The sequence below is a fragment of the Brachybacterium sp. FME24 genome (genome assembly GCF_014897705.1).
In the GTDB taxonomy this organism is placed as follows: domain Bacteria; phylum Actinomycetota; class Actinomycetes; order Actinomycetales; family Dermabacteraceae; genus Brachybacterium.
Genome location: NZ_JABUXV010000002.1, coordinates 282,613 through 339,061, shown reverse-complemented (window position 1 = coordinate 339,061; position 56,449 = coordinate 282,613). Strand labels below are relative to the sequence as shown.

General features: G+C 70.2%; 52 protein-coding genes and 1 pseudogene (2 of these 53 running past the window's edge). 27 read left to right on the top strand and 26 right to left on the bottom strand.

The window, feature by feature from the left end; genetic code table 11:
- The 3 genes from INT51_RS03590 to INT51_RS03580 all read right to left on the bottom strand — a co-directional run.
- A protein-coding gene (locus tag INT51_RS03590) for a sensor histidine kinase (RefSeq protein ID WP_193103825.1) crosses the window boundary here: on the bottom strand, positions 1-353 show its 5' end (the start). Its footprint begins 1,036 nt before the window's first position; only the first 353 of its 1,389 coding nucleotides appear in the window; the start codon lies at positions 351-353; its stop codon lies off the left edge, out of view.
- On the bottom strand, positions 350-1,360 hold the full coding sequence (locus INT51_RS03585) for a CPBP family intramembrane glutamic endopeptidase (protein WP_304502066.1): 1,011 nt from the start codon (positions 1,358-1,360) through the stop codon (positions 350-352). Before INT51_RS03585 ends, INT51_RS03590 begins: the two co-directional genes overlap by 4 nt.
- 137 nt (positions 1,361-1,497) lie before the next feature.
- Positions 1,498-2,385, bottom strand: a complete 888-nt coding sequence (locus tag INT51_RS03580; RefSeq protein WP_193103824.1) for an alpha/beta fold hydrolase — start codon at positions 2,383-2,385, stop codon at positions 1,498-1,500.
- A gap of 94 nt (positions 2,386-2,479) precedes the next feature.
- On the opposite strand from INT51_RS03580, the gene INT51_RS03575 reads away from it, so the two are divergent.
- A complete protein-coding gene (locus INT51_RS03575) occupies positions 2,480-2,992 on the top strand; it encodes a CGNR zinc finger domain-containing protein (RefSeq protein ID WP_193103823.1) in 513 nt (170 codons plus the stop codon).
- 44 nt (positions 2,993-3,036) lie between these two features.
- On the opposite strand, the gene INT51_RS03570 is transcribed toward INT51_RS03575, so the two are convergent.
- The 6 genes from INT51_RS03570 to INT51_RS03545 all read right to left on the bottom strand — a co-directional run bounded on the left by INT51_RS03570 (position 3,037) and on the right by INT51_RS03545 (position 9,787).
- On the bottom strand, positions 3,037-4,524 hold the full coding sequence (locus INT51_RS03570; protein WP_193103822.1) for a gluconokinase: 1,488 nt from the start codon (positions 4,522-4,524) through the stop codon (positions 3,037-3,039).
- 182 nt (positions 4,525-4,706) lie between these two features.
- Positions 4,707-5,960, bottom strand: a complete 1,254-nt coding sequence (locus INT51_RS03565) for a Dyp-type peroxidase (protein WP_193103821.1) — start codon at positions 5,958-5,960, stop codon at positions 4,707-4,709.
- Positions 5,957-6,580: a copper chaperone PCu(A)C gene (locus INT51_RS03560; RefSeq protein ID WP_193103820.1), complete on the bottom strand. Its 624-nt coding sequence runs from the start codon at positions 6,578-6,580 to the stop codon at positions 5,957-5,959. The genes INT51_RS03565 and INT51_RS03560 overlap by 4 nt, the downstream gene beginning before the upstream one ends.
- A gap of 155 nt (positions 6,581-6,735) precedes the next feature.
- A complete protein-coding gene (locus tag INT51_RS03555) occupies positions 6,736-7,422 on the bottom strand; it encodes a hypothetical protein (RefSeq protein WP_193103819.1) in 687 nt (228 codons plus the stop codon).
- 75 nt (positions 7,423-7,497) lie between these two features.
- On the bottom strand, positions 7,498-8,505 hold the full coding sequence (locus tag INT51_RS03550; RefSeq protein ID WP_193103818.1) for a universal stress protein: 1,008 nt from the start codon (positions 8,503-8,505) through the stop codon (positions 7,498-7,500).
- 295 nt (positions 8,506-8,800) lie between these two features.
- Positions 8,801-9,787 carry a LysR family transcriptional regulator gene (locus tag INT51_RS03545; RefSeq protein WP_193103817.1) on the bottom strand — a complete coding sequence of 329 codons (987 nt, stop codon included), beginning with the start codon at positions 9,785-9,787 and terminating at the stop codon, positions 8,801-8,803.
- Positions 9,788-9,876: 89 nt separating this feature from the next.
- Between INT51_RS03545 and INT51_RS03540 the strand changes: the two genes are divergently transcribed.
- A complete protein-coding gene (locus tag INT51_RS03540) occupies positions 9,877-10,233 on the top strand; it encodes a hypothetical protein (protein ID WP_193103816.1) in 357 nt (118 codons plus the stop codon).
- Between the two features lie 329 nt (positions 10,234-10,562).
- Here the strand turns inward: INT51_RS03540 and INT51_RS03535 are convergent, their stop codons facing one another.
- The 4 genes from INT51_RS03535 to INT51_RS03520 form a co-directional block, all read right to left on the bottom strand.
- Entirely contained in the window at positions 10,563-14,117 is a 3,555-nt protein-coding gene (locus INT51_RS03535; protein ID WP_193103815.1) for a S41 family peptidase, read from the bottom strand.
- A 47-nt stretch (positions 14,118-14,164) separates the two neighbouring features.
- Positions 14,165-15,055 carry a hypothetical protein gene (locus INT51_RS03530; protein ID WP_193103814.1) on the bottom strand — a complete coding sequence of 297 codons (891 nt, stop codon included), beginning with the start codon at positions 15,053-15,055 and terminating at the stop codon, positions 14,165-14,167.
- Positions 15,046-16,011, bottom strand: coding sequence for a hypothetical protein (locus INT51_RS03525; protein ID WP_193103813.1), 966 nt, complete (start codon positions 16,009-16,011; stop codon positions 15,046-15,048). The genes INT51_RS03530 and INT51_RS03525 overlap by 10 nt, the downstream gene beginning before the upstream one ends.
- A 197-nt stretch (positions 16,012-16,208) precedes the next feature.
- Positions 16,209-16,796 (bottom strand): TetR/AcrR family transcriptional regulator, encoded by a 588-nt coding sequence (locus INT51_RS03520; RefSeq protein ID WP_193103812.1) that lies wholly within the window; start codon positions 16,794-16,796, stop codon positions 16,209-16,211.
- 137 nt (positions 16,797-16,933) lie between these two features.
- Here INT51_RS03520 and INT51_RS03515 point away from each other — a divergent pair, with 137 nt between their 5' ends.
- Entirely contained in the window at positions 16,934-17,953 is a 1,020-nt protein-coding gene (locus tag INT51_RS03515) for an aldo/keto reductase (protein ID WP_193103811.1), read from the top strand.
- Between the two features lie 179 nt (positions 17,954-18,132).
- On the opposite strand, the gene INT51_RS03510 is transcribed toward INT51_RS03515, so the two are convergent.
- The 3 genes from INT51_RS03510 to INT51_RS03500 all read right to left on the bottom strand — a co-directional run bounded on the left by INT51_RS03510 (position 18,133) and on the right by INT51_RS03500 (position 21,733).
- Positions 18,133-19,788 carry an alkaline phosphatase gene (locus INT51_RS03510; protein ID WP_193103810.1) on the bottom strand — a complete coding sequence of 552 codons (1,656 nt, stop codon included), beginning with the start codon at positions 19,786-19,788 and terminating at the stop codon, positions 18,133-18,135.
- A 152-nt stretch (positions 19,789-19,940) separates the two neighbouring features.
- Entirely contained in the window at positions 19,941-20,888 is a 948-nt protein-coding gene (locus INT51_RS03505) for an exodeoxyribonuclease III (RefSeq protein ID WP_193103809.1), read from the bottom strand.
- Positions 20,889-20,908: 20 nt separating this feature from the next.
- Complete coding sequence (locus INT51_RS03500; protein ID WP_193103808.1) at positions 20,909-21,733, bottom strand: LLM class flavin-dependent oxidoreductase; 825 nt, start codon at positions 21,731-21,733, stop codon at positions 20,909-20,911.
- Positions 21,734-21,756: 23 nt separating this feature from the next.
- Here INT51_RS03500 and INT51_RS03495 point away from each other — a divergent pair, with 23 nt between their 5' ends.
- From INT51_RS03495 to INT51_RS03470, 7 genes are all read left to right on the top strand, one after another.
- The gene (locus INT51_RS03495) at positions 21,757-23,166 is read left to right on the top strand and encodes a recombinase family protein (protein WP_193103807.1); all 1,410 of its coding nucleotides are present in this window, start codon (positions 21,757-21,759) and stop codon (positions 23,164-23,166) included.
- Positions 23,167-23,563: 397 nt separating this feature from the next.
- A complete protein-coding gene (locus INT51_RS22805; protein WP_096160823.1) occupies positions 23,564-23,821 on the top strand; it encodes a hypothetical protein in 258 nt (85 codons plus the stop codon).
- A gap of 318 nt (positions 23,822-24,139) precedes the next feature.
- Entirely contained in the window at positions 24,140-25,564 is a 1,425-nt protein-coding gene (locus tag INT51_RS03490; RefSeq protein WP_096160859.1) for a Rep family protein, read from the top strand.
- On the top strand, positions 25,561-26,091 hold the full coding sequence (locus tag INT51_RS22095; protein WP_205676990.1) for a hypothetical protein: 531 nt from the start codon (positions 25,561-25,563) through the stop codon (positions 26,089-26,091). Before INT51_RS03490 ends, INT51_RS22095 begins: the two co-directional genes overlap by 4 nt.
- Positions 26,088-27,287 (top strand): relaxase/mobilization nuclease domain-containing protein, encoded by a 1,200-nt coding sequence (locus INT51_RS03480; RefSeq protein ID WP_193078988.1) that lies wholly within the window; start codon positions 26,088-26,090, stop codon positions 27,285-27,287. Before INT51_RS22095 ends, INT51_RS03480 begins: the two co-directional genes overlap by 4 nt.
- On the top strand, positions 27,238-27,780 hold the full coding sequence (locus INT51_RS03475) for a hypothetical protein (RefSeq protein WP_193078999.1): 543 nt from the start codon (positions 27,238-27,240) through the stop codon (positions 27,778-27,780). The genes INT51_RS03480 and INT51_RS03475 overlap by 50 nt, the downstream gene beginning before the upstream one ends.
- A gap of 98 nt (positions 27,781-27,878) precedes the next feature.
- A complete protein-coding gene (locus INT51_RS03470) occupies positions 27,879-28,334 on the top strand; it encodes a GNAT family N-acetyltransferase (RefSeq protein WP_096160856.1) in 456 nt (151 codons plus the stop codon).
- Positions 28,335-28,477: 143 nt separating this feature from the next.
- Here INT51_RS03470 and INT51_RS03465 read toward each other — a convergent pair.
- Positions 28,478-28,726 (bottom strand): annotated as a pseudogene (locus INT51_RS03465) (LLM class flavin-dependent oxidoreductase); the annotation flags it as partial.
- A gap of 376 nt (positions 28,727-29,102) precedes the next feature.
- Between INT51_RS03465 and INT51_RS03460 the strand changes: the two are divergent.
- A complete protein-coding gene (locus INT51_RS03460) occupies positions 29,103-30,740 on the top strand; it encodes a BCCT family transporter (RefSeq protein ID WP_226831901.1) in 1,638 nt (545 codons plus the stop codon).
- Between the two features lie 31 nt (positions 30,741-30,771).
- On the opposite strand, the gene INT51_RS03455 is transcribed toward INT51_RS03460, so the two are convergent.
- A complete protein-coding gene (locus INT51_RS03455; protein ID WP_193103804.1) occupies positions 30,772-31,836 on the bottom strand; it encodes an NAD(P)-dependent alcohol dehydrogenase in 1,065 nt (354 codons plus the stop codon).
- Between the two features lie 99 nt (positions 31,837-31,935).
- Between INT51_RS03455 and INT51_RS03450 the strand changes: the two genes are divergently transcribed.
- The gene (locus INT51_RS03450) at positions 31,936-32,523 is read left to right on the top strand and encodes a TetR/AcrR family transcriptional regulator (protein ID WP_193103803.1); all 588 of its coding nucleotides are present in this window, start codon (positions 31,936-31,938) and stop codon (positions 32,521-32,523) included.
- Positions 32,524-32,594: 71 nt separating this feature from the next.
- Here the strand turns inward: INT51_RS03450 and INT51_RS03445 are convergent, their stop codons facing one another.
- From INT51_RS03445 to INT51_RS03435, 3 genes are all read right to left on the bottom strand, one after another.
- The gene (locus tag INT51_RS03445; protein WP_193103802.1) at positions 32,595-33,038 is read right to left on the bottom strand and encodes a VOC family protein; all 444 of its coding nucleotides are present in this window, start codon (positions 33,036-33,038) and stop codon (positions 32,595-32,597) included.
- A gap of 213 nt (positions 33,039-33,251) precedes the next feature.
- The gene (locus tag INT51_RS03440; protein WP_193103801.1) at positions 33,252-33,773 is read right to left on the bottom strand and encodes a ferritin; all 522 of its coding nucleotides are present in this window, start codon (positions 33,771-33,773) and stop codon (positions 33,252-33,254) included.
- Positions 33,774-33,877: 104 nt separating this feature from the next.
- The gene (locus INT51_RS03435; RefSeq protein WP_193103800.1) at positions 33,878-34,978 is read right to left on the bottom strand and encodes a LacI family DNA-binding transcriptional regulator; all 1,101 of its coding nucleotides are present in this window, start codon (positions 34,976-34,978) and stop codon (positions 33,878-33,880) included.
- A 571-nt stretch (positions 34,979-35,549) separates the two neighbouring features.
- On the opposite strand from INT51_RS03435, the gene INT51_RS03430 reads away from it, so the two are divergent.
- The 10 genes from INT51_RS03430 to INT51_RS03385 all read left to right on the top strand — a co-directional run bounded on the left by INT51_RS03430 (position 35,550) and on the right by INT51_RS03385 (position 45,457).
- Positions 35,550-36,506, top strand: coding sequence for a carbohydrate ABC transporter permease (locus INT51_RS03430; RefSeq protein WP_304502065.1), 957 nt, complete (start codon positions 35,550-35,552; stop codon positions 36,504-36,506).
- Positions 36,506-37,411 (top strand): carbohydrate ABC transporter permease, encoded by a 906-nt coding sequence (locus INT51_RS03425; protein ID WP_193103798.1) that lies wholly within the window; start codon positions 36,506-36,508, stop codon positions 37,409-37,411. Before INT51_RS03430 ends, INT51_RS03425 begins: the two co-directional genes overlap by 1 nt.
- Positions 37,412-37,518: 107 nt before the next feature.
- Positions 37,519-38,913, top strand: a complete 1,395-nt coding sequence (locus tag INT51_RS03420; protein ID WP_193103797.1) for an ABC transporter substrate-binding protein — start codon at positions 37,519-37,521, stop codon at positions 38,911-38,913.
- Entirely contained in the window at positions 38,910-39,704 is a 795-nt protein-coding gene (locus INT51_RS03415; protein WP_193103796.1) for a glycerophosphodiester phosphodiesterase family protein, read from the top strand. The genes INT51_RS03420 and INT51_RS03415 overlap by 4 nt, the downstream gene beginning before the upstream one ends.
- Before the next feature lie 75 nt (positions 39,705-39,779).
- The gene (locus INT51_RS03410; RefSeq protein WP_193103795.1) at positions 39,780-40,544 is read left to right on the top strand and encodes a glycerophosphodiester phosphodiesterase; all 765 of its coding nucleotides are present in this window, start codon (positions 39,780-39,782) and stop codon (positions 40,542-40,544) included.
- A 199-nt stretch (positions 40,545-40,743) separates the two neighbouring features.
- Positions 40,744-41,481 carry a glycerophosphodiester phosphodiesterase family protein gene (locus tag INT51_RS03405; RefSeq protein ID WP_193103794.1) on the top strand — a complete coding sequence of 246 codons (738 nt, stop codon included), beginning with the start codon at positions 40,744-40,746 and terminating at the stop codon, positions 41,479-41,481.
- A gap of 153 nt (positions 41,482-41,634) precedes the next feature.
- Complete coding sequence (locus tag INT51_RS03400; protein WP_193103793.1) at positions 41,635-42,021, top strand: hypothetical protein; 387 nt, start codon at positions 41,635-41,637, stop codon at positions 42,019-42,021.
- A 14-nt stretch (positions 42,022-42,035) separates the two neighbouring features.
- The gene (locus tag INT51_RS03395) at positions 42,036-42,233 is read left to right on the top strand and encodes a helix-turn-helix transcriptional regulator (RefSeq protein ID WP_193103792.1); all 198 of its coding nucleotides are present in this window, start codon (positions 42,036-42,038) and stop codon (positions 42,231-42,233) included.
- A gap of 176 nt (positions 42,234-42,409) precedes the next feature.
- On the top strand, positions 42,410-44,845 hold the full coding sequence (locus tag INT51_RS03390) for a beta-N-acetylglucosaminidase domain-containing protein (RefSeq protein WP_193103791.1): 2,436 nt from the start codon (positions 42,410-42,412) through the stop codon (positions 44,843-44,845).
- A 54-nt stretch (positions 44,846-44,899) separates the two neighbouring features.
- Positions 44,900-45,457 (top strand): TetR/AcrR family transcriptional regulator, encoded by a 558-nt coding sequence (locus INT51_RS03385; RefSeq protein ID WP_193103790.1) that lies wholly within the window; start codon positions 44,900-44,902, stop codon positions 45,455-45,457.
- 60 nt (positions 45,458-45,517) lie between these two features.
- Here the strand turns inward: INT51_RS03385 and INT51_RS03380 are convergent, their stop codons facing one another.
- The gene (locus INT51_RS03380) at positions 45,518-46,792 is read right to left on the bottom strand and encodes an MFS transporter (RefSeq protein ID WP_193103789.1); all 1,275 of its coding nucleotides are present in this window, start codon (positions 46,790-46,792) and stop codon (positions 45,518-45,520) included.
- A gap of 298 nt (positions 46,793-47,090) precedes the next feature.
- Here INT51_RS03380 and gdhA point away from each other — a divergent pair, with 298 nt between their 5' ends.
- Complete coding sequence (gdhA, locus tag INT51_RS03375) at positions 47,091-48,434, top strand: NADP-specific glutamate dehydrogenase (RefSeq protein ID WP_193103788.1); 1,344 nt, start codon at positions 47,091-47,093, stop codon at positions 48,432-48,434.
- Between the two features lie 128 nt (positions 48,435-48,562).
- On the opposite strand, the gene INT51_RS03370 is transcribed toward gdhA, so the two are convergent.
- A complete protein-coding gene (locus tag INT51_RS03370) occupies positions 48,563-48,997 on the bottom strand; it encodes a hypothetical protein (RefSeq protein ID WP_193103787.1) in 435 nt (144 codons plus the stop codon).
- A gap of 233 nt (positions 48,998-49,230) precedes the next feature.
- Between INT51_RS03370 and INT51_RS03365 the strand changes: the two genes are divergently transcribed.
- Positions 49,231-50,628 (top strand): hypothetical protein, encoded by a 1,398-nt coding sequence (locus INT51_RS03365; protein ID WP_226831900.1) that lies wholly within the window; start codon positions 49,231-49,233, stop codon positions 50,626-50,628.
- Positions 50,629-50,761: 133 nt separating this feature from the next.
- Here INT51_RS03365 and INT51_RS03360 read toward each other — a convergent pair whose 3' ends face one another.
- Positions 50,762-51,328 (bottom strand): maleylpyruvate isomerase family mycothiol-dependent enzyme, encoded by a 567-nt coding sequence (locus tag INT51_RS03360; RefSeq protein ID WP_193103786.1) that lies wholly within the window; start codon positions 51,326-51,328, stop codon positions 50,762-50,764.
- A 105-nt stretch (positions 51,329-51,433) separates the two neighbouring features.
- Here INT51_RS03360 and INT51_RS03355 point away from each other — a divergent pair, with 105 nt between their 5' ends.
- Complete coding sequence (locus INT51_RS03355; protein ID WP_193103785.1) at positions 51,434-52,300, top strand: AraC family transcriptional regulator; 867 nt, start codon at positions 51,434-51,436, stop codon at positions 52,298-52,300.
- Here the strand turns inward: INT51_RS03355 and INT51_RS03350 are convergent.
- Positions 52,272-53,060 carry a fructosamine kinase family protein gene (locus INT51_RS03350; RefSeq protein WP_193103784.1) on the bottom strand — a complete coding sequence of 263 codons (789 nt, stop codon included), beginning with the start codon at positions 53,058-53,060 and terminating at the stop codon, positions 52,272-52,274. The two genes, INT51_RS03355 and INT51_RS03350, sit on opposite strands and share 29 nt — an antisense overlap.
- A gap of 81 nt (positions 53,061-53,141) precedes the next feature.
- Entirely contained in the window at positions 53,142-54,302 is a 1,161-nt protein-coding gene (locus INT51_RS03345) for a phosphotransferase family protein (RefSeq protein WP_193103783.1), read from the bottom strand.
- 138 nt (positions 54,303-54,440) lie between these two features.
- Here INT51_RS03345 and INT51_RS03340 point away from each other — a divergent pair, with 138 nt between their 5' ends.
- Together INT51_RS03340 and INT51_RS22800 are read left to right on the top strand one after the other, a co-directional pair.
- Positions 54,441-55,361: a sulfite exporter TauE/SafE family protein gene (locus INT51_RS03340; protein WP_193103782.1), complete on the top strand. Its 921-nt coding sequence runs from the start codon at positions 54,441-54,443 to the stop codon at positions 55,359-55,361.
- Between the two features lie 129 nt (positions 55,362-55,490).
- A protein-coding gene (locus INT51_RS22800; RefSeq protein ID WP_370540778.1) for a GNAT family N-acetyltransferase crosses the window boundary here: on the top strand, positions 55,491-56,449 show its 5' portion. Its footprint extends 64 nt past the window's final position; the window shows 959 of its 1,023 coding nt (coding positions 1-959); the start codon lies at positions 55,491-55,493; its stop codon lies off the right edge, out of view.

Here is a 56,449-nt window from a genome sequence, read left to right as displayed (position 1 = left end):
TCCCGCAGCGGCCGGCGCGGCGCGGCCAGGAACACTGCGAGGAGCACGGCCAGATGGGTCAGCGTGAACTCGAGGCCGGGAGCAAGGAGTGCGAGGACCAGCGAGATCGCCGTGACCAGCAGCAGCACTGCTCGAGGTGTCGAACGGATCCAGGTCAGCGCGAGAGACTGTGCGGTCAGGGCGACGGTCGTGGCCCACCACAGCGGCGACCCGCGCGGCGTCACGAGCGCGGGGAGCCCGGAATCGCCCGCCCCCAGCAGTGGCAGAGCGACCAAGAGCCCCATCGAGAGCACCCAGCACGCCAAGGCGGTCGCGGTCGCGATCACCCTGGGGGCGCCGGAGTCGGATCTCATGGGCGAGAGCCTAGTTCGACCTCGCGCGGGGCCCCCGCCGGCACCGCCTGCGCCAGGTCTCCGGACGACGGGGCGGGGCCGAAGAATCCGAGGCGTCCGCGCGTGGCGAGGAGCAGAGCAGCTGCCGCGACCACGGCGACCACCGTCATCGACAGCTGGGACCGCTCGACGTCGAGGGTCGGAAACATGTCGACCGCGATGGAGGAGGCGAACGTGTTCACCCCGGCGTGCATGAGCATCGACAGCGGGAGGGACTCCCCGGTGCGGTTGAAGACCCACGACATGATGACGTTGAAGGCGATGCAGAACACCACGAACACCACCGGGCGGGTCCAGCTCGCGTCGGGCCAACCGCCCCATTCCGTGAGGAACAGCGGCAGGTGCCACAGGCCCCAGAGCGGCCCGAGGAGGAACGCTGAACGCAGCGGGCCGAGAGTGTGCTGCATCCGGGCCAGCGCGAAGTCCCGCCAGCCCGGCTCCTCCGCGAGGCCGGTGGTGACCATCTGGAACATCAGCAGGGGCACGTAGGCCACCATTACCGCGGCCGACGGGGCATGCACCTCGCCCCCGGAGAAGATCGTGCCGGCGATGAGCATGCCGGCCGGCACCGTCAGCAGGGTGACCGCATACCAGCGCCAGTTCACGCGCCAGCGCAGCAGACGCCCGGCCCAGCGTCGCAGCCCGGGCCTGCCGTCGACGATCGCGGTCACCAGCAGGGCCGAGCCGATGGGGCCCAGGTAGGCCCCCGGCAGCACGCCGACCAGCTGGCCGGTGCCCAGGAGTGCGGGGAACTCGACATCCCAGAGGCCGAGGCCGTTCAGCGACAGGATGTACGGCAGCCAGGCGAGCCAGCTGAGTCCGTTGGCCAGGAGGAAGAACGTCAGCAGCGGGTGGCGGCGGATCGGGCCGAACAGCCCGCCGTCAGGCGGGTTGCCGTGCGGGTCGCGCTCGGGCGAGGGCGGGACGCGCCGTGGAGTCGGGCTCGGGGGTCGATCGGAGATGGTCACGGGAGGTCCTTTCGTCAGGTCGATGCCCGGGGGCCGGGCATGCCTCAACGCTAGGTATCCGTGCAGGTGGCAGCCAGATCACGAAGGATGAACTCTGCGGACCTCCTCCTAAAGGTGCAGGAGGTGCGGAGGCTGCGTCACCGTGCGCCCGGCTGCGCGAGGGCCGGGAGGGAGGTGAGGAAGCCGCGCACCAGGTCGGCGACCGGGCCCAGGTGGCTCTCGAGCAGGAAGTGCCCGCCGGGGAGGAGCTCGATCTGCGCGTCGGGCAGGTCCCGGCGGAAGGCCCGAGCTCCGTCGGGCCCGAAGATCTCGTCGTTCTCACCCCAGACCGCGAGCAGCGGTACCTGGCTGGTGCGGAAGAATTCGTGCAGTCGCGGGTACATGTCCACGTTGGTGGCGTAGTCGCGGAAGAGTGCCAGCTGGATGCGGTCGTTGCCGGGCCGGGAGATCAGCGCGTGGTCGTGCCGCCAGGTCTCCGGATCCACGAGGCTCGGAGTATCCACGCCGTGGAGGTACTGCCAGCGGATCGCCTCCCTGCTGAGCGCTGCTCGAACCGCGGGCTCGGTCCGCTCGTTCTGGGCCCGCTGATAGTCGAGCACGGGCTGCCAGAAGCTGTCGACGAAGCCCTCCTCGTAGGCGTTGCCGTTCTGGGTGATGATCCCCGTGATCGCCTCCGGCCGGCGCAGTGCGAGGCGCCAGCCGATCGGGGCGCCGTAGTCCTGGACGTAGATCGCGTACCGGTCGAGCCCGAGGTCCGCCAGCAGTGCCTCGGTGAGGTCGGTGAGGGCGTCGAAGCTGTACTCGAACTCGTCGGCGCTCGGCGCTGCGGAGAGGCCGAAGCCCAGATGGTCCGGTGCGATGAGGTGGAAGCGGTCGGCCAGCAGGGGGATCAGATTCCGGAACATGAAGGAGCTGGTCGGGTATCCGTGCAGCAGGACGAGCGCCGGGGCGTGCGGATCGCCGGCCTCGCGGTAGAAGAGCTCGTGCCCGTCGATCACTCGATGGCGGTAGTGGATGTCCGTCATGATCTAACCCCTTGCATGGCCTGATGTGGTTAGTTTGACAGTACGGCCGGCGAACTAACCTGTCAATGCCACTCGAAAGGGTTATCCTGGTGGGATGAAGACTCTTGCCCGCGATCAGGACCTGCTGCTCGACCTCCTCAACACCATGCCGGTGACCCATGGCGAGCCTCACGATGATCTGCGCGACGAGGAGGCGGCGGCACGGTGGATCAGGGAGCGCGGGGGCGTCGGGTCAGCTGCCGAGGTCACGGTCGTGCGTCGGGTTCGAGACCTGCTGCAGGCGGTCGCGCGCGATGGGGAGGACTCGCAGGCTCTGGCACCGTTCGTGCAGGGTGCCTCGATGGTCCCGTCGATGGATTCCGGGGTTGTCCGATGGCAGTTGGACGCGCCGGCGGAGGAGCTCCTCGCAGCCCGAGCGGTGATCGCCTGGAGCGAGCTCGAGCAGGAGCATCCGGGCCGGCTGCGGGCGTGCGGCAACTCCGAGTGCCGGCTGTTCCTCATCGACCGCAGCCACGGCAATCGTGCGCAGTGGTGCTCCATGAGCGTGTGCGGCAACCGTATGAAGGCACGACGCCACTACCAGCGCAAGCGCGAGGCAGCTGGCTGATCGCTGGGTCCGCTGGCCTGCGTCGGGCTGGGACTTGCCGCTCGTCAGGCCAGGTCGGCGAGCTTCTCGAAGCGTTCGAGGCGCTCGCGGTAGTACTCGGTGTGCGCGGCGACGGGCTCGACCCGGCGTCGCACCGGCACCTCGGCGACCTCGGTATCGGGGGAGGCCTGCTCGAGGGCCATCACGGCGGAGCCGCGCATGGTCGAGCGGGACACGGCGACGTGATCGATGGGGGCGCCGAGCGCGTCGGAGAGCAGATGCAGCCAGGAGGGGATCGCCTCGGTCATGCCGCCGGAGAGCACGATCCGCTCGGGCTCGCCGCCGGCCTCGCGCATCTGGTCGGCGATGCGCAGGAACGACAGCGCCACGCCCTCCATGGCGCCGCGCAGCATGTCCTCGGCGGTGGTGGAAGCGCCGACGTTCGCGAAGATCGCCCGTGAGGTGCCGCGCCACTTGGTGCCGCGCTCGCCGGAGAAGAACGGGATGGCCAGCGGGGTGCCGGCCGAGGGCGGGGCGGAGAACAGGGACGCGGTGTCGGTCTCGGCGATGTCCTCGGGGATGCCCAGCTGGAAGCGGGCCCAGTCCAGCACCCGGCCGCAGTCGCTCATGGCGGAGCCGACCAGGGTGCGCTGCGCATCGACCCGGTACGCCCACAGACCACTGGGCAGGGTGGGGATCTCGGTGGTCAGCACCTGGCGGATGGCCCCGGAGGTCGCGGTGGAGATGCCCCAGGTGCCGGCGCCGAGGGCGCCGATGCCCAGGTTCGCGGCGAGGCCGTCGCCGATCACCGGCAGCCACACGGCCCCGCTCAACTGCGGGAACTCGCCGGCGAGCGGGGTGCCTGCAAGAGGGATCGCGTCGGAGGGATCCAGGGCCGCGCCCATCATCGAAGCGTCGACCCCGACGGCCTCGAGCAGCTCGGGGAGGTACTCGCCGGTGCGACGGTCGATCATCCCGGACCAGGCGGCCGAGGCGGTGCCCAGCGCCGGCGTGCCCAGGAGCTTGAACGCCACGTACTCGCCCAGCGCCATGAAGCGCTCGGTGCGGGCGAAGACGTCGGGGTGGGTCTCGCGCAGCCAGCTCAGGCGGGGAGCGGTGTACGAGGAGTGCAGGCGGGTGCCGCTGCGCTCGTGGATCTCGTCGATGTCGATCCTCGAGCCCAGGGCGTCGACCTGCGCGTGGCAGCGGGTGTCCGCGTAGGTGATGCAGGGCGTGATCGCTGCGCCGTTCTTGTCGACCGCGATCAGGGAGGAGGCGAAGGTGTCGAAGCCGATCGCACCGACCGTGCCGGGCAGCTGGCCCTCGAGGACGGCGCCGAGGGAGGTGCGGATCTCCTGGACGACCTGGTCGGCGTCGATGGTGCTGGTGCCGTCGTCGGCGACGGTGAAGGCGTGCGACTCCTTGTGGGTGCGCGTGCCGACCTCGCGCCCGCTGACGTCGTACACGGCGGCGCGGGTGCCGCCGGAGCCGATGTCGATCCCGAGGGCCAGAGGCCCCTGGGCGTCGGCGGCGGGGATGTTGAAGCGAGGCATGGAGGTCTCCTGCGGATCGGATGAGTCGCCTGCGCTCCGTCGAGCACCGATGCGAGAGCGCAGGGCGTCATGCCAGCATACGAGGGTCCCGCGGAGCCGTCAGCGCCACGCCACCGGTTGCCACGGCGCGGCGGCAGGGCCTCCGGGCGCACAGGCACGCCGGGGACCCCGCCGCCCACGCCTCACTCCAGCACGGACTGCCCCACGAACTCGCCCTCGGCGCAGCCCGGAGGGATCGCGAACACCGCCGAGCCGATCGGGGTGGTCCACTGGTTCAGCAGGTCGAGGTCCGCCAGGCGCTGCTGGATCGGCACGAACTGCCCCGCCAGATCCGCCTGGAACGCCACGAACAGCTGCCCTGCCTCCGAGATCGCGGTCGATCCCGCCGGCGGGGGCACGTCGTAGTTGTACGGCCGACGGAAGATCTCCTGGTGCTCGCCCTCGTCGACCCCACGGGCCCGGCGCAGGTGGGCGAACTCCGGGATGACCGCGAAGCCGTTCTCGGAGACCGCCTCGAAGTCCGGCTGCGAGAACTCGCTGCCGCCGCTCAGCGGGGCCCCGTCGGCCAGACGCGTGCCGGTGGACTGCTCGCGGGCGGCGCGATCGGCCTCGTCCCAGCCGTCGAGCTCCATTCGGATCCGCCGGATCACCATCGAGGTGCCGCCGGCGAACGGGCCCTCGTCGATCCACACCACCTTTGCGAAGTGCTCGCTGCCGAGCTGCGGATTCGCACTGCCGTCCATCTGCCCGAACAGGTTCCGCATCGTGCTGCCCGGCGCCTGGATGCCGGGGGAGCGGCGGAAGCCCCGCTGCACCCAGCGCACCCGGGTGAAGGCACGGGCGTCCTTGAGCAGCATCCGGGCCGCGTGGGAGACGGTCAGCGGATCCTCGGCCGCGATCTGCAGGAGCAGGTCACCACCGGTGTACTGCTCCTGGAGCGCGTCGATCTCGAAGGCCGGCAGAGGGGCGAGCCACGCCGGGATCTCCCGGTCGGCCCGCTCCAGCAGCCCCGGACCGAAACCGACCGTCACGGTGAGGGCGGCCGGCTCTGCGGCGAGCTCCGGTTCGGTGTCCGCCAGGGCCGAACGGCCCTGGGTGAGCCGGGCGGCGTCATCGGTGAGCAGGCGCAGCAGGCGCAGGAGCCCCTCCCTGTCCACGTCCTCGCGCAGGTCCAGGGCGAGGAACGTCGCCGAGGCCGGCGCCGGGGTCTCGATGCCCGCCTGATGCTCACCGTGGAACGGCACGGTCTCGTTCCCGTGCAGGGCCGGGGCGGCCGACGGGGCCGGGCCCTGCAGAGAGCGGTCCAGCCCGATCGCGGCGGCTCCGACGCCGAGCACCCCGGCGCCCGCGGTCCCGGCCAGCAGCAGCTGCCGGCGCCCGGGGCGGCGGGGGCGCGGGTCGTCGGAGTCGAGCGGGTCCGGCGTCGAGGGGGTCACTCGTCCGCCCCGTGCCCGGCGTGCTCGCCGCCTCCGTCGGACGTGTTCTCGGCATCCTCTGGCACGTAGTGCTCCTGGGCGCCGGCGAAGTCCTTGACGGTCGCGGTGAACGGGTGCTCGGTGCCCTCGGAGAAGACCAGCGTCAGCTCCATCTCGTCGCCGGGCAGCAGCGGCTGCGGCAGGTCCATGAGCATGATGTGGTTCCCGCCGGGTTCGAGCACGAGCTCTTCGCCGGCGGGGATCTCGAAGCCGCCCTCCTTCTCCTGCATGCTCATGCCCCCGGATCCGTCCGCGGTGGTCTCGTGCAGCTCCACCCTCTCGGTGGCAGGGGTGGTGACGGCGATCAGCACGAGATCGGCGCCGGTGCCGTTGACCAGGGTGCCGAAGGCAGCGGTCATGCCCTCCTCGGCGGCCTTCACCCAGGGGTCGGTGACCGTGAGCGTGTCGGCGGCCGTGGCGTCGGCAGCGCCCGAGTCCGAGGCGTCGTCGGCCGAGGCGTCGGCCCCGTCACCGGAACCGGCGCTGCAGGCGGCCAGGGGGAGCGCGATCAAGAACGTGAGGGCTGCCCGACGGGACAGGCTGCCGGGGCGGGACGTGCGGAACTGGGTGGTGCGGGACATGCGGGGTCCTTTCGGAAGTGCTCCTGAGGGCTGCCGGCACGCTGTGGGCGCGGGCGGCGTGGAGCGCAGGGGCCCGCCCGGGCACGGCAGCCGGGGCGGGGTGATCGACCGAAGGGCCGCCGGAGCGGCGACGCGACGCGGGGCGTCGGTGGGTCTCAGGCGGCCAGGACCAGGGGCGGCCCGCGCCGCTGCTGAGGTGCGAGCACGGCACGGCGGGCGTGGTGCAGATGCCCGGGCTCGGGGACCGCCCGCCTCGGGGCGGGCAGCGTGAACGCCGGCGCGGCCACGGTGCGGTGGGGTCGGCTCAGGAAGGCCCAGAGCTGCCCGGCCAGGCCGAAGGAGTGCAGCAGCATGGACTCGCCGCGGTGCAGCAGCAGCGCTGTGACCAGTGCGGCGACGACGTGCCAGGCCAGCATCCGCAGGTCCGCATGGTTGCCGTGCAGGGCATGTTCGGCCGCAGTGCCGACGCCCTGCGAACCGGCGTGGGAACCGGCATGCGAGCCGTGGTCCGCGACGCTCCCTGCGGGGTGAGCGCCGTGGCCGAGGTGCGATCCCGGAGGCGCGACCAGCTGCACGGAGGGATCGCCCGGCGTGCCCGCCATGAACAGGCCGTGGAACAGCGCCTGGCTGGCCAGCACGGCGGCGCTCATCCGCGGCAGCGAGAATCGGGAGCCCGCAAGCACGGTGCACACCGCGACCGACAACCACCAGGGCAGCAGCACCCCGAGCCACGAGGGCATCGCGCCGCCACCCACCAGGTGGCCGCTCAGAGCGACCGCGGTGGCCAGCGTCGCGGCGACGGACCCCCGCAGCAGGCGCAGGGGAGAGCGGGCCGAGGACATGTCCCTATTGTGCTCCGCTCAGCCTGAGCCCGCTCGCCGAGTGCCTGCGCGGCGAGTCCCTGTTCACCGTGCGCCCTACCCCCGCGGGTGGCGCGGATCCTTCCCGATGCGCTCGGGACTCAGGTCCGGCACCACCAGCACCGGGCCCTCGGCGCGCTGCAGCAGGGCCCGGGAGACCGAGCCCAGCAGGGCCCTGGCGACGCGGCCGTGACCTCGGGTGCCGACCACGGTCAGCTGTGCGGTGCGGGAGTACTCCACCAGCTGCGTGGCCGGGTCGCCCATCTCGACCTCGCTGCTCACCTGCAAGGAGGGGAACTGTTCGCGCAGAAGGTCGGCGTCGGCCGCGAGCTGGCCGGCCAGCTGCTGGCGGCGCTGTTCCTGGAGACGCGGATCCGGGATCAGCTCGGGGTACCAGGCGCCCCAGTTCTCCGCCGGCGGCATGGTCATCGCCAGGTGCAGCGGAGCCTTTCGCTCCGTGGCGGCCAGCGCCGCGATGACCGTGGCGACCCGGCTCTGCTCGGAGCGGTCCGAGCCGACCACGACGGGCGCATCGTCCTGCACCGGGGCGAACCGGCCGGCGCCCTCGCCCTCGCCGATCGCGTCATGCCCCGGCACGACGACGGTGGGGCAATGGGCGTGCGAGGGCAGTGCTGAGGACACGGAGCCGAGCAGGCGCCCGAGGAAGCCTCCCCGTCCGCGTGCACCCACCACCACCAGCCGAGCCTCGGCGGAGAGATGCTTCAGCACCCCTGCGGCGTCGCCGAAGGTCGCGCGCAGTTCGATCTCCCCCGGGTAGCCCTGCAGGTGCTGGTGAGCCTCCTGGAGCAGCTCCCGGGCGGCCGCTTCGCGCGCGACATCATCGGGGACGGCCGGCATCGTCGCAGGAGAGGTGTACACCATGGCCGGCAGGGTGTAGGCGGTCACGATGGTCAGTCGGGAACCGGAGCGCTGAGCGGCGCGCGCTGCATAGTGCAGGGCCTGCACAGCCTGCTCGGAGCCGTCGTACCCGATGAGGACGCCGAGGGCACGGGAGTCAGGGTCATAGGGGATGGGCGAGTTCGAGGTGCGGACGTCGTCGTTCATCACAGCCTCCTGCCGGGGGCGCTCGGTGACCGCCGACGACGGTGCCCCCGTGGTCGAGTCCCGTCGTGGAGGTCTCCATTCTACCGATCACACCACTACCGATCGCACGCAGGCCGGGCAGGCAGGTCGAGCTCCTCGGCGCCCCGGGTGCGCAGCTGTTCCCGGCCATGTTCGGGTGCTTGCCCCCGGGATGCGGCCCCGGTCGATGTCGGATGCATGCACGGGCGCTCGTTCCACAGGCCGCGGCGGGGGCCGACGGCGTCCGCCCCTTCTCGTCCGTCTCCGGAGCGCTTCGTCAGGACACCTGGACGACGGGGAGCACCTGGGCGACGGGGACGCGATCGGGTGGGGCCGCACCGTCGACGAGATGCAGGACTCCGGGGATCTCTGCGGCCCGCTTGGCGGCCACGGCGTGGATGCGCTGGACGATGAACTGCGTCGCGGGGTTCCGCGCGATGGGCCGGCGGATCTGCACCCGCAGTCGGCGGCGCGGGGCAGGCGGAGCCAGGGGGATGGCGGTGACGTCCGGCCGCAGGTTCTGGCCGATCACCGATGGTTGGACGCTGACATAATCCCCGGTGGCCACGAACCCGAGCACTGTCGGGAAGTCATTCGGGTTGATCTCGACGCGGGGGGAGAATCCGGCGGCCCGGCACGCGGCGCCGATGCGATCGAACCAGAACGAGTCCAGCGGGTCATCGGTCACCCAGGCCTCGTCGGCCAGATCCTTCAGGAGCACCGTCGAGTGGGCAGCCAAGGAGTGGCCTGCGCCCACGAGAGCCACGTAGCCCTCTTCGAGGATCTCGTGGACCTCCCAGTCTTCGGGCGGGACGGTCATCGTGCTCTCCCCGACCACGATGTCCATCCCTGCTTCGGCCAGGTCCTCGCAGCTGCAGTCGCGCAGAGCGAGCTCGAGGCCCAGGTCGGGGTAGGCCTGCCGCACATCGCGGGCGAGCTCGGGGATCCAGGTCGCCGCGATCGAGGTGGCGTACCCGAGTCGGAGGGTGCCGGTGCGGCCGGAGCGGAGATCCTTCACGGTGCGCTCCAGGGTGCTGAGCGCGTCGAGGGCGGGACCGGCCTCCGCGGCCAGCTGTCGCGCATGGGCCGTGACCGTGATCCCGCGGCCCGATCGCTCCACCAGCTCCAGCCCGGTCTCACGGCGCAGGCTGGTCAGGTGCTGGCTGACGGCGGACGGGGTATAGCCGAGCGCTTCGGAGCTCGCGCGGATGCTGCCGGTCTCGACGACGGACCTCAGGACGCGGAGCTTCACGGGATCGAGCATGCCGCGACCCTACCTCCCTTCAGTGATGCTGAACAGAGGGGTGCGAATCATCGCTTGTCCTGAAGTGATGTCGGGAGCAGGATCGACGCATGACCTCCGCACTGCTCGGCCTCGCCCTCATCCTCCTCATCGCCATCGTCGCCGTGCTGCTCGGAGCCCTCACCCGACTTCTCGCCGCACGGATCGTCGCCTCCGGCGTCCCGCGCGACGGAAGCGGCGAGCATGCCCGGCGCGGCGGCCGCGACCGGGGCGGCGTCCTGCTCACCCCGCTCGACCGCATCGCGCTCGGCAACGAGATCATCGCCCGCGACCTGCGGCCGGACGACACCCATCCCATCGCCCGCACGGCGCCGCGCGACGCGAGGGCCGGGTGGGTCGACGCGCCCATGCAGCGCCAGGACCTCGCGGTGCGATATCCCGAGATCGCCGCCCACGCCCTGCGCTGACCGGCGCCCTCCCGCACTGCCACCCCGCCTTGCCCTCCCCTCCCGGCCCTCGGACCCATCAGCCCCGAGCCCCGGCCCCGCCGAGGACCCGCTGACGGGCCCGCCGGGGGCCCGCCGAGGTGCCCCGAGGGACCCGCCGACGGGTCCGCCGAGGGGCCCGGCATGTATTTCCAGGTTCTCTGCCAGATCAGGCCGATTTTGGCAGGGAACCTGGAAATACTGGCGTGTGGCGTGTGGCGTGTGGCGTGTGGCGTGTGGCGTGTGGCGTGTGGCGTGCGGGGTGCGGCGTGCGGGGTGCGCGGTGCACGGGGCTGGTGGGAGGGTGGTGGTCAGGGGCGGCGGCCGAAGCGGGGCGCGGGCAGCGGCGGAGCGGTCGCGGCCGGATTCTGCTCGAGCAGGGCGAGCGCCTCGGTGACGCCCCGAGAGAGCTGCGGGTCCTCGCCGCCCACCCAGGCGTTGGGCGGCAGTGGAACCTCGATGTCGGGGTCCACGCCGTAGTTCTCGATGGTCCAGTCCACGCCGGTGAACCAGCTGGCGTACTTCGGCTGGGTGACCCCGGTGCCGTCGACCAGGTCGTAGCGGCCGTCGATGCCGATCACGCCGCCCCAGGTGCGGGTGCCGATCACCGGACCGATTTCCATGGCCTTGGAGACGGCATTGACGATGTCGCCGTCGGAGCCCGCCTCCTGGTTGGTCACCAGCACCACCGCGCCGCGCGGCGCGAACTGCGGGTAGGTGCCGGGGGTCTCGTGGCGCGGGTAGTCCCAGGACAGCACGCGCCGCGCCAGGCGGTCGGTGACCAGCTGCGAGGTATGCCCGCCGCTGTTGTAGCGCACATCGACCACGAGCCCCTCCTTGGTGGTGGCCTCACGCAGGTCACGGTGCATCTGCGCCCAGCCGGAGGAGACCATGTCGGGGATGTGGAGGTAGCCGAGGCGACCGTCGGAGAGCTCCTCGACGAGCGCTCGCCGCGAGGCGACCCACGCCTGATAGCGCAGCGGGGCGTCGTCGGGCAGCGGCGTGACGGCGACGCGGCGCTCGACGCCGTCGCGCTCCAGCACCAGCTCGGTCGGAGTGTTCGCCGAGCCGATCAGCTGGCCCTGCACACCACCGCCTCCCGGGCCCACCTCGCGCCCGTCGACCCGCACGATCGCCTCGCCCACCTCGGCGGCCACGCCGGGGGCGAGCAGCGGGGAGCGGGCCTCAGGATCCGAGGAGTCCCCGGGCAGGATCTGCGTGATCACCCAGCGGCCGTCGCGGTGCTCGATGTCGGCCCCGAGGTAGGCGGGTAGCATCGGCGGGTCCGCCTGATAGACGCCGCCCTGCACGTAGGCGTGAGAGGTGCCGAGCTCGCCCTGGACCTCCCACATCATGTCCTGGAAGTCATCCTCGGTGACCACGCGCTCGATGACCGGGTCGTACCAGGTGTTCATCGCGTGCCAGTCCATGCCGTCCATGTCGGCGCGCCAGTACTGCTGGGCCATGATCCGGTAGTTGTCCCAGAGCATCCCGCGACGTTCCTCGACGGGGTCCACGAACAGGCGCAGACGCCCGGTGTCGATCGCCACGCGCGCCGGGTCCTCGTCCTCGACCTTGCGGGTCGCGGGAACCTGGACCCAGCTCTGACCCTGCTTGATCACCAGGAACTCCCCGTCGCCGGAGGCTGCGAGCTCGGTGACGCCCTCGGCGAGCACGGTGAGCTTGCGGTCCGCGAGGCTCCAGTGCTCCAGGGTGGGCTGGGGATCCTCCCCCTCGACGCCCGCACGGGTGGTGCCCAGCGCGCCCTGCTGGGGGTGGCGCAGCCACACGAAGCCTCCGCTGACCGCGGTGAGGTCCGAGTAGGAGCCCGAGATCACCGGGAAGGGGACCAGGCGCGCCTCCACGGAGTCCAGGTCCACACGCGTGACCGGTGGCGTGGTCGCCTCGTCGGCCCCGGACGGGCTGGATGCCGTGACCGGATGCGACGAGGAGGCGGTCGCCCCCTTCGTGTCGTGGACCGCCGCACCGCCGGCACCGTGCACGGTGGCCGCGCCCTGGCCGGCGTCGGCAGGCACGTCGGCTGATTTCCCGCCGGGCTTGTCCTCCTCGGCGCCCGCACCCCAGCCGTCCGGATGCGGGCCGAAGGGATCGGGGGTGGTGCGCTCGAGCGGGATCAGGAAGGGCCGCTCGGCGTTGACGAAGCCGAGGTCGAAGACCATGTCGTCGTAGACCGTCTCGAAGGTGCGCAGCGACAGCAGCGCCAGGTGCTTGCCGTCCGTGCTGAAGGCGGGCTCGGCGTCCTGGTACTTGCCGGAGGTGAGGGCGCGGCCCATCGGCTCGGCGTCCTCGGTGTCCGAGATCATCAGCCGGCTGAGCATCCACGAGTTCGGCTCGGTCCACACCAGCCAGCGGCCGTCCGGCGACCAGGCCAGGTCACGCACCTCGCCGCCGGTGGAACGGCCCACCTCGCGCACGTGGTCCAGGCGCGGCGCCACCGGGGCATCCGCGCTGGCCTGCTCTCCGCTGGAGGCGGCGGAGGAGGTCCGAGGGGAGGCGGCCGACGAGGTCTTCGCCGGGTCGGTCAGACCGCGCAGAGTCACCAGGCGCACCACGTTGTCGTGCGTGGAGATCGCGACCTTCGACCCGTCGGGCGAGGGGATCGCGTGCAGGATCCGCCCCACGTTCCCGAGATCGAAGCGGATCTCCGTGCCGCCACCGTCCAGCCGGGCCAGCGCGAGGACGTCGGAGCCGACGCCGCCCCTCTCGCGGTCCGCGAGCGCTTCGGCGTCGGTGACCAGGAGGGCGAAGGCGGAGCGGCCCAGCGGGCGGACCTCGCGGATGCGCAGCCCGCAGGTGCCGGCGAGCAGGCGCGCCGGCCCTCCGCGATGGGTCAGCGCGTGGGCACTGCCGCGCCACTCGACGACGCTCGCACGAGCGTCGTGCATGGGGCGCATGGCCAGCAGATTCGCACTCGGGGATGCCGGGCGCGGCAGGCGGGCCGCGCCGACGCCGGAGGCCAGGATCTCGACCTCGCGGGGTTCGGCGTCCAGGGAATCCATCGCGAACAGGCGGCCGCGGGAGGTGAACACGAGGGTGCTGCCGTCGGTCGCGGGCTCGCGCAGGTAGCCCTGCTCGGAGGTCAGTGAAGTGTGGGACCGAAGGTCGGAGCCGTCGAGCGCGACCGACCACAGGTTCGCCGTCGCACGGTCGGTGATCTCGGCGCCGGGGCCGGGGGTGTCGGAGGCGAAGACCAGGCGGTCGCCGTACCAGGCGATGCGCAGCTTCGAGGCGAGGATCTCCTCGAGCAGCGGCTCCCAGGAGCGGGCCGCATGCACGGTGGTCGGGGCGCCGAGGGCGACGTCCTCGCGCGTGACCCAGAGCTTCACGGCGGTGCCACCCTGGTAGTGCTTCCATCCGGCCTGGTCGCGGCGCCACGGGGTGGCGACCACGGTGGTGCCCGACGGGTGGATCGCGACCTCACCGGAACGGCCCAGCGGCAGCACCTCGGCGTGGCCCTCGAGGTCGATCGCCCACAGCTGCGCATCGCGCGCGATCGGGGCGTTGTAGCTGGTGGCGGCCAGGACGCGGCCGTCCGGCAGCCAGCCGACGACCTTCGTGCTCGGCTTGCCCCAGGTGGTCAGGCGACGCGGGGCGGTGTCGCCCTCCGTGGCGATGAGCCACACCTCGGGGCCGCCGGAGGTGCGTGAGGTGTAGGCGATGTGCGTGCCGTCGGGCGAGAAGCGGGGGTAGGCGACGGGGGCGCCCTCGTCGGTCAGGCGCCAGGCCCGGCCTCCGGCCAGGGGGGCGAGCCACACATCGTTCGCGGCTGTGAACACGACGGTGTCCCCATGGACGTCGGGGTGACGGAGATAGGCGGCATGAGCAGGGGTCGATGACGATGACATGGGCCAACCCTAAGCGTGGTCGACGACACTCCGAAGCGGTTTCCCGATCAGGCGAGCGCGTCGGAGATGACGGAGTTCGCACGATGCAGCATGACGGCGAGATCGGCGCGGGTGACGTGCGCGTCGCCGGTCCCGGCCGAGGCTGTCAGCGAGGCGGGGGCCAGGCCCGCGGCCTCGAGCCAGATCGCGTCCGCCAGCGCCGACCAGGGCTCCACGTCCTGCGGTGCGGACGCAGCGGTCGAGGGATCCCAGGTCACCCCGAACCCGGCCAGCGCCGGCCGCAGCAGCGCGGTGAGCATCGTCGCCGCGCAGTCCCGGGTGGCGGGATCGTCGGGATGCACCTTCAGGGCGGCGTCGCCCCAGAGCGCTCCGCGGCCATGGAGCCACAGCAGAGCGGGGGTGCGCCGAGGATCCTCGCCGAGGTCGGCGATGGGGGCAGGTGCGCCGTCGACCGGCACGGCGGGGGCGCCGGCGAAGCGGTGCAGGGCCAGGGCGACGTCGCCGCGGGTGATGACGGCATCGGGGGAGTAACGGGCATCGGTCAGGGCAGGCTGCACACCGGTGGCGTCGGCCCAGCGCATCGCCTCCAGGCCCTCCGCATCGTCCGGGACGTCGGAGAACGCCTCGGTGGCGGGTGCGGAACCGGGGCCGCCACCGTTCGAGGATGCCGCTCGAGCACCGCTGTCGTCCCGGCTCAGCAGGGCCCCGGCGGAGACGGCGCCGGTGATAGCGGCGGTCGCGGCCCCGGCCAGCAGGACCGCGCGACGGCCGGGCCCGCGGCGGGCGGGAACGGGCGGCGTCGGTGAGGTCGGGGTCGCCGCCGCGCGAGAGGGCTCGGGACGTGCCGGAGCCTGCGGGGTGGTCGTGACCGGAGCTGCGGGGTGCGTGCCGGGGCTGCCGGCCCGCAGACGCGGCGCGGCGGGTCGTCTCAGAGCCACTGCAGCTCCCTCATGCGACGCACGATCGCCCAGCTGACAGCCAGATTTCCCCAGCCGTTGAGGTGGATGCGGTCCGAGGCGATGAGCAGGGGAGGCACGACGCCTCGGCCCAGCGCGTCCTGCGTGGTGGCCTGGTCGAGCAGCGCGAGCGGGGCCAGCGGTGAGCAGTGCAGCCCCTCCTGGCCGGTCAGCAGCTCCTGGATGTCCAGGAAATGGTCGCCGTACCGACGGGACTGCTCGGCGTTGACGGTCGCCACGGCGTCCCCGGTGGCAGAACCCGTCTCGTCGAACTCGGTGCACCACTGACCCAGCACCAGTGTGTCCGCCTCCGGTGTGGCTGCGGCATCCCACATGCGCTGGGTGTCGTGCAGGGCGCCCGTGACGTCGAGGATGTTGTTCTTGCCCATCCACAGCACCTGGCGGGAGTCCGTCGCGATCTCGGCCAGAGCGGAGGTGAAGATCCCGTGGTCGATCGTGAGGGTCGCGTCCTCGGGCGTGAAGGACCAGGTGCCGCTCGAGCCGTCGAGGATGCCGGCAGTGCCGTCGACGGCGCCGGGGATGCGGATCGGACCGCGCGGACCGAGCCCGGAATCCAGCGTCACCTCCACGCGGGAGGTTCCCTCCCTCGGCGGGCCGACGACGGTGAGGCGCGGGGTGTCCAGGCCGCGCATGAGCAGGGTGTGCGCGGACTGCGTGGCGCCGACCCCGAAGCCATGGATCGTCGCCGGGGCCGCGGACAGCGACAGGTGCTCGTGGATCCGGATCGGCCGCGGAGTGCTCTCCACGCCTCCCTCGGAACTCATCGAGGAACTGCCCCACAGGGTCATGGGACGGGTCCCGACCTCGGGATGCAGCAGGCGGCGGGAGGCCGCGGTGCCGGTGGCGGTGGAAGGGGGACTCGCCGGGAGGGGTGCGGCAGGCGCGGCCGGTACGGCGGCGGGCTGCGGCGCGGGCATCGATCCTCCGTGAGCGGTGCGGGGCGAGCGCTCCGACCGGCGCTCACGGTCTCGAACTCTACGCGACAGCTCCTCGTTCCGCGAGGGGAAGCAGGGGTGATCTCTGCGGCGCCGCTGCGCGCGGAGGCCTCGCCCTTCGGCTCCGTCGGGTTGGCTCCCGTGCAGGTCAGGGACGTGGGAGTGGTTCGCCCGCGAGGTCAGGCCGTGCGTGCGAGGAGCAGGCCGGTGACGAGCAGGCCCGTGAGTCGTCGTGCGTCGTAGTGAGGGTCCTGGTCGGCGAAGATGCAGAGGTTGCCGATGCCGCGCATCAGCTCGTACGCACCGATGTCCGCTCTGATCTCGCCGGCGGCGATCGCGGCGTCGAGCAGCTCGGCGCACACCGGCACGAGGCGTTCGACGAAGTAGGCATGCAGCGTCTCGAAGCCCGTCTGGTCGTTCCGCAGGGCCGCGGCGAGCCCGTGCTTGGTGACGAGGAAGTCGACGAACATGTCGAGCCAGCGCGCGAGGGCAGTGTGCGGCGACGTGCTGTCCGCCAGGAGGGCCGGGCCGGCGTCGGCGCACGCGTCGACCTGATGGCGATAGACGGCCACGATGATGTCCGCACGGGTCGGGAAGTGGCGATAGATGGTCCCCATCCCCACGCCCGCCTTCGCCGCGATCTCGCGAACCGGCGCATCGACCCCCGAGGCGACGAATGTGGCCGCGGCCGCATCGAGCAGCGTCTTCTCGTTCCGTCGAGCATCGGCGCGCTTCGCGCGCACGGGCTGCTTCTCACTGGTGTCCACACGATCTCCTGACGACGGTATTGCCAAACGGAACAGCGCTCCGTATAGTCGATGCGGAGCGCCGCTCCGGTTCAATCATGCCAGAGGATGCGCGCTCGACCGAAGCGCACCAGCCCGACGGAAGGTCACCACCACTCATGCAGTACCGCACCCTGGGACGCACCGGCGTCCAGATCAGCACCCTCGCGCTCGGCGCGATGAACTTCGGCATGATCGGCCGGACGAGTCAGGAGGACGTCACGTCGATCATCGGTTCCGCGCTCGATGCGGGGATCAACCTCATCGACACGGCCGACGCGTACAGCGGCGGGCAGTCGGAGGAGATGGTCGGCAAGGCCATCGCGGGTCGCCGCGATGACGTCGTTCTCGCGACCAAGGCGACTCTCCCCATGGGCGATGAGCGCAATCGCCGCGGCAGCTCACGCCGCTGGTTGACCACGGCCCTGGAGGACAGCCTTCGCCGACTCGACGTGGACCACATCGACCTGTACCAGATGCACCGGTGGGACCCGAACACCAGTGACGAGGAGACCCTGTCGGCACTGACGGACCTGCAGCGCGCCGGGAAGATCCGCTACTTCGGCAGCTCCACCTTCCCCGCCCACCGGATCGTGCAGTCGCAGTGGGTCGCACGGGACCGCCGGCTCGGCCGCTACGTCACCGAACAGCCGGGCTACTCCATCCTCCAGCGCGGGATCGAAAGCCACGTGCTGCCCGCCACCGAGGAGCACGGCCTCGGAGTGCTCGCCTGGAGCCCGCTGGCCTCGGGATGGCTCTCCGGCGCCGTACGCGAGGGCCAGGAGATCACCACCAGCCGCTCGACGTTCATGCAACCGCGCTTCGACCTCTCCGTCCCCGAGAATCGCGCCAAGCTCGATGCCGTCGAGCAGCTTGCGGCGCTCGCCGACGATGCCGGCCTGACCATGATCCAGCTCGCCCTCGGCTTCGTCACCGCGCACCGGGCCGTCACAGCAGCGATCATCGGACCGCGCACCCTGGAGCACCTCGACTCGCAGCTCGCCGCCGCCGACACCATCGTGTCGCCCGAGGTTCTCGATGCGATCGATGCGATCGTGCCCCCTGGGGTCGATCTCGCCCCGGCCGAGAAGAACGACGCACCGCCCGCACTGCTGGATCCGGCGCTTCGACGACGCTGAGAGCGTCGTCGACGTCTCGGGCGCGGTCACGAGTGCTCCACAGCGACCCCGAGCGCTGTGAAGCACGTGCGCCACGGCTCGGGCTCTGCACCCGACGCTGCCGCACCGCTCTCGGGGGCACCCGCCGCTGCGCGGGTGCCCCCACTCCGCCTTGTCCAGGTGGTGGGCGGGACTGTTCGTCAGGCCTCGTGCAGGGCGGGCTCCCCGGCAGGGACGACGTACGTCCTGTCGATCGACACCGGGGCATCCGGCGTGCTGACCGCCGAAATGGTCTTGAAATCCACGCGCAGCTCCTCGGACGAGTACTCCGAGAGCACATATCCTCGCCGGCCCCGGATGTACTTGATGTGAGGGTTCTCGGCGTAGATCGTCTCCTCGTTGCTGACCGTATCGCTGCCGTCGCCGCCGGAGGTGATCGAGGTTGCGACCAGCTCCACTCCGAGGGTCGTCGAGGCGGGGTCATCGAAATCGGCCTTCAGCTCGTTGGCGTAGTGCACGTGCACGTCGCCGGTGAGCACCACGGGGTTCACCGCGCCCCGCTCCGCCCAGCTGTCCACCAGAGTGTCGCGGTCGCCGCGGTACCCGTCCCAGCCGTCCGAACTGGCGGTCACCTCTGGCCCCTCGGCGCCATCGCGCTTGGCGAAGAAGACGCTCTGCGCGAAGAGCTGCCAGGTCGACGTCGACTCGCCCATCCCGTCCAGCAGCCACTTCTCCTGACGGTCGCCGAGCAGGGTGCGTGAGGGGTCGGCCTGCTCCTCGCAGTCGTAGAACCACCAGGTCTTCCCGCCGTCGTGGCACGCCTGCAGGTCCCGGTACTGCCGGGTGTCGAGGACGTGGAAGGTGGCGAGGTCTCCCCAGCTCAGCCGACGGAACAGCTGTATCGAGGAACCCACCGGGGCGCTCGTGCGGCGCAGCGGCATGTTCTCGTAGTACGCCTGCTCGGCGGCCGTCTTGCGCGCCACCCACGCGTCGGTCGGCACGCCGTCCGTGGGGTACTCGCCGGCCCAGTTGTTCTGGATCTCGTGGTCGTCCCAGGTCACGATCCATGGCGCCGTCGCGTGCAGCAGCTGCAGGTCGGGATCGGTCTTGTAGGTCGCGTACCGCAGGCGGTAGTCCTCCAGCGTGGTGCACAGCTTGTGCGGGTGCGTGCGGATCTTCCCAGTGCCGGGCCCGCCCTCATAGATGTAGTCGCCGAGCCCGAACACCAGATCGGGCCGGTCCTCGGCGGCGCGCCGGTACGCGGTGAACCAGCCGCCCTCCCAGTGCGAGCAGGACAGGTGAACCATCCGCAGGTTCCGGGTGTCGCCCTCGGCCGGGGTGGTCAGGGTGCGGCCGACGGGGGAGACGTGGCGGCCGGTGCGGAAGCGGTAGTAGAACTCGGTTCCAGCGGGGAGGTCCTCGAGCTCGACGTGCACGCTGTGCGCCTCCTCCGGGAGGGCGGTCTCCGTGCCGCGCCGCAGGATCGAGCGGAACCGCTCGTCGGTCGCGAGCTCCCAGCGCACCTCCACCGGTGTGCCGGGCATGCCGCCGCGGCCGTCGAGGACGTGCGGGTCCACCGCGAGCCGCGTCCACAGCACGATGCCGCTGCTGGTGGGGTCTCCCGAGGCGATGCCGAGGGTGAACGGGTCCTGCTGCCGCCAGGTGCCGTCGGCCACGGCGGGCAGTGCCCCCACCCCCAGGACTCCGACCGTGCTGAGCGCGGTCAGGCTCACGCCGGTGAAGGTACGGCGGCTCAGCCGACGCTGCCGGGCGAGGTTCGCCCGCCGGTCAGGGGCGATGAAGCGGGTGGGCTGATGAGGCTCCTGGCCGAGAAGGCCACCGGAGAGATCGCTCATGGTCATCCTGTCGTGGAGAGGGGATTTCCATCCTCACCACCGACAACAGGGCACATCCGGCGGTATGCACGTCCTCGAGGACACCGTCATCGACTGTCCACCGTCACGGCGGCCGTCGTTCACGACGGCGACATGGTCGACCCGGTGCGTGGTCACCGCCAGTCGTAGTCGACGACGACCGGCGAATGATCGGAGAGCCGCTCGCCGCGGAACTCCCGATCGACCTCCCCGCGGACCGCACTGCGCGCAAGGCGCGGCGTCGCGAGGTGGTAGTCGAGGCGCCAACCGGCGTCCTTGGCGAACGACTGCCCGAGCCACGACCACCACGAGTAGGGGCCGTCTTCGTCACGATGCAGGAGGCGCACGACGTCGACGAGCGTGCGCGGGGAGAGCTGCTGCCCGAACCACTCGCGCTCCTCCGGGAGGAACCCGTCATTGTTCTGGTTGCGGCGCCACGCCGCGAGGTCCTGTCGCGTGTGCGCGATATTCAGGTCGCCCATGAGCAGGAACTCGCGGCCCGCTGCCGCGGCCGCGCGCCGGGTCCGGACGAGATAACGCGAGAATGCCGCCATGAAGCCCATCTTTCGGGCGTAGCGTGCGCCTCCGTCGGGCGCTTCGCGCATCCGTTCCGGGCGCTGCAGTTCAGCGGGCAGCCCGCCCTTGGGCAGGTAGAGGCAGGCGATGGTGACCGGCGCGTCCGCGAGGTCGACCTCGAGATAGCGGCCCTCGGCGGCGAATCCGCGCAGGCCCCGCGCGAGCGGGACGTGATCGGGTGCGGGGACGCGCTCGAGGGTCTCGACCATGCCGCCCGAGGCACCGGCCCTTACCTCCGCGGCGCCGACCAGCGCGGTTCCACTCCACGTCCGGACCGCGGCCGGGGCGTGCCGCGTGAGCACCGCGACGCCGTTGCGCCCGGGAAGCGACCCGGTGTCGAGAGCGACGTGATAGTCGCCGAACGCTCCCGAGGGGAGTTTGTCCGCCTGCGCCCGGACCTCCTGCAGCGCGACGACGTCGCAGCCGCGCCCGGCCAGCCAGTCGCCGAACCCCCGGCGGTGCGTGGCACGGATCCCGTTGATGTTGGCGGTGGCGATGCGGAGCATTCCCCGAGGCTACGGGGCGCTCAGGGGATCGGCTCGCCCTGGACAGGGCCCTCCGTGTTCGGCTTCCACCCCAGTGACGGGGCCACATGCTGCGCGAAGCTCTCCAGGATGTGCAGGTTCAGGTCGACGCCGGCCTGCGAGGGGATCGTGAGCATGACGGTGTCGGCGCTCATGACTGCGGCGTCGGCCTTCAACTGCTCGATCAGCTGGTCCGGCTCTCCGGTGAAGGTGCGCCCGAATGTCGAGCGGTGGCCGTCGATGATGCCGATCTGGTCGGCACCCTCTCCCGGGCGCAGCCCGAACAGCTGACGGTCCTGCTCGGTGACGATCGGGAACACGCTGCGGGAGACGGCGACGCGCGGTGTGTGGGTGTGCCCGGCCTCGCGGAATGCGGTGCGGAAGCGATCGATCTGCTCGGCCTGGAGGTCGGCGAACTGCGCTCCGGTGGCCTCGGTGAGCAGGGTCGAGCTCATGAGGTTCAGTCCCTGTCGGCCGACGTTCTCCGCACTCTCCCGTGATCCCGCGCCCCACCAGAGATGGCGGATGAGGTCCGGGGAGTGGGGCTCGATGCGCAGCTCGGCGCCCGGGGCGACGGGGGCGCCGTAGGGGCGGTCGGCGGCGCGGGCCATCGGCTCGCCCTGGATGGCCTGGAGGAACAGGTCGAACTTCTCGCGGGCGAGGTCGGCGCCGCGCGGGTCGGTCGACCCGGTGTGCCCGAAGGCCTCCCAGCCGCGCTCGGCCGGCTCGGGGCTGCCCCGGGAGATGCCGAGCGCGAGCCGGCCGTCCGCGATCAGATCCAGCGCGGCGGCCTCCTCGGCGAGATAGAGGGGGTTCTCGTAGTGCATCTCGTAGTTGTAACCTTGGAGTTATGACTAAAGTTGCGGCGTACGTCCGAGCATCCGTCGATTTCACCGGTGAGCGCTGGTCGGTCGGCACTCAGAAGGAGGTCATCGCACGTCGAGCCGAGGAACGCGGTTGGAAGATCGTCGACGTCTATGAGGACAGTGGAGTGTCCGCATCCAAGGCGCGCGGTCCCAAGACTGACTGGGCGAGAATGCTTCGCGACGCCGATGCGGGCCACATCGACATGGTCGTCGCAGTGGACGTGGATCGACTGCTTCGGAGCACGAAGGATCTCAACACCCTGATCGACCACGGGCTCAAGATCGTCACGCTGGACGGCGAAATCGACCTGTCCACGGCTGACGGCGAGTTCAGGGCGACGATGCTGGCGTCCATCGCGAGGTTCGAGACAAGGCGGAAGTCCGAGCGCCAGCTCAGGTCGAATGCGCGTCGACGGGCAGAGGGCCTGCCTGCCTCGGCCTGGACGCCGTTCGGCTGGACGAAGGACGGCAAGGTTGTCCCTGATCAGGCGGAGGCGGTCCGCAGGGCGTTCGACTCCTTTCTCGGCGAGCCGTCGCTGTCCATCCGCCGCATTCGCGAGGACCTCAACGCAGCCGGTCACCGCACTGCCCGAGGATCCGAGTTCTCCACCGACGCTGTCCGTTACTTGCTCGGGAACCCGCTCTACGCAGGCTTCATCAAGAAGTACTCCACGGGCGAGCTGCACCCTGTCACGGATGAACGGTTCCCGCCTATCGTCGCCGAACAGACATGGCGGGCAGCGTTGGCGAAGCTGGAGGACAACGTGAGGCGGGCGGCCAGGCAGGGCAATCAGCCGAAGTACCTGCTGTCGTCGGTCGGGCTGTGCGGGAAGTGCGGCGCGACGCTCGTCTCTGGGACCAACAGTCAAGGGGTAGGCACCTACAGGTGCGGCGACCACTTCCACCTCTCGCGCCAGCGCACGCCTGTCGATGCGATGGTGACCGAAGCCGTCCTCACCAGACTATCCGCGGGGGACGTGCACGACCTGGTCGTACCCAAGGAGGACGTCGGGGTCGACCGCGAGACACTACTGACGGAGCGCAACGCCCTGATCGAACGCGTGAACGAGCTGAGCCCCATGCTGAGCGACGTCAGTCAGCCCGTTATCGAGATCACGCAAGCGATCAACGATGTGAAGGCCCGCATCGTCGAGATCGACGCCGAACTGCATGATCGGTCAGTGTCGCAGACGTCGGACTTCATGGTCGACATTGCCGATCCCGTTGGCACCGTGCAGCGCCGCGAAGCCGTAGAGCGGAAGTGGGATGCATGGGACATGGACCGTCGTCGGCTACTCGTGGACGAGCTGGTGACGGTGACCATCGAGCCGATCCGCCCAGGTCACGTGAAGTTCGACCCTGACCTCATTCGGATCGATCCGAGTCGCAACTGATTCACGAGTCGACTCGTCATTGCAATGGTGAGTCGAGTCGTGGGAGAATGGTTGCAGACATAGAGAATCCCCCGGGGTCCGAGGTAGTAACTCGGCACGAGCCCCCGATAATTAGCCGGTAAACACAGTCGTAAGCGCTCGACGGGATCCGGAAGAACTCATTCGTGAGGTTTTCCGTCATGTCTTCTGTCGTTCTCGACGACCCTTGCACCAGCGATCTGTTTCCTCCCCTGACCCCAGTGGGGTCTGAGGGGTTCCCTTCCCGCCATGATGGTGACGATCCCGTCATCGCCGCTGCCCGCGCCGCTGGCCATCGTGCCGGTAAGCGCCTGGCTAAGACCCCATTGACCCCTCGACAGAGGGCTGTCATCGCCTCCCTGGTCGGGGGTGGTCGGTCATGAGCGCCAACGCCTCTGCATTCGACCATGTCCTTGGTTTCCGTTGGCGTCAGGGCGATTCGTCCCTTGCCGACAGTGAGGCTCGACTCCACGACCTCGGAGTGCTCCGCTCCGTCCTTGAAGAAGTCGTAGAGCTGTCGGTCGCTGACGCCCGTACAGACGGGGTCACCTGGGCGAGGATCGGTGATGCCCTGGACGTTACCCACCAGGCCGTCATCAAGCGTTATGGGAAGCGTTCTGGGGGTGATCGCCGATGAGCGCCGACCCCCACCCCCGTTCCATCGCTCTCGCCGACCTGACCTCGCCCGAAGGGCCTGACCTGGCACCCGCCGCAGGCGGGCTGCCCGCTGGTGTTTCAGCCTCCAAGAGTTTCGGGAGTTCTACTTGTTCCTACGGGCGCGGCAAGGGCTTGTCGATTGCCGCGCTTTGCAACGAACTGCCTGGTCAGAGGACTGTTCCCATGTTCCGCCTCCCCGAGAATACGCGGGGTCATTTGGGGTCTCATTTGGGGGTCAATAGGGGGTCAATTAGGCGCCTTGCTCTCAAAGTACCTAGTTGTGCTGCCCTGGTCGGGGGTGGTCGCCGTGGCTAAGCAGGAGAACAATCCCACGAGCATCGGCGTTACCCAGTACCTCGATCGGGAGTACTGGACCTGGGCGGTGAACGATCCGAACGGCGCTGCATTGCTCCAGCAGGATGCCGGGACGATCCTCACCTACCTCGTGCAGCGGTTGGAGGCTGGCGGGGGCGAGGTCGTCGAGGCCTACGGGATCATCCACGACAAGGACGAGCGTGAGGTCTGGAGCGAAGCCCAGCAGGCACTCGTGATGGAGCCGAAGCCCGCGCACCTGCATGCAGTCATCAAGTTCAAGAACCGCTCGAAGAGTGCGCCGATCGCTCGGCTTGCCGATTTGCTCGGAGTCGAGCCGCAGTACGTCGAGAAGCCGAAGGCCGGGCGGTACGCGCATGACAACATGCTGAGCTACCTCACGCATGCGAAGTACGCGGACAAGCACCAGTACGCGCCCGCCGAGGTCGCCACGGTGCGCGGGCCTGACTACCTCGGGATCGACGCCCAGCGCCGTGAGGCATGGCTGAAGGGCCGTGCCCACCTGAAGAAGAAGCGGGTGGCCGAGGACTTCGAGGACATGCGCGATCGGGTGCTCCAGGGCGAGATCACGCGTGATCAGATCATGCTCACCGATGAGCTGTTCGACATCTACTCGCGGCATCAGCGAGAGATCGACGATGCTCTCTCGGCCTACGGCCAGCGCCGAGCGTACCGGGCGGCAGCGAATCTTCGGGCCGGTGCCTTCTCGACGCATGTCGTGTTCGTTCACGGGGACGCCGGGATCGGCAAGACCCGGTTCGCCACGGACTTCATCACGGCCTCGATCAATGCTGCGAACGCCCATGGCGAGCGGTGGCAGGTCTACCGCGCCGCGACCGGGAATCCGCTCGATGACTGGCGTGGAGAGGAGGTCCTGCTGCTCGACGATCTGCGCGCTTCGGCTATGGACGCGAACGACTGGTTGCTGCTGCTCGATCCGTACAACGCCTCACCCGCGAAGGCGCGTTACAGGAACAAGGGCGAGGTGGCACCGCGCCTGATCGTCATCACGGCAACGATCGAGCCGGTCGAGTTCTTCTACTATGCCCGACAGAAGGGCAACGTAGACGAGGCGCTGGACCAGTTTATCCGCCGCCTGGCCTCGGTCGTGAAGGTCTTCCGCGCCGATGACATCAACCGCTACCTCGTGCAGCACATCGGGAAGATCGAACCCTACGAGTGGCATCAGTGCAGCCTCCCGGCTGCCGCGCACTCGCCCGGTGTGAACGGCAACATGTACCACCAGGCAGTCGGCTCGCGCGAGCTGACGTACGGCCCCGAGACTTCGGCCGAGCACGACGCCGAGAGCGCGGTCGTCGAGCTGCTCAGCGGGCTCGCGGTGCGTAGCCCCGACGTGCCGTTGGCGATGGCTGCGGGAGGTGCGTCATGAACACGTTCCATGCCCTCGATGAGGATCGGCTTTCCCCTCCGCCCGCAGGGAGCGAAGCGACCGAGGACGGAGGCCAGCGGTACTTGGACGACAAGAGCGCCAGCGAATTGTCGGACAAGTACCCTGCTGGCCCTGACCGTACGGCTCCCAACACCAATGATGGTCATGGAGTCGATGAGCCCCAGGCGAATCGCGACGTGAGCATCGACGTGCGGGTCACGAAGGCGGAGCGCGAAGCGGTTCGGCGACGTGCTCGCAGGCTCGGCGTGAAGCCGAGCAAATGGGTACGCACGGTCATTCTCGACGCCCTGGACTCCCGCCGGGACGGTCTCGGGCATCTAGAGGTCGCGGCGGCCTCCACGCCGTCGCCGGAGCTGGGTCAGGCGGTCGAGCAGGTGCGCCGAATCGGGATCAACCTGAACCAGGCGGTGCGTCGCGGTGGTGCCCTCGACGACGATCTGCTGCGCGAGGTCATGGAATCGATGGATGCCGTGCGGGCACAGCTCGGGGATCGGACGGCGCTATGAGTACGGTCAACGTGAAGCCGTCGCGGTCCGCCAGCGACTCGGTCGGGTACGCGCTGTACGGCAACGACAAGGACAAGCGCACAGAGCACGTCCAGACCGGCACCGATCGTGCCGCAGCGATGTCGTGCTCGGTGGAGTCGCCGTGGGCCTTCGTCGCCCGCGCAGAGGCTCTGGCGAGGGCCCACGGGCGGAAGAACGAGCTGTACTCGTACACGCAGAATTTCTCGCCGGACGAGTTCGGCAAGAACGACCGGGGGCACGTGCAGCGGGTCAATGAGCTGGGCGTGAAGCTCGCGGAGCGGATGCACTCGGCCGATCACCTCGTGGTCACCCACGCCGACTCGGCCGGCGGGCACCTGCACAACCACATCTACGTCATCAACCACGACAACCTCACCGGGAAGTCGCTGCAGCGGAACACGTCGTGGAAGAACGGCCTGCGCCAGGCCAACGACGAACTGATGCAAGACGAGGGGTGCCAGGTCCTCCCGTCGCCGGAGCAAGCAAAGCCGGACTGGTCGCAGCGCCGGGAGGACTTCGCGTCAGGCGGATTCGAGCGCATCCTCGGGGACAAGGTCGCCGCCTCGCTGCGGGACAAGCGGTCAGTGGACCGGGCGGGATTCACCGAGGTACTCGACGAGCATGGCGTCGCCCTCGCAGAGACCCAGCGTGACGGCTGGACGTACAAGATGCGCCGGGCCGACAACGGCAAGCTCGGCCGGAAGAAAGCATCCGGGCTGACGCCCGAGTTCACCGCCGAGGGCGCACAGCAAATCTTCGAGTTCCACGAAAACAACCGACAGAAGGAGCAGAGCAATGAGCATTCTCGACGAGATGAGGAACGAGCAGCAGGAGACCGAGCCGAGCTCGACGGCGTCGAATCTGTCGGAGCCTACGAACGCCGACGTCATCGCAGCGGTCAACAGGCAGACGAAGGCCGTGAACGGACTGAAGTCGTATCTGCGATTCGCGATCGAGGAAACCGTCAAGGAGGAGCTGAAGGCCCTGCCGTCGACCTCGCAGCCGTCCGTCAACAGGTCGTCGCAGATCGAGAGCGTCGAGAGCAGACTGAGCGAGATCGAGAGCACGCTCAGAGTGTTCGCGCAGAGTCTCGACGGGAAGCAGCTGCAGAGCGCCTCGCAGAGCTTGATCGCCGAAGCGCAAATGAATCGAGCAGCTACGGCCTCGGCGACTGAGAAGCTCCAGTCCCTGGCCGAGGACAACCAGAAGCTCGTGAGCCAGGTCGGCGGTGCCGTGCAGCGGATCGATAAGCGCACAGAGGAGCGGGTCGAGAAGGCCGTCGAGCAGGTCGCCGGGGAGGCCTCGGCCACGATGACGGCGAACCTCGACGCGTCGAACGAGCGCGCCGAGCGGATCATGCAGGCGACGGCGAAGCTGGAGGCCCGTCAGCTCTGGTCGGCAGCAGCCGCGATGTGCCTCGCGCTCCTGCCGGTGGTCGTGGTCGTCGCCGGGCTCTGGATGGGAATCGCCGGGCTCATCGCGGGCGCTCAGTGGGCGCTCGACGTGGACGGGAGCGTGTGGCTGAGCATCGGGCGCTGGCTCGTGTTCGCCGTGGGCCTCGCCGGGGCGGGCTACGGCCTGTTCGCGTCCGCCCGCTGGGTGGCTCGTCTCGTCGAGACCTGGAAGGGCCGCGGGATGCCGAACTGGCCGAGCTGGCGGAAGAGGTGACTGCGATTCCCGAGGGCAAGCGCGCAGAGCGCGTGCGGCAGGCCACACGGCTGGCGAACAGCTTGGTGTCGAGGACACAACTCTGCGACGATAATTGCATGCAGAACAATCCTGAAACTTTAATTCGCCCTTCGAAAGGCGAAGGTGAATACCCAGAACTCGTCAAAATTTGGCGCAGCGCCGTACGCGCAACTCACGATTTCCTCCAAGAGGAGGACTTTGGGCGAATCGAGGACAACCTCGCCTCGATGTATTTCCCGGCGGTGGCCCTCATCGTTGCGGAGCGAGACGGCGCGCCGGTCGGCTTTGCCGGAGTCGCCGAGGGCAATCTTGAAATGCTGTTCGTAACGAACGAGGTGCGAGGTGGCGGTGTCGGAACGTTGCTGCTCCGCGAGGCGATCTCTAGCCTCGGCGTAACCAAGGTTGACGTGAATGAACAGAACGAGGGCGCGCATGGCTTCTATCTCAGTCGCGGATTCGTGCAGATTGGACGCGACGAGCTGGACGGCGATGGTCGACCGTACCCGACGCTCCACCTGAAGTTCAGTCAGTAAATACCAGGTCCCAGACGACAGCGACGAGTTCTAGTCGCTGTCGTCTTTCTGTTTGGTTCCCATTCCTGACCTGTCCGCCATATGACCACAGAAAATCTGCGAGAGTCATTGGTGTACAAGCGCCACAGCTTGGACATGCGCTAGCGCATATCGATCACCCCGGTTCCGACCTCGATCCGCTGCGTGCGCGCGGCGACGGCCGAGAGCAGCGGCATGGGGGAGGCGGACTGGGTCGCGAAATGGTGGACCCGGAAGGAGGCCCCGTTGACGCCCAGCTCATCGGCACCGACCGAGATGTCGATCGCGTCGTGGAGCATCTGGCGGGCATCCAGGCCGCCCTGGGCGGGGCTGCCGCCGTAGTGGCCGAAACTGAGGAATCCGAAGGCTCGCATGGTGACCTCAACCCGTCCTGGTGCGAAAAAATTTCCCCGGAGGCCGCGTGACGGCGGTCGGGCCGCCGTGTTCCCGCTCGATGAGACCTGCGCCCCATCTCCCCGCAGCAGCGTCGTGGCCGACTGCTCGGCCAGGTAGTCTCGACCGTTCTGTGATCAGGCGTCCCCTCCGCGAACGTGCCACGGTGAAGCCGACCACACTCCGCCCCCCACGGGTGACCCCGCGCGGCCGAAGGGGCAAGGTGGTACGTCGCCCCGCCGATCCCTGCGGCCGGGCCACCGCCGCCTCCAGATCGGGCAACCGATCCGTCACAGACTTCTGCACCGTCTGCGTCCTGACGCTGCGACCCCTCTCCCTCGACGAATGGACCGCGCCATGCCGCAGGACGACCCCGCCGAACCCGACCCGGTCAGCACTCTCGAGCCCCCCGTCCCGGGACCGTCCCGGCGTGAAGCCGAATGCTTCCCGAGCACTCCGCAGCTGCCCGGCAGCTCGCTGAACGGCGTCTTCTGGACGTCGGTGACGCTCATCGTCGCCCTCCTCGCCGTCGCCGGTCTCTGGCCCGCACAGATGAGCGCCGCCGCCGGCGCGGCGATGAACTGGGTGACGGCCACGAGCGGCTGGTCGCTGCTGGTCATCCCGCTGAGCCTCATCGGTCTGCTGCTGGTGCTGGCCTGCACCCGCTTCGGTCATATCCGCCTCGGGCCCGACGACTCCCGTCCCGAGTACCCCACCTACGCGTGGATCGCGATGCTGCTGGGCGCGGTGATGGGCATCGGGCTCATCACCTACGGCGTCGCCGAGCCGGTGTCCCATCTGACCGATCCACCGCACGATCTCGCCGAGCCCGGCAGCCAGGGCGCCGTGGTGGACGCGCTGCGCTTCACCTTCCTGGACTGGGGCATACACGCCTGGGCAGTGTTCGCCACCTTCGGCCTGGCCATCGGCTACTCCACCCATCGGCTCGGCAACAAGGGCCTGGTCTCGCCGATCCTGCGCCCGCTGATCGGTCGCCACGCCGACGGCGTCGTCGGCAAGGCGGTCGACGTCCTGGTGATCCTGTCCACGCTGTTCGGCACCACGACCTCGCTGGGTCTGGGCGCCGCCCAGATCAGCCAGGGCCTGAGCCAGATCACCGGCCTGGACCTGACCGCCACGAGTGTGCAGATCACCGTGATCGCTCTGATCACCGTACTGTTCACCGCCTCGGCGATGAGCGGAGTCGGGCGCGGCATCCGCTACCTGAGCCAGGCGACCATGGTGATCGCCGCGGCCCTGCTGCTCTTCGTGCTGATCACCGGCCCCACCAGCTGGCTGATCAATATCTTCCTGCGTTCGCTGGGCGGGTATGCCGGTGGCTTCCTCGAGATCAGCCTCATGCTGCCCGCCGACGGCGAGGACCTGGCATGGATGCAGGGGTGGACCTACTTCATGATGGCCTGGTGGATCTCCTGGGGCGCTTTCGTCGGCGTCTTCCTGGCGCGCATCTCCCGCGGCCGCACCATCCGGCAGTTCGTGCTGGTCGTCCTGGGTGTCCCGAGCCTGATCTTCTCCGCCTGGTTCACCGTCTTCGGCGGTTCGGCGATGTTCATGGACCTCGAGCGGGGCACCGCCATCGGCGAGGCTGCTGCGAAGGATGTCAACACGGCCTTCTTCGGCCTGCTCGATCAGTTGCCCCTGACGCCGTTGACCTCGGTGGTGGCCGTCGTCCTCGTGGTGCTGTACTTCATCACCGGCGCCGACTCGAACACCTATGTGCTCTCCGTGATCTCCTCGGATGGTCGCATGGACCCCAGTCGCCCCGTGATGGGCCTGTGGGGTCTGCTCACGGGTGCGACCGCCGCCGTGCTGCTCTACGCCGGCGGTCTGGAAGCTCTGCAGACGGCGGTGATGCTCTCGGCAGCTCCGTTCATCTTCGTCATCCTCGCGCTCGCGGTCTCCCTGGTGATGCTGCTGCGACGCGATCCGCTGATCACCGGAGTGCCCGCGACGCTGCCGCCGCCCGCGAAGTGACCCCGGCGCGGGAACGCAGCGGGTGGTGTTCTCACCTCGCCCTGTCGACCTCCAGGTCGGACATGTCCAGGACGAACCGGTAACGGACGTCGCCCTTCTCGAGCCGTTCGAAGGCCTCGTCGATCTGTGAGGACGGCAGCAGCTCGATATCCGCGACGACGCCGTGCTCGGCGCAGAAATCGAGCAGCTGCGCCGTCTGCGCCATCCCGCCGCTTCCGGCCGAGGTGAGCTTCTTGCGCCCGATCAGCAGGGCGGTGGTCTCCACCGAGATCGGACCCAGATAGCCGACCTGGGACAGGGTGCCGTCCAGCGCCAGCAGGTCGAGCAGGGGTGCGAGGTCGTGGGCGACAGCCACGGTATCGAGGATGACGTCGAAGCGACCGCGCGCCGAGGTCATCGCCTCGTCGTCGGTGGATACCAGGAGGTGGTGCGCTCCGAGTCGACGCGCATCCTCGGCCTTGGCCACGGTGCGACTGATGACGGTCACCTCTGCTCCGAGAGCCGCGGCCAGCTTGACGGCCAGATGACCGAGCCCTCCGAGGCCGACGACCGCGAGGCGCGTCCCGGAGGTGACGGCGAGAGCCTGCAGGGGCTCCCAGACGGTGATCCCGGCGCACAGCAGCGGGGCGGCCGCAGCGGGGTCGAGCCCGGTGGGCAGGCGATGGGTGAACTCCTCACGCACGATGTACTCGCGGGTGAAGGCGCCGAGCGTCGTCGTCCCATCCCGTCGGTCGATGCCGCCGTAGGTCAGGGTCGGGAACTCACGGCAGAAGTTCTCCTGCCCCTGCGTGCACATATCGCAGGTGAGGCACGCGTCGACGATGTTGCCGACCGCGACGACGTCTCCGACGGCGAAGCGGCGCACGTCCGCGCCGATCTCCGTCACGACTCCCGTGAACTCGTGCCCGGGCACGAGCGGGGCCCCGGGGTCACCGGGGCGCGGGTCATGCGCGCGCAGAGCGTGCAGGTCGGTGTGGCAGACGCCGCAGAAGTCCACGCGTACTGCGACATCGTCCGCGCGCAGGTCGCGCCGCTGGAGCTGCGTGCGGTGAAGGGACGTGGGCGCCTGAGCCGCCCACCCTGGTGTCGTCCTCATGATTCTCACCCATCCTCGAAACAGACTGTTCGGTCTATTGAAAGATAGCGGCTCTCCGGTGATAAGTAAACCAACTGTTCTGTCCGATACTCTCGGAGCATGCGAGACAAACAGCTGACTGCGCGCGGCATGGCCACCCGTGCACGGATCATGGACGCCGCCACGGCGGAATTCGCCGAGCACGGCATCGCCGGAGCACGCATCGAGCGCATCGTGAACACGGCCCAGACCAACAAGGCCCAGCTCTACGCGTACTTCGGGAACAAGGACGGGCTGTTCGACGCCATCTTCGGCGCCTCCTTGGAGCGGATCGTCGAGGTCGTCCCGATCGACGCCCCGGACCTCGCGGACTGGGCCGTGCGCCTCTACGACGAGTACTTGCGGCGGCCCGACCTGATCCGCCTCGCCACCTGGGCGCGGCTCGAGCGTCGCCCGTCCGGCCATCTCGTCGCCGATGCCGACCGCCTGGACGACGTCAAGCTGCGTGCCATCGCCGAGGCCCAGGCCGCCGGTCGCCTTCGGCCCGGTGCCCCGTTCGACGTCATGGCGCTGGTCATCGGCATGTCCATGGCCTGGTCACCGGTCAGCAACGTCTACGCCGCGACGGCCGACGAGCCCGACGAGGTCCATACTGCGCGCCGCGAGCTGCTGCGGGAGTGCGTCCATCGCGCCGTGACGATCCACTGACCCGCCGCGCCCGCAGCGCAGTCCCTCGCTCCGGGGGCCGGGAGGAGCGGCCGTCCAGCTCGTGGTCGGGCTCAGGCCTGCTGCTGCCCCGGGACCACGAGTGCCCACAGCACCTCGAAGCGGTCCTTGACCTGCCCGTAGTGATCGCCCCAGGGGGCGAGCTCGAAGGGCATGGCGACCTCGGATCCGGTCGAGGTGAGCTTCTCGATCAGCGCGGTCGCGGCGTCCACCGTGTCCAGGCCGACCAGGAACGAGTACACGTCGGAGCCCAGTGGCGGCAGCTCATCCCCGGGAGGCGCGATGGCGTCCCCTCCGGCGAGGGTGACCAGACCGCCGTCCAACTGGGCGTGCGCCACGGATCCGGGGGGCGGGGTGAAGGGGAATCCGGAGAGATCGGGGAAGTCCTCGTACTTCATGAGGTCGAGCTCCCCGCCGAAGACCTCGCGGTAGTACTCGAAGGCCTCGGCGGCGTTCCCCGGAAAGCTGATGTACGGGCTGAACTGCGGAGCGGACATGGCTGTCTCCCTTGTCGTCGTCGGCGGCTCTCCCGCCGCCCGCGCTCAGTGTGGCACGCGTCACCGACGCGCGGACACCCTGCCGCCGACCCGGGCGACCCCGTCCCGGGCACGCCGGCGGGGACCCGGCACCGGCCGGATCCCCGCCGCATCGACAGGCGCCGCCTCACCGTCGGGCCTCGAGCCGATCGACGTGACCGCGGCGGCAGGAGGTCAGCTCTCGTCCGCCTCGGTGGACTCCGCGGGGCGACGGCCCAGCTCGGAGTCCAGGCGCAGCAGGCCGGAGCCGTCGTCGCCGATCAGCTTCACGCGGCCGATGATCTCGGAGACGGTGGACTCCTCCTCGATCTGCTCGTCGACGAACCAGTTCAGCAGCGGGCGGGAGTCGTAGTCGCCCTCCTTGTCTGCGCTGCGGTACAGCTCGCGGATCGCTTCGGAGACCTTCTGCTCGTGCGCGAGGGCGGCCTCGAAGATCTCCAGCACCGTCAGGCCGGGCTTCACGCCGGGGGCCGTGATGACGCCGATGGCCGCGTGGTTGTCGCGGTCCGAGACGTGCTTGATGAACTTGTTGGCGTGGACGATCTCCTCGTCCGCCTGGTGGCGCAGCCATGCCGCGATACCGGGGAGGTCCTGCTCGTCCGCTTCGATGGCGAGCTGGCGGTACGTGATCGATGCCGCGAACTCGAGGGTGATCTGGTCCTGGAACTTCTTTTCAAGGTCGTCGCTGAGTTTCATGTTTCTGACGATAGCCCTGCTCGTGGCGGCTGTCAGCCGTGGCAAGCCTTGCCTTGCCCGGCGGAATGGGCGCCGCAGGAGGGTCGGGAAGCGCCGTGCGGGCCTCAGCTCCGCAGGTGCGCCGGGGCCTCGGACAGCGTGCGCCCCGGCAGGAACTCGCCGGCGTGGACCGTATGGCGCGCCAGGGGTGCGCCCGCCGGGTCCCGGTCGACCGGCAGGTCTGTCCCCGAGCCGCTCGGAGGCGCGGCCGGCGGCGGGCCCTCCGGGGACTCCTGGGCGCTCATCAGCAGTTCGCCCATCCGCGCCACGGCGCACTGGGCGACCTCGGGCACCGGGAGCTGCACGGTGGCCAGGCCGATGAGGTCCAGCCCGTCGCCCATCCCGTCGAAGCCCACGGTGCTGACGTCCTCGGGGACGCGTACGCCACGAGCGGCGGCGGCGCGCAGCAGGTCCAGCGCCACGTAGTCCACGGGGCAGACGATGCAGCTCAGCTGCTCGTCCCGCGCGAGATCCAGGGCCCGCGTGACCCCTTGCTCGACCGGCAGCAGATCCACCGGGACCGCGTGGACTCCGAGCTCGTGGCATCGCTCCAGGACGCTGCGCACCCGCAGGTCGAACACGCGCGAGTAGAGCAGGGGAGCGCTGAGCACGGCGATCCGGCGGTGGCCCTTCGCGGCGATCTCCTCGGCGACCATGTGGCCGTGGGCGCGCTCGTCGTAGCTGACGGATTCCAACTGCGGGTGGGCGTTGGGGCGGCCGACGATCATCATCGGGGTCGCCGTGACCGTCTCGACGAGGTCCTCGGCGGCGGTCACGCCGGTGCCGACGAAGATGCCGGCCACGCGCTGACCCATCAGGCGGCGCAGCCCGTCGACCTCGGCGGTGCCGTAGTCGTGCCGGAAGGCCGTCACCGAGATCAGGGTGCGCGCGGTCGCCTCGACGGCCCGGTTCATCTCCGCGTGGAGGTGGCCGTAGGCGGGGTTGGTGGCGTCCCGCAGCAGCAGGCCGAGTTGACGGCCGTGCCGCATGGCGAGCCCGCTGGCCACCAGGTTGTGCACGTAGCCCAGGCGCTTGGCGGCCTCATGGACCTGGATCATCGCGTCCGCGGAGACCCGTTCCCCGCCGTTCTGGAACACGCGGGAGACGGTGGAGCGGGAGACGCCTGCTGCTCGTGCAACGTCCTCCATGGTCGGTGTTCGGGTCATGACCTGCGCTCCTCACGGTGGTCGGCGCGGATCACGCACATCGCGGCCTCGTCGTCGAGCTCCGCGCGGCAGTCCACGTGGTCAGCGCAGGGTAGCGCAGGAGACGGTGCCCACCAGGGCGCACGGGTGACGGCCGGGTGAAGCCTGGGTGTGCGGCCGTCCGGCCCGAACGAGGCTGCGCGGAACAGTTGCCGACCACGGGGTGAACGTTGGATGGACCGGGCCCCGTGGAGCGCTTTCTCTGCTGGTCAGGACGCCCCGAAGCAGAGCATGGGAGCGCTCCCACCTGCGGCGACAGGCGGCGTTCACGCAGGGTTCACCGCCCCGTAGCGGGCGGTGGCGGAATCCGCAGCGGCGTCCCTACCGTGAGGATCGTCGACGACGCAGATGCAGCACCTGCCGCACCCGGACCGTCACCTCACTCTTGCCCCACTCTCACCGCGCATGCCCGCCCGCCGCGGGCCTGCCCTTCGAACAGGAAGCCGGGAGCGCACTCATGACACTCGCAGTCCGACCGCACCCTCACCCGGGCCCCGGGGCCCCGCGCGGGGCCGACGGCGAGGAGGGATCCGTGGACACCTCACCCTCTCCGTCGGGCACGCGCGGTGCGGGCACCCGCATCGTGCCGCGCAGCCCCTCACCCCAGCGGCGCCGGCGCCGCCGCCGTGACGCCCTCCTGTTCGGCGCGCTGATCGCCCCGAACCTGATCGCGATCATCGTGTTCTCGTACTACCCGGCGATCTACAACATCGGCCTCAGCTTCATGGAGTGGGATTTCGTGGCGCCGAGCCCGGAGTTCGTGGGGCTGGAGAACTACCAGGACCTGTTCACGGACCCGAGCTTCCTGCAGATCCTCATGAACACCCTGATCTTCACCGGGGTCAGTGTGATCGGCTCGCTCGTCGGGGGCTTGGTGCTGGGCAGTCTGCTCGCCACCAAAGTGCCGCTGACCGGTTTCGCGCAGACGATGGCCTTCGCGCCGCACATGCTCCCGGGCGCGGCCGTCGGCCTCCTGTGGCTGTTCATCTTCGACCCGAACTACGGCCTCTCGCGCTGGGCCTTCTCCCTGTTCGGCGCGGATTCGCCGTCCTGGACGACCACCTCGGACTGGTCGCTGTGGGCGATCACCCTTGCCTACACCTGGCAGCGCCTCGGCTTCGTGACCGTGATCTGCTACACCGCGATCCTCGACCTGCCCAAGGACCTCTACGAGGCGGCGGCGCTCGACGGTGCGCACGGCTGGAAGCTGTTCCGCCACATGACGCTGCCGCTGCTGAGCCCGATCACGTTCTTCCTGTCGATCACGGGGGTCATCTCCGCCGCGCAGGCCTTCGACATCATCTCGATCATGACCAGCGGCGGGCCCGGTGTGTCCTCCTCGACCCTGAGCTGGATGGTCTACGAGGAAGCCTTCAAGAACTTCGACATCGGGACCGCCTCCGCCGGAGCCACCGTCCTGCTGGTCATCCTCCTGGTCATCACCTGGGTCCAGGTCCGCTACGGCGACAAGAAGGTGAATTACAGCTGATGAGCACTCTGAACATCGATGCGGAGAGCATCGACGGGATGACCGACGGCCGAGGCCGTACCTCGCGGCGCAGCCGCGGACCGCGTCGGCCGCTGTGGCTGACAGCCCTGCTGATCGCCGGGGTGGTCGCGACCATCGCCGTCTTCCTGGTCCCGATCTACTGGCTGTTCTCGTCCTCCCTGAAGCCGAGCGGAGACATCTACTCCTGGCCGCTGCAGTGGATTCCTACGCAGCTGACCCTGGACAACTTCGTCTCGGCGTGGAACTCCGCGCCCTTCGACCGCTTCTTCCTGAACTCGATCGTGACCACCGCCGTGGGCACGCTCCTCGAGCTCACCCTCGCGATCCTGTGCGCGTACGCGTTCGTGTTCGTGGATTTCCGGTTCAAGAAGATCGCGTTCGGCCTGATCATCGCCTCGATGATGCTGCCTGGCCACGTCACGTTGATCGTCAACTACATCACCATCGCGAACCTGGGCTGGTTGAACTCCTACCAGGGGATCATCCTGCCGGGCATCGCGAGCGCCTTCGCGATGTTCCTGCTCTACCAGTACATGCGGACCATCGACAAGGACATCCTGCAGGCCGCGGAGATCGACGGCGCCGGCCACATCCGACGGATGCTGACGATCGTGGTGCCGCTGTCGACTCCCATGATCCTCACCGCCACGCTGATCGTGATGGTCGGCAAGTGGAACGAGTACGTGTGGCCGCTGATCGTCACCAGCACGGCAGACATGCGCACCCTCCCCATCGGCCTGCTGTTCCTGCGCAGCCAGGAGGGCTACTCGAACTGGGGCGCCATCATGGCCGGCGCCGTGTTCGTCTCCCTGCCGATGCTGATCCTCTTCTTCCTCGCTCAGAAGCGCATCATCGGCGGCCTCGCCGCCGGCGCTCTGAAGTGATGCCCGTCCGGCCCCGCACACCGTGCCCCCGAGACCCTGACCCCCTCCGTCCCGCCGCTCACTGATCCGCCCCTCTCGCGCAGTCCCCTCTCCAAGGAGCAATCCCCATGTCAAGAACTCCCTTCGACCTCTCCCGCCGCAACGTGCTGGCGGCCATGGGCCTCGGCGCCGGTGCCGCCGGCCTCGCCGCCTGCGGCGCTCCCTCGGGAGCCGGCGATGCCGACAGTGCTGTCCGCGAGGGCTTCTCGCAGGCGGATCTGAGCATCCCCGAGGGCTTCGAGGGCCGCACCCCGATCCTGTTCTGGGCACCCTGGACCGGCTCCAACTTCGAGGTCCTCACGAAGCTGTTCGCCGAGTTCAACGAGTCCCAGGACGAGATCGTGGCGATCGCCGAGTCGGTCGGCGGGTACGCGGACCTCAACCAGAAGTTCACCGCCGCGCTGCAGGCCCGCACGGTGCCGGACATCGTCTGCTTCCCCGAGATGCAGTGGCTGCAGTTCTACTTCTCGGACGCCCTCGCCCCGCTGGACGGCTACTTCGACGACGAGTGGAGCCTGGACGTCTACCTCGACAACTACGTCTCCGAGGGCAAGGCCGCCGGCGGGACCTACGTCGTCCCCTTCGCCCGCTCGACCCCGCTGTTCTACTACAACAAGACCCGCTACCTCGAAGCGGGCCTGCCCGAGGAGGGCCCCGCGACCTGGGAGGACCTAGCCGAGTTCGCTCCCGAGCTCGCGAAGATCAAGGTCGACGGGCGCCCGATGTCGGCGATCGCCTTCGGCAGCGACGACGCCTGGCACGGCCAGGCGGACATCTGGGGCTTCGGGGGCGCGAACTCGACCGAGGACTTCACCGTCGCGATCAACGAGGCGGCCGGGGTCGAGTGGCTCGAATGGCAGCGCAAGTTCGTCCACGACGACGGCTACGGCTACCTCGCCCAGGCCGCAGGCACGGACTTCGAGGCCGGCCTCACCGCAGGCATGCGCGGCTCCACGGCCGGGCTGACCGGCATCACCGCGAACACGGAGGGCCTGTTCGAGGTGGGCGTCGCGTACATGCTGGCCAAGGAAGGAGAGCAGAGCCAGGTGCCGACCGGCGGCTCGGGTCTGTCCCTCGTGCGCACCGAGTCCCAGGAGCGCCAGGACGCCTGCGCCGAGCTGTTCCGCTTCCTGGCCGACCCCGAGCGCTCCGCCGCCTGGCACATCGGCACCGGCTACGTGCCGATCGTCAAGGCCTCCGCCGAGACCCAGTCGGTCAAGGACCTGGTCGCCGAGAACCCGAACTTCGGCGTCGCCCTGAGCCAGCTGGAGAACGCCCGGACCGCGGACTACACGAACTGGTTCCAGGGTGCGGTCACCGAGATCTCCACCGCGCAGACGAAGGTGTACGGGGACAACACCCCGGCGCAGGAGGCGCTGGACGCCGCCGCGACCGCGCTGCAGGAGACGCTCGACGACAACCGCGAAGACATCGAGTCGATCGAGTTCGAGGGCTGGAAATGAGCGCCGGGACGGCGGATGCCGCCGCTCTCCGCTCGACCGTCGTGCCCGAGCTGGTCGGGCACCGGGGCGCCGCCGCGGTGGAGCCGGAGAATACCGTGCTCTCCTTCCGACGGGGCCTCGCCGAGGGCACCCAGCTGCTCGAATGCGATGTGCACGTGAGCAGCGACGGGGCCGACGTGGTCATCCACGATGCCACCATCGACCGCACCGCGCAGGAGGACTCCCCGCTGCGCACCGGCGCAGTGGCAGACCTGACCCGGGCGCAGCTGGATCGCGTCCTGGTGGGCAAGGGTGAGCACATCCCGACCCTGGTCCAGGTGCTCGACGCCGCCGTCCGCGAGGACGGCACCCGAGTCCCGCTCCTGGTGGAGATCAAGGCGCCGGCCGCCGCAGAGCTGGCCACGGGCATCTTGTCGACGTACTTCGAGCCGGAGGTGTGGGATGACCCCTCGACCGCCCCGGCGTACGTCATCTCCTTCCACCCGGAGGCGCTGCGCACCGCGGTCGAGCAGAACCCGCGCATCCCGCTCCTGCTCACCACGACGGCGACCTCGCCGGAGTTCTTCGCCACGGCGAAGGAGCTGGGCGTCGCGCAGGTCGGCGTACGGATCGCCGATGCACGCCAGGCCGACGTCGAGCATGCGCGCGAGCTGGGCGTGCAGCTGAACCTGTGGACGGCACGCTCCGAGGAGGAGCTGGCGCGGGCTCTCGAGCTGGGCTGCGACACGATCACGGTGGATGATCCCGCGTGGGCGTTCGCCCTGATGGCCGAGCAGACGGCCACCGCCTGATCCGGGCCGGCGGCGCTCTCGTCCCCGAGGCGCCGCCGCCCGCCTCACCCTCCACCCCGAGCTGAAGGACCCGCCATGGCGCCCTCGACACCCTTGATAGTCGGCCACCGCGGGGCGGCCGACGTCGCTCCCGAGAACACCCTGGCGGCCTTCCGGCGCGGGCTGGCCGACGGGGCCGACATGCTCGAGTGCGACGTGCACGTGAGCCGCGACGGCCGCGACGTGATCATCCACGACACGACCATCGACCGCACCGCGCAGCTCGAGTCCCCGCTGCGCACCGGAGCGGTCGCGGATCTCACTCGCGCGCAGCTCGACCAGGTGCTGGTGGGGGAGGGGGAGCACATCCCGACCCTCACGCAGGTGCTGGACGTCGCCGCCACCCATCCGCTCGATCCGGGCCGGTACGCCCCGGTGCTGGTGGAGGTCAAGGCACTCGGCGCTGCGGAGCTCGTGGCCAGGATCCTCGGCACCTACTACGACCCCTCCGTCTGGGGCGGCCTCGGGTCCCCGGCCCGGGTGATCTCCTTCCAGGCTGACGCACTGCGCACCGTGCGCGAGCTGGCTCCGGCCGTCCCGCGCGGGCACATCGCGCGCGAGCTGAGCGACGAGGTGCTCCGGGACGCGGTCGAGGTCGAGGCGGCCACTCTCGCGATCCGCGCCTCGCACCTCCGCGACGGCGACGTCGACCGCATCCGTGCACAGGGCATCACCCCGCTGGTGTGGTCCGTGCGCACCGACGAGCAGATCGCGCTGGCGGCGGATCTGCAGGTCACCTGGATCGGAGCGGATGATCCCGCACGCACCCGCCGCGTCCTGGAGGCCCACCAGAGGCGGTGATCCGTGATCGGCCGTGCCTGCACGTCAGGTGGGCACACCGGGCGCAGCTCCCTCCGCACGGACGCACCGTCCCCCGGTGAGCCAGGCCGCCGATAGGGTCCAGGGGTCGGCCTCGATCCTGATCATCGCGCCCCGCACGACCTCATGACCGCACCTCATCCCGACCCGTCCTGACCACGCATCCCACACCTGGAGCGCAATGTCCACGCAGTCTTCCGCCACTTTGCAGCGCCCCGCGATCGTCGCGCACCGCGGTGCTTCCGCGCACGCCCCCGAGAACACCCTCGCCGCCTTCCGTCGCGGTATCCAGGACGGTGCGCAGCTGCTGGAGTGCGACGTCCACCTCAGCGCCGACGGGCATGTGGTCGTCATGCATGACGAGACCGTCGACCGCACCGCTGATCCCGCCTCACCGCTGACCAGCGGCGCGATCGGTGACGTCACGCGCGCAGAGCTGGCCCAGGTGCTGCTGCCCGAGGGGGAGCAGATCCCCCTGCTCGAGGAGCTGCTGGAGATGACCACCGTGCCGGTGTTCATCGAGGTCAAGGTGGCCGCCGCCGCGAGCGCCGTCGCCCAGCAGCTGCGAGCGCTGCCCGCCGGTTCCCCGGCCGCTGCGTCGACCGTGATCTCCTTCCACCCGGAGGCGCTGGCTGAGATCCGCCGCGCCGCCGACACTCCGGTCTCCTACCTCGTGAGACGGATCGACGAGCAGGCCGTCGCGACCGCCCTCGAGCTCGGAGCGGCAGGCATCGGCCCGTCGATCAAGGAGCTGTCGCTGCGCGACGCCGACGCCGCCCGTGAGGCCGGTCTGCAGGTGAACCCCTGGACCGTGAACACCCCTGAGCAGCTTGCGGTCGCGCTCGCCTGCGGCGTCGACACGATCACCACCGACGATCCTGCCTGGCTGCAGCACGAGCTCGACGTGCGCGGTCTCTGAGGACAGCTCCCGACGCTGCCGCTGCGCGAGGGGGTGCGGGGCGGGGCAACACCGGGACAGGGCACGCGAGTGCACCCAGAGACGTCAAGGGCCCTTGACTAAAAATGTCAAACGCCCTTGACTTCAATGTCAAGGTCCCCTTACATTTGGAGCATGGAGACCACGACCCGCACCCGCGCCAACCGCGCCTTCGCACTCCGCTTCACCGTCGGGATCGCGCTGTACGCTCTCGGCCTCGCCCTCTCCGGCGTCGCCGGCTCCCTCGGGGTCGCCCCGTGGGTCCCGGCGCTGCTGGTCTTTCCCGCCGTCGGCCTCATGGCCTGGGCGAACATCGAGATCTTCCGCAGTGGCGATGAATTCGAGAAGCGGAAGATCGCCGAGGCGATCCTGCTCGCCTTCGTGATCGCGACTCCGTTGATCCTGGCCGTCGGCGTTCTGCAGTTCTCGGGGCTGCCCGAGCTCAACTGGATCTTCGCCTTCTCGATCCTCATGCTGTCGTGGATCGTCGGCACCATCGTCTCCGCCGTCCGCTACCGCTGAGCCCGGGGTCCGACATGCGCAACGACATCAAGGCCAGGCGCGCGGAGCGACGCTGGTCGCAGGCCGAGCTCGGCAAGGCACTCGGCGTCTCCCGCCAGACGGTCATCGCCATCGAGAACGATAAGTACGACCCCTCCCTTCCGCTGGCATTCAAGATCTCCGCCCTCTTCGGTGCGCCGATCGAGGGGATCTTCCAGCCCCAGGACTCATGAGCTCCGTCAGGGCGGTGTGGGCGCGCGCAGCCCGGCCGACGCACGTTCTGCCGCTCCGCCGTTCCTGATACGTTTATCAGGCACCTGTGGGGCTGGTCACAGCTCGACGGTGAGTCCCGGTCCGTGTCACCCACCCCGTCCGCGCGCCTTCTGCGCGGCCTCGGAAGGCGAATACTGTGAATCGATCCACTCCTGCCTCCTCGTCCCCAGCCTGCGCCCCCGCCCCGCGCCGCCCCGTCGCACTCCCCACTCGCCGCAGCGCCATGGGTCTCGGCCTCGCCCTCGGCGGCGTGCTCGCCCTCCCCGCCGCCGGAGCGCTCGCCGACAACGGCGCGACCCCGGGCAGGACCCCGCAGGTGCGGCCAGAGCCCAGCTCGGTCGAGGCCGCCCCGCAGGAGGTGGTTCTCGGCCGGTCGGTGACGATCCTCGTGGGCGAGACCACCGACGCCCCCGCACAGCTCTCCTTGCGCGCACTGCTCGAGAGCGCCGGATGCCGCGTCACCGTGGTGACCGCGGACAGCGGGGAGGCCACGGCGAACGGGACCCGCATCCACCTCGGCACCCCCGAGGACAATCCGAGCCTCGCCCCCGCTCTCGAGGCCGTCGGCCTCGAGGGTCCGGACGGCCTCGCCGCTGACGGGTACGTCCTGGGCGCCGCACGCGATCGCGGAGCACTGCTCGTCCTCGCCGGTCGCGACGCCCGCGGCACCTTCTACGCGGTCCAGACCCTGCGCCAGCTGCTGGCCGGGAGCACCCGCTTCCCCGCGGTCCGGGTGCGCGACGAACCCCTGATGGAGATCCGCGGGGCGATCGAGGGGTTCTACGGGATCCCCTGGTCCCATCAGTCGCGGTTGGACCATTTCGCGTTCTACGGCGCCCACAAGCTGAACACCTACATCTACACGCCCAAGGACGACCTGCTGCTGCGCTCGAAGTGGCGCGAACTGTACGAAGGGGAGGACCTCGACGACCTCGCCGAACTGGTCGAGACCGCGAACGCGCACCACGTGAGCTTCACGTACGCCCTCTCCCCGGGCAATGACATCACCTACGGCAGCGACGCGGACTTCGAGGCCACGGTCACGAAGTTCGAACAGCTGCGCGGACTCGGGGTCTCCAGCTTCTACATCGCTCTGGACGACATCCCCACCGAACTGGGGGAGGAGGACGCCGCCCGGTTCGGCTCCCTCGCCGAGGCCCAGGTCCACTACCTCAACCGCCTCCAGTCCGACTACGTCGCAGCGCACGACCTCGCCCCGCTCCAGACCGTCCCCACCCACTACTCCGGATCCGACCCGAGCGCCTACAAGACGGCCTTCGGCACCGGCGCCGACCCGGACATCCGCATCCAGTGGACCGGCGAGGGCGTCTTCTCGCCGTCGATCACCGAGGAGTCGGTGCGCACGGCCGTCGAGTCGTACCACACCGAGCACCTGTACATCTGGGACAACTTCCCGGTCAACGACGGCCGGCGCGACCGCCTGTTCCTCAACCCCCTCGAGGGGCGCTCGCCCACCTTGCACACGTACCTGGCGGGGTTCACGGCGAACCCGATGATCGAGCCCTATGCTTCGCTGATCTCGCTGGCGAACTACGCCGACTACTGCTGGAACCCCACGACCTATGAGGCGGCCAGCTCCTGGGAGGCCGCCCTCGACGAGCTCGCCGGGCCGGAGCAGACGATCCGGGACGACCTGCGAGTCTTCGCCGACCTCAACCAGAACTGGCCCTATCGCGAGGGATCCCCGAAAGCTCCCGCGCTCACCGCGGACGTCGAGGCCTTCTGGGCCGCGTACGAGGAGGGGACAGCCGGGGATCAATCGCTGGTCGAGCGGCTGCGCGCGATCGTCGGCCTGGAGGATTCGCTCGCCGCGATGGCGAGCGAGGGGTTCTACCAGGACACTCTGCCGTGGATCGTCGCGGCGGGGCACTGGGCGCGCGCTCTCCTCGCCCAGCAGGAGATGCTCCTCGCGCTCGCCGAGGGCCGCCCCGAGGAGGCCTCCGCTGCGGCGGCCGAGGTGTCGGAGCACGTCGCCGCTGCCGGGGAGGCCACCGTGCCCGACCAGCGCGCTGACGGTGTCTACAAGGAGAACCAGATCGTCCCGAGCGTCGGAGACGGAGTCTTCGAATCCTTCATCGCCCGCGCCTGGGAGGAGCTGCGCGAGGTGCTGCCGGAGGATCCCTCCCTGCCCTTCCGCGGGCTGCCGGGCACCGCGACGACGACGCTGGGCACCTACCAGGATTACGCCATCGAGCGGGTCGTCGACGCGGACCTCGCGACCATGTTCTGGTCCAGCAGCGCCCCGAAGGTGGATGACGTGGTCCAGGTGGAGCTCGAGGAGATCCACCCGATCCGCTTCGTGCAGGTGCAGATGGCCAAGAGCGACTCGACCGCCGGTGACCAGATCTACGAGGGTGTCCTCGAGCTCTCGGCCGACGGGGAGGCGTGGACCGAGATCGGTGGAACCGACGGCTCGGCCGTGGCCCAGGCTGCGCTGGACGAACCGATCGACGCCCGCTTCTGCCGACTCCGCGTGACCGGGAAGAACCCGACCGGCCAGTGGGTGCAGATCCGCGAGTTCGGCGTGGGGGAGACCGCTCCGGCGTCGTGAGCGACGCAGCCCGGGGTCGGGTCACCCGGCCTGTCGCCCGCTAGGGTCTGGAGGGTGTCCGATCACGCCCGTCCCCGCCGTCACGACCCGCAGCGACGCGACCGCATCATCGATGCCTGTCTGGATGTCATCGCCGAGCACGGCGTCGCGGGGACGTCCCATCGCCGGGTCGCGGCGGCGGCGGACGTCCCCCTGGGGTCGATGACCTACCACTTCGAGGGCATGGATGCGCTGCTGCGCGAGGCCTTCACGCGGTACGCGGACCAGGTCGCCGCCCGCGCGGAGCGACGCATGGCCGCCGCGACCACGCTCGAGGAGGCGCTGGATGCCTTCACGGCGAACATCGATCAGGACGTCTTCGGCACTCAGCGAGACCTGATCATCACCCAGGAGCTCTACACGCTCGCCGCCCGTCGGCCGGAGTACCGCGACATCACCAGTGCGTGGATGGCGCGCACCCGCGCAACCCTGGCACCGTTCGTCGACCCGGACACCGCAGTGATGCTCGACGCCATGAACGAGGGGCTCTCGCTCCATCGGGCGCTGCACACCTCGCCGGCCGGAGCGGCGCTGGTCCGGGAGGCGCTGGTCCGCCTCGCGCGCCACCCCTGAGGCGCCCGGGGCAGGGGCGGGCTCGCCGTGACGCTCGGCGCGCTCTGCGCCGGGCCCGGCTCAGACCCCGGAGCCGACGGCCTCCTGCGCCGGAGCGCGCTGGGTGCGCCGCCCGCCGAGCACGCCGGACAGAGCGATCACCAGCAGTCCGGCGATCGGGACCACCAGCAGACCGACACGGAGGCTGGTGCTGTCCGCGATCAGCCCGACGATCGGTGGTGAGACGAGGAACCCCAGCCGCATCAGCCAGGACACGACGGTCAGTCCGGTGCCGTGGCGCAGCCCGGGCAGGTCGTCGGCCTCCTGCATCGCCGCCGGCACCAGCGTGGCGCTGCCGAGGCCGGCCAGCGCGAAGCCGGCCACCGTGCCCGCCACGGTGGGCAGGGCCAGCGCTGTCGCCATGCCGAGGGCGATGATCGCACCCCCGGCCCTGGCCACGGCCCGCTGACCGAAGCGATCCACCAGTGAATCGCCGAGCAGGCGGCCGACGAACTGGGCGCCCACCAGGGCGATATAGCCCGTCGCGGCGATCGCCGCCGGGGCGCCGAGGTCGCGGGCCAGGTACAGGGTGGCCCAGGAGTTCCCGGCGTCCTCGACGAGCGTGCCGCCGATCGCGATGACCACCAGGGCCCCGAGCAGGAGCGCCAGGCGCCCCCGGCTCGGGGCGAAGGCGGCCGACGGGCCGGTGGCAGCCCTGCCGGGGTCGACGGCGGAGTCCCCGGCTCCTCCTCCAGGTGCGTCGCTCCCGGTGCCGACGTTCTCGGAGTCCTTGCCCGGCAGTGCGTAGCGCAGCGAGACCAGCGCGATCACGGCGAACAGCAGCCCCGACAGGCCCAGGTGCCATGGCAGCGGAACGTGGAGCGCGATCGCGAGAGCGGACATCGAGCCTCCGAGCACCGCCCCGATGGACCAGACGGCATGGAAGGAGTTGATGATCGTGCGGCCATAGTGACGCTGGACCCGCAGGCCGTGGGCGTTCTGGGCGACATCGGTGAGGGCGTCGCACGCTCCCGCGAGCAGCAGGGCGAGGGCCAGGGCCGCGGCGGCGGGCGCCCAGGAGGCCGCGAACAGTCCGAACGCGGTCAGGAACGTCCCGGCGACGGCGAGCGGGGCGGAGCCGAGGCGGCGGATCAGGGCCCCGGCCCCGAGGCCCGCCAGGATCGCGCCGGCGGGGAAGGCCGCCAGGACCAGGCCGTAAGTGGAGTTCGCGAGGCCGAGCTCGGCCTTGATCTCGGGGTAGCGCGGCAGGAGATTGGCGAGCAGGGCGCCGTTGGTCAGGAACAGGGCGGCGACGGCGCCGCGGGCGCGGCGCAGAGTGGGGGAGGGGAACACCATGCGTACGATCGTACATACCGAGGTTCGCGCCGTCACTCGCGCGGCCTTCGGTGATTGAGGCCGACCATCCCACGCAGGCAGGGGCGGGAGCAGGACTCGACTCCGTGCGTAGTGATGCGCGCTACATCGCGCACCGGCAACCTGCCGCCTGCATGGGGTGAGCACGCCTGTGCATGTTCACTCGCTGAGCATCCCGTTCCGTCATCGCCGACGGCCGCGTACTCTGGGCGGCGCTCCGACCTCCGCCCCTGCGGAGACCCCGTGACCCCGGGACCCCCGGGCCCCCGAAAGGACCGCGATGATCGACTCGATGCTCCAAGACACGTACGACCAGGTGCTGCGCCGCAACCCCGGTGAACCCGAGTTCCAGCAGGCAGTGCGCGAGGTCTTCGAGTCGCTCGAGTACATCCAGGGTCGCCACCCTGAGTACAACGACCAGGGCATCCTCATGCGTATGTGCGAGCCGGAGCGTCAGATCATCTTCCGCGTCCCGTGGGTCGACGATCAGGGCACGGTCCAGATCAACCGCGGCTTCCGCGTCGAGTACAACTCCGCGCTCGGGCCCTACAAGGGCGGCCTGCGGTTCCACCCCTCGGTGAACCTCGGCATCGTGAAGTTCCTCGGCTTCGAGCAGATCTTCAAGAACTCCCTGACCGGCCTGCCCATCGGCGGCGGCAAGGGCGGCTCCGACTTCGACCCGCACGGCCGCAGCGACGGCGAGGTCATGCGCTTCTGCCAGTCCTTCATGACCGAGCTGCACCGCCACATGGGCGAGTACACCGACGTGCCCGCCGGCGATATCGGCGTCGGCGCCCGCGAGATCGGCTACCTCTTCGGCCAGTACAAGCGCCTGACCAACCGCTACGAGGCCGGCGTCCTGACCGGCAAGGGCCTGGACTGGGGCGGCTCGCTGGTGCGCAAGGAGGCCACCGGTTACGGCGCGGCCATCTTCGCCGACGAGATGCTCAAGGCTCGCGGTTCCTCCTTCGACGGCCGCCGCGTCTCCATCTCCGGCTCGGGCAACGTCGCGATCTACGCGATCGAGAAGTCCAAGCAGCTCGGTGGGATCCCGGTCACGGCCTCGGACTCCTCGGGCTACGTGGTCGATGAGAACGGCATCGACTTCGAGCTGCTCCAGCAGATCAAGGAGGTCGAGCGGGGCCGCATCACCGAGTACGCGGAGCGCCGCGGCAACGGGGCCCGCTTCGTCGCCGGCGGCAGCGTCTGGGACGTCCCGGTCGACATCGCCCTGCCCAGCGCGACTCAGAACGAGCTCGACGCGGACGCTGCGCGCACCCTGGTCAAGAATGGCGTCCAGGCGGTCTCCGAGGGCGCGAACATGCCCTGCACCCCGGATGCGGTGAACGTGTTCCGCGAGGCCGACGTCGCCTTCGGCCCGGGCAAGGCGGCGAACGCCGGCGGCGTCGCCACCAGTGCGCTGGAGATGCAGCAGAACGCCAGCCGTGATGCGTGGAGCTTCGAGCACACCGAGGAGCGCCTCACCCAGATCATGAAGAACATCCACCACACCTGCCTGGAGACCGCCGAGGAGCTCGGCCGTCCCGGCGACTACGTGGTGGGCGCGAACGTGGCCGGCTTCCGCAAGGTGGCCGACGCGATGATCGCCTTCGGCGTGATCTGAGCCGACTCTCCTGACCGAGCCGCCGCGCCGTCGATCGGCCGGCTGGGGACGGGCCTCGCCGCGCCGCCGTCCTGCCCTGTGCAGGCGGCGGCCCGGAGGGGCCCTGGTGTCTTTCCAGCAGGATCGGGTCAGGTGACCGTCACGGTGATCTCGATCGGCTCGATGTCGCGGGGGCCCTGGTCGCAGTCCTCCGCGATCTTTGCGCGGTAGCAGTGCACGATCCGCACCGTCGAGGTACCGGGTGCGACGCCCGTGAGCTCCACGGCGTGAGGGGAGCTGCCGCCCGCCTCGGGCCCGTCCCGACGCTCGCGCACACCGAACACCTCGCTGCCCTGGACCACGTGGGCCCGGACCGTGCCGTCGTCGACGGCGCCGTGGTCCGCGGCGTCGCCCTCCGCCACGGGGACGGCGCCCCAGGTGTCGCCCACGCTCGGAGACCACTGTCCGAGGTCCACCTGGATGGTGTCGCCGACCTCGATCGACGCCTCGTCCGTGCCCTCGGCGAGCAGTTCCGGATCCAGCAGATAGCAGCCGGTCAGCGTCAGGACCGCGGCGGATGCCACGACCAGGCGCCGTGGCGGGGGTCGCCCGCGACGGCGTCCTCCAGGTCCTCCCCGGAGCGTCACCGCCTCATGTCGTCCCATGTCGGCTCCCCCGTGCTTCCCCTGCTGTGCTACTCGTGCGAACCCCCTGCAGGCGACCCCCGTCGCCGACGTCAGCATAACTGTCGATGATGTGACTCAGGGCACCGCACCGCGGCTGAGAACGGTTCTCAGGAACTGCTATCGTTCCTTCCATGATTCAGATGAGAAGCATTGTCATGAAGCGGCGAGCTGTCGCACTCCTCGGCGCGGGTGTGCTCGCACTGTCCGCCTGCGGCGGCCCGACCGGAGGCGGCGAGGGCGGGTCCGACGCAGCGGCATCCGACGGCGGCGGCGACGCGGCCCCGGCCTCGGACCGCGCCGAGGTGGCCGCCCTCTCCCCGCGCATCGTCCTCGCCCACGAGGGCGGCGTGACCACGATCGACTCCGCCGACGGCAGCACCGTCGACAGCTCCGATGTCGAGGGCTACGTGCGGTTGAACCCGGCCGGGGACGGGCGCCACGTCGCCGTCAGCGCCTCCGACGCGATCACGATGTACGACACGGGCCTGCTCGCGCAGGGCCATGGAGACCACTTCCACTACTACGTCCAGAGCCCCGCGCTCACCGATCTGTCCATCGAGGCCCCCATGCCCGGGCACGTGGTCCCTCACGGGGACCGCACCGCCCTGTTCGCGGACGGCACCGGTGACATCACCCTGATCGATCCCACCGCGCTGGCGGACGGTGACCTCGGGACCCTCGAGGAGACCAGCACCGATGCCCCGCATCATGGCGTCGCAGTGCCGCTGTCCGATGGTGGCCTGCTCGTCACCCAGGGCACCGAGGACGAGCGCGACACCGTGCAGGTCCTGGACGCCGACGGCAACGTCACCGCCGAGACCGACGACTGCCCGGGAGTGCACGGCGAGGCCTCCGCCCAGCCCACCGAATCCGGCGACGTCGTCAGCCTGGGCTGCGAGAACGGCTCCGTGATCTACCGGGACGGCGAGTTCCACAAGGTCGCCATCGAGGGCGACTACCAGCGCTCCGGCAACCAGAAGGGTCACGAGGACTCCCCGATCGTGCTGGCCGACAACAAGGTCGAAGCCGATCCGGCCGGCGGCATCGAGCGACCCACCTCGATCGCCCTGATCAACACCCTCGACGACACCCAGCAGATCGTCGACCTCGGCTCCGAGTACTGGTTCCGCTCCCTGGACCGTGGACCCGACGGTGAGGCGCTCGTCCTCACCGCCGACGGCGAGCTGAACATCCTGGACCCCGAGAGCGGCGAGATCCTCCACGAGGTCCCGGTGACCGGTGAGTGGACCGAGCCGGACAACTGGCAGGAGGCAGGCCCGATGATGGCCGTGGCCGACGGCACCGCCTTCGTGGTCGACCCCGAGGCGCAGAAGCTCACGATGGTCGACGTCGCGAGCGGCGAGGTCTACCGCGAGCTCGACCTGCCCGTGGTCCCGCACGAGATCCAGGTGGCCACCGGTACCGCCTCCGGCGAGTACGAGATCACCCCGGGTGCGAGCGACGAGGAATCCCATGACCACGACGACGCGAGCGATGGCGGCGGCGAGCACGAGGGCCACGACCACTGACCCTCATCCCTAGCACCCACCCGATCCTCTCCTGACGCTGATGCGCGCTGTGCTTCCCTCTGTGGACGTGGAGCGCGCATCAGCGTTCTGCCTGGGGTGAGGGAGAGAGTGATGGCGGTGGCCGGGCGCCGGCTCAGCCGCGGCGGCCGGTGCGGGCGAGCACTCGCGTCTGCTCGTCGACCCCCGGCGAGGTCGGCAGGGCACCGGCGAAGATCCCCGGTGCGTAGGCGTGCTCGCCCCAGCCGTCCACGGCGGCATCGATCAGCGCGAGCTCCTGCGGCGTGAGCCGGGCATCCAGGCCCTGCGACCGGGCGAGGTCCCAGCGGTGCACGATCAGGTCGAAGCCGTAGAAGTCGATCATCGTCGCGCCCACGGTCGTCGGCCCGAAGGCCCCGTCGAAGGCACGCTGCGCGACGTCAGGGTCCCCGAGCAGACCGCTGACCTCGCGGTGATGTGCCGCCCAGGTCTGCGCCGGTTCCGCCCCGCTGAGGTCCGACAGCTCGAGGCCGCGCTGTGCGAAGAAGTCGCGCTGCGTCCGGCAGACGTGCTCGAGCACGTCCCGGGCGGTCCAGCCCTCGCACGGACTGGGTGCTTCCCAGTCGTCCACGGCCTGCACCGTGGCGGTGAAGGGGGCTGAGCGTTCCTGCCAGGTGGTGAGGACGGAATCAGGGGTGGTGCTCGTGCGTGCTCGTGTGCTCATGTCGTCTCCTCGTCGGGGGGCGGGCTGTTCCCACCACGCAGGTCGACGCTAGGGGGAGAGGGAGGCGGCCGTCTTGAACATTCCCGACACGGCTACCCTCATCCCATGGCACCGCAGCCGGACCACATCGAGCGGGCGCACCTGCGCGACCCCGCCGATCGCACGCACGCCATCGCCCGCAGGCAGCCCTCGGACCCACTGCGGGGATGGATCCGTCGCTACTGGATCCCGGTGTGGGACGTGCCGGAGGGGCAGGCCGCCGAGCAGAAGGTCCTGCAGTACCCGGTATGCCTCGCGGTCACCACGCCCGCCTATTCCCGGTTCGTCGGCCCGAACCCGGGACTGTCGAGGACCGTGCTCGAGGGGAGGTCATGGGCTTTCGGGACGATGTTCGCGCCCGCCGCGGGGGCGGCACTGCTGGGCCGCTCGGTGCGCGAGCTGACCGGCACCTGGTGCGACCTCGAGGCGGTGGCGACCCTCGCAGGGCTGAGCGCCGAGGTGCACGCGCTGATGGTCGTGGCTCCGCAGGATCCTGACGTCCATGCCCGCTGCTGCGCGCTCGTCGAGCGGAGGGTGTCCGAGCTCGGCGTACTGGACGAAGAGGACCTGCTGGTCAACGCGCTGGTCGAGGAGATCGAAGCGGATCTCGAGCTGCTGACGGTGACCCAGCTCTGCGAACGCTTCGACATCGGGGAGCGCGCCCTCCAACGACTGACCGCGAGGCGTCTCGGGCTCTCCCCGGCATGGCTGATCCGTCGTCGGCGCCTCCACGAGGCCGCCGGTGGCCTGCGTGGACGTGAGTCCCTCGCCGATCTCGCCGCCCGGCTCGGCTACGCGGACCAGGCCCACTTCGCCCGCGACTTCCGCACCTCGACGGGGCTGACGCCGAGGGAGTTCGCCCAGCGCTGGCGGGATGAGGCCGATGGTCCGGGCCGCGCCGCGGTCAGTACCCCAACTGGTCCGCGCGGGTGATGATCGATTCCGCCGTGGCGATGGACTGGTCGACGTACGCCTCGCCGAACAGGTGCACGTGGGCGAGCAGACCGAAGAACAGGTGAGCGGGCAGGTCCTGCTGCCAGTCACCCGGCATCGGGTGCTCCACCTCGTACCCCTCGAAGATCTCGTCGAGGAAGGGAGCCCCGAACAGGGAGAGCATCGCGAGGTCCTCGAGCCGGTGCCCGCCGTGGGCGGCCGGATCGATGAGGGTCGCTCCCTGCGGCGTCCACATCAGGTTCCCGGACCACAGGTCGCCGTGGACCCGGGCAGGCTCTTCGCGGCCCTGCCCGCTGATCCCGTCGAAGGCGCCGTCGGTGATCACGTCGATCGCCTCGTCGACCCGGTCATGGCCGTCGGCGCCGAGGGCGCGGGTGACGCGGTCCGCCAGCGGGCGCAGCCGATCGTCGGCCCAGAAGTCGAGGAAGTCCTCGTGGGAGGTGTTCGCGACCTCGAAGGGGTTCTCGAGCGGGCCGAACCAGGCCTCGTCGGCCGGCGTCCAGCCGAAGCCCGGGGCGCCGGCGTCATGCAGCCTCGCCAACCGGCGGCCGAACTCCCGTGCGGCGTCGGCCGACGGCTCCACCGTCTCCAGCCGGGCCAGGCTCAGGGAGTCCTTGGACTCGTCGATCACGGGCACCACGGGGACCACCTGTGGCTGCGCCAGCCAGCGCAGGCCGGCGGCTTCTGCGGCGAAGTACCCCTTGGGGGCGCTGGGACTGGTCTTCACGAAGTCACTCATGACCCCACCGTAAAGGGATGGACCCAGGAAGGCGCCATCTCTGAGCCGGTGACTGTGCCGTACCAGGCTCGCAGGGGCCGCTCAGCCGGGCAGAGCGAACTCCGCGGCCAGGGTGCCCCGCAGCACCGGCAGCACCTTGCGGTGCGCCGACCGGATCGAGGCGCGGGAGGCGACGTGCACGAGCATCGCCGTGCGCTCGTACGCGGTCCACGCCCGCATCCGGTCGCGCAGGCCGGCGGTGTCGGAGACCGATGCCGGAACCTCCCCGTACTCCATGCGCGAGCGCACGTACGCCTCGACGAACGCCCTCACCTGCTCCTCGACCAGCGGGACGTACCAGGGCCCACCGTGCACGGCGCCCCCGATGATCGCGAGGTCGCGGGCGGGGTCGTCGCCCTGCGCCCACTCGAAGTCGATGTAGTCCACGGCGGCGACGTCCCTCGAGTCCACGGTGCCCACGGGACCGTGATCCCACATGATGTTCGTGGCGCACAGGTCGCCATGGGCCAGGACGAATCCGTCCAGGCGGGCCACGTCCTGTTCGACGCCCGCGACGCGGGTGAGCATCGCCTCCAGGAAGGGCTCGAGCTCGTACTGCGCGATCACGCGGCCGGAGCGGGCGCGCCAGGCTCGGACCTCCTCCTCCACCTCCCTCAGCAGGGACTGCTCGCCGCGGGGAACGGCGGCCCAGGGATTCGAGCCGAGGGTGACCGGTCCGCGCCCCGGGGCAGGGACCGAGTGCAGGTGCGCGAGGCGGACGGCATGGAGATCGAGGTGCTGGTCCGTCCAGACCGTCGGCGCCGCCGCGGTACCGGGGACCTCGCTGGTCACGACGTAGGGATGTCCGATGGGGCTGGTGTCGGGGTCGTCGTGGAAGGCGATCGGCTCCGGGCCCACCTCGGCGGGGGCCAGGGTCAGAGCGGCGATCTCGTGGGCGAGGTCCTGATGCAGTTCGGTCGGCGCGACGTGCGGGATGCGCACGATGACCGGGGCGTTCTCCTGGGGGATCACCCGCCAGGCGGCGAAGCGCTCGCCGACGCCGGCGAGGGACACCCGCGCCCGGCCGGACAGCGACGACGGCAGCACCGACTTGTGCAGGCCGGGCAGGCGCACGGGGGAGGCGCCGTCCCGCAGGGGAAGGACGAGGGCGCCGGTGCGCCAGGCCTCGACCAGCCGTTCGCCCATCGCAGGGGAGGCCGGATCCAGCAGTGCCAGAGGATGGTCGGGGTGTCCGGGGGCCATATCGACTCCTGTGCTGGGGAGAACCGATCCTACTCGGCCCCCGCGGTGCAGCGCGGGGGTGGCGTGTCCCGTCGGCTGGGCGGGAGCGAGTACTTTGGGGATCGTCCTGCCCTGCCACCCGACTCGAGGAGTCCGCCCATGGAGCTCGTCCTGCTCGCGATCGGCGTCGGCGTCGGCGTGGGGATCGTGGTCGGGGCGCTCGGCGCAGGTGGGGGCATCCTCGCCGTGCCCGTGCTGGTCTTCCTGCTCGGCATGCCGGCGCACTCCGCGACCGCGTCGAGCCTGATCATCGTCCTGATCACCGCACTGGTCAGCCTCCCGCACCACGCCCGCCACGGGAACGTGGAGTGGCGCAGCGGTCTCGTGTTCGCCGCCATCACGGTGCTCGGCGCGGTGGCAGGTTCCCGGCTCTCCGCCCTGGTCCCGTCGCAGATCCTCCTGACCCTGTTCGGCGTCATGCTGGTCGGCGTCGCGGCCGCGATGCTGCGCCGCGCACTGCGCACCCGCCGGGAGGAGCGGGCCGAGGCGGCTGCGCACGGATCACGGGCCGAGCACGAGTGCGGAGAGCCGGTGGCGGTCCACGACGACCCGGTGCTGGACCAGCCCGGTCCCGACACGGTCGAATCGGCCGACGGGATCCACCGCCACCATGGCGAGCCCGAGCTGCCGACGGCGCCTGTGGCGCCCGCCTCGCCGCGTCTGCCGCTGGTGATCGGCGCCGCGACCATCACCGGGTTCCTCACCGGGTTCTTCGGGGTGGGCGGCGGGTTCATCGTGGTGCCGATGCTGGTGATCGCCCTGGGCCTGGCGATGCGCCGCGCCTCCGGAACCAGTCTGCTGGTCATGGTGATCGCGACTGCCGCGAGCCTGCTGGCCCGGATCGGGACCGACGTGCAGGTCGACTGGACGGTCACGCTGACCTTCGCGGCCGGATCCGCCGTCGGCGGCATCCTCGGCGGGCCGCTCTCGGCGAAAGCCCGCGCCTCGACCCTGACGCTGTTGTTCTCCGTGCTCCTCGGGGGCGTGGCGGCCGTGACCCTCGCCCAGACGCTCCTGTGACGCGGGCGGCGCACGTCCCCGGTCACCTCCGCCGCATCGTGCGCGCCTCCTGGAGAGGACAGACGCGACCTCCTGCGATTCCCGCACCCTGTTGCTGACAATCGACGGTCGTACCGGATACTGAGCGGTATGCCAGCCTCCCTGTCGCCGCGCTCCGTGCGTCCGGTACGTCCCGACCAGGTCACGCTGACTCTCCTCGGCCCGGGCGACGCCCCGGCGCTGCTCGAGCTCGAGCTCCGCAACCGCGAGCAGCTGCTGGTCGGTGCTCCCGCCCGCGAGGAGGCCTGGTTCACCGAGGCCGGGCAGCGCACCGCGATCGCCCAGGCCGTCGCCGATCGCGAGACCGGCCGCAGCCTCCCGCTCGCGATCCGGCTCGAGGAGGACGGCGCCAGCCGCCTCGTCGGTCGTCTGAACATCGCGGGCATCACCCGCGGCGCCGCCGAATCGGCGTCGCTGGGCTACTGGGTCGACCATGACGAGGCCGGCCGCGGCATCGCCACGCAGGCGGTCCGGGCCGCGATCGCGGTGGCCTTCGGAGGTCTCGGCCTGCACCGGTTGCAGGCCGAGGTGCAGGTGGGCAACGACGCCTCGGCGCGCGTGCTCGAGCACTGCGGGTTCGCCGAGTACGGCCTGGCCCCGTCGTACCTGCGGCTCGGCGGGAAGTGGGCCGATTGCCGCCTCTTCCAGCTGGTCCACGAGCGCTGGCGCCCGCAGGAGCCTGCCCCGAGGCCCGCGCCGGGGGAACTCGTGATCGGCAGCGAGGTGCCGGCGATGCAGGAGGTCCTGGACCTCTACGACGCGGTCGGGTGGTCCACGTACACTGCTGAGCCGCACACGCTGGAGCGCTCGCTGGCCGGCAGCGCTCGGGTGGTCACGGCCCGCCGCGAGGGGGAGCTGCTGGGCCTTGCCCGCGTGATCGGTGACGACGCCACCATCGCCTACCTCCAGGACGTCCTGGTGCGGCCCGACGCACACCGCGCCGGCATCGGAAGACGCCTGGTCGAGGCCGCCTTCGCCCCCTTCGCCGAGGTGCGTCAGCATGTGCTGCTCACCGACGCGGAACCCGGCCAGCGGGCCTTCTACGAGTC

Coding starts and splice junctions, on each gene's coding strand:
- INT51_RS03580 (WP_193103824.1), bottom strand. CDS start 2,385: ATGACGGACATCCACTACCGCCATCGAGTGATCGACGGGCACGAGCTC.
- INT51_RS03365 (WP_226831900.1), top strand. CDS start 49,231: ATGATTCAGATGAGAAGCATTGTCATGAAGCGGCGAGCTGTCGCACTC.
- INT51_RS03425 (WP_193103798.1), top strand. CDS start 36,506: ATGAGCACTCTGAACATCGATGCGGAGAGCATCGACGGGATGACCGAC.
- INT51_RS03570 (WP_193103822.1), bottom strand. CDS start 4,524: ATGCCTCGCTTCAACATCCCCGCCGCCGACGCCCAGGGGCCTCTGGCC.
- INT51_RS03455 (WP_193103804.1), bottom strand. CDS start 31,836: ATGAGGACGACACCAGGGTGGGCGGCTCAGGCGCCCACGTCCCTTCAC.
- INT51_RS03405 (WP_193103794.1), top strand. CDS start 40,744: ATGTCCACGCAGTCTTCCGCCACTTTGCAGCGCCCCGCGATCGTCGCG.
- INT51_RS03450 (WP_193103803.1), top strand. CDS start 31,936: ATGCGAGACAAACAGCTGACTGCGCGCGGCATGGCCACCCGTGCACGG.
- INT51_RS03380 (WP_193103789.1), bottom strand. CDS start 46,792: ATGGTGTTCCCCTCCCCCACTCTGCGCCGCGCCCGCGGCGCCGTCGCC.
- INT51_RS03435 (WP_193103800.1), bottom strand. CDS start 34,978: ATGACCCGAACACCGACCATGGAGGACGTTGCACGAGCAGCAGGCGTC.
- INT51_RS03360 (WP_193103786.1), bottom strand. CDS start 51,328: ATGAGCACACGAGCACGCACGAGCACCACCCCTGATTCCGTCCTCACC.
- INT51_RS03495 (WP_193103807.1), top strand. CDS start 21,757: ATGACTAAAGTTGCGGCGTACGTCCGAGCATCCGTCGATTTCACCGGT.
- INT51_RS03350 (WP_193103784.1), bottom strand. CDS start 53,060: ATGAGTGACTTCGTGAAGACCAGTCCCAGCGCCCCCAAGGGGTACTTC.
- INT51_RS03555 (WP_193103819.1), bottom strand. CDS start 7,422: ATGTCCTCGGCCCGCTCTCCCCTGCGCCTGCTGCGGGGGTCCGTCGCC.
- INT51_RS03540 (WP_193103816.1), top strand. CDS start 9,877: ATGACCTCCGCACTGCTCGGCCTCGCCCTCATCCTCCTCATCGCCATC.
- INT51_RS03395 (WP_193103792.1), top strand. CDS start 42,036: ATGCGCAACGACATCAAGGCCAGGCGCGCGGAGCGACGCTGGTCGCAG.
- INT51_RS03420 (WP_193103797.1), top strand. CDS start 37,519: ATGTCAAGAACTCCCTTCGACCTCTCCCGCCGCAACGTGCTGGCGGCC.
- INT51_RS03535 (WP_193103815.1), bottom strand. CDS start 14,117: ATGTCATCGTCATCGACCCCTGCTCATGCCGCCTATCTCCGTCACCCC.
- INT51_RS03510 (WP_193103810.1), bottom strand. CDS start 19,788: ATGAGCGATCTCTCCGGTGGCCTTCTCGGCCAGGAGCCTCATCAGCCC.
- INT51_RS03470 (WP_096160856.1), top strand. CDS start 27,879: ATGCAGAACAATCCTGAAACTTTAATTCGCCCTTCGAAAGGCGAAGGT.
- INT51_RS03415 (WP_193103796.1), top strand. CDS start 38,910: ATGAGCGCCGGGACGGCGGATGCCGCCGCTCTCCGCTCGACCGTCGTG.
- INT51_RS03505 (WP_193103809.1), bottom strand. CDS start 20,888: ATGCTCCGCATCGCCACCGCCAACATCAACGGGATCCGTGCCACGCAC.
- INT51_RS03460 (WP_226831901.1), top strand. CDS start 29,103: ATGCCGCAGGACGACCCCGCCGAACCCGACCCGGTCAGCACTCTCGAG.
- INT51_RS03545 (WP_193103817.1), bottom strand. CDS start 9,787: ATGCTCGATCCCGTGAAGCTCCGCGTCCTGAGGTCCGTCGTCGAGACC.
- INT51_RS03515 (WP_193103811.1), top strand. CDS start 16,934: ATGCAGTACCGCACCCTGGGACGCACCGGCGTCCAGATCAGCACCCTC.
- INT51_RS03500 (WP_193103808.1), bottom strand. CDS start 21,733: ATGCACTACGAGAACCCCCTCTATCTCGCCGAGGAGGCCGCCGCGCTG.
- INT51_RS03550 (WP_193103818.1), bottom strand. CDS start 8,505: ATGAACGACGACGTCCGCACCTCGAACTCGCCCATCCCCTATGACCCT.
- INT51_RS03560 (WP_193103820.1), bottom strand. CDS start 6,580: ATGTCCCGCACCACCCAGTTCCGCACGTCCCGCCCCGGCAGCCTGTCC.
- INT51_RS03575 (WP_193103823.1), top strand. CDS start 2,480: ATGAAGACTCTTGCCCGCGATCAGGACCTGCTGCTCGACCTCCTCAAC.
- INT51_RS03440 (WP_193103801.1), bottom strand. CDS start 33,773: ATGAAACTCAGCGACGACCTTGAAAAGAAGTTCCAGGACCAGATCACC.
- INT51_RS03480 (WP_193078988.1), top strand. CDS start 26,088: ATGAGTACGGTCAACGTGAAGCCGTCGCGGTCCGCCAGCGACTCGGTC.
- INT51_RS22805 (WP_096160823.1), top strand. CDS start 23,564: ATGAGCGCCAACGCCTCTGCATTCGACCATGTCCTTGGTTTCCGTTGG.
- INT51_RS22095 (WP_205676990.1), top strand. CDS start 25,561: ATGAACACGTTCCATGCCCTCGATGAGGATCGGCTTTCCCCTCCGCCC.
- INT51_RS03525 (WP_193103813.1), bottom strand. CDS start 16,011: ATGCCCGCGCCGCAGCCCGCCGCCGTACCGGCCGCGCCTGCCGCACCC.
- INT51_RS03355 (WP_193103785.1), top strand. CDS start 51,434: ATGGCACCGCAGCCGGACCACATCGAGCGGGCGCACCTGCGCGACCCC.
- INT51_RS03400 (WP_193103793.1), top strand. CDS start 41,635: ATGGAGACCACGACCCGCACCCGCGCCAACCGCGCCTTCGCACTCCGC.
- INT51_RS03445 (WP_193103802.1), bottom strand. CDS start 33,038: ATGTCCGCTCCGCAGTTCAGCCCGTACATCAGCTTTCCGGGGAACGCC.
- INT51_RS03345 (WP_193103783.1), bottom strand. CDS start 54,302: ATGGCCCCCGGACACCCCGACCATCCTCTGGCACTGCTGGATCCGGCC.
- gdhA (WP_193103788.1), top strand. CDS start 47,091: ATGATCGACTCGATGCTCCAAGACACGTACGACCAGGTGCTGCGCCGC.
- INT51_RS03410 (WP_193103795.1), top strand. CDS start 39,780: ATGGCGCCCTCGACACCCTTGATAGTCGGCCACCGCGGGGCGGCCGAC.
- INT51_RS03340 (WP_193103782.1), top strand. CDS start 54,441: ATGGAGCTCGTCCTGCTCGCGATCGGCGTCGGCGTCGGCGTGGGGATC.